65 protein-coding genes and 4 pseudogenes (2 of these 69 cut by a window edge) are annotated in these 57,671 nt (G+C 24.6%); 24 read left to right on the top strand and 45 right to left on the bottom strand.

Annotated features, from left to right (window positions below; all coding sequences use genetic code 11):
- On the top strand, positions 1-183 hold the 3' end of the coding sequence (locus tag IC218_RS18770) for a radical SAM protein (protein WP_227825197.1). It extends 1,551 nt beyond the left edge of the window; the window shows 183 of its 1,734 coding nt (coding positions 1,552-1,734); its start codon lies beyond the left edge, outside the window; the stop codon is at positions 181-183.
- 54 nt (positions 184-237) lie between these two features.
- Here IC218_RS18770 and IC218_RS18775 read toward each other — a convergent pair whose 3' ends face one another.
- Complete coding sequence (locus IC218_RS18775; protein ID WP_227825198.1) at positions 238-894, bottom strand: hypothetical protein; 657 nt, start codon at positions 892-894, stop codon at positions 238-240.
- Between the two features lie 137 nt (positions 895-1,031).
- On the opposite strand from IC218_RS18775, the gene IC218_RS18780 reads away from it, so the two are divergent.
- The 3 genes from IC218_RS18780 (at position 1,032) to IC218_RS18790 (ending at position 3,879) form a co-directional block, all read left to right on the top strand.
- Positions 1,032-1,811 carry a hypothetical protein gene (locus IC218_RS18780; protein WP_227825199.1) on the top strand — a complete coding sequence of 260 codons (780 nt, stop codon included), beginning with the start codon at positions 1,032-1,034 and terminating at the stop codon, positions 1,809-1,811.
- Between the two features lie 94 nt (positions 1,812-1,905).
- Positions 1,906-2,106: a hypothetical protein gene (locus tag IC218_RS18785; protein WP_227825200.1), complete on the top strand. Its 201-nt coding sequence runs from the start codon at positions 1,906-1,908 to the stop codon at positions 2,104-2,106.
- A 39-nt stretch (positions 2,107-2,145) separates the two neighbouring features.
- Positions 2,146-3,879, top strand: coding sequence for an ATP-dependent metallopeptidase FtsH/Yme1/Tma family protein (locus IC218_RS18790; protein ID WP_227825201.1), 1,734 nt, complete (start codon positions 2,146-2,148; stop codon positions 3,877-3,879).
- 34 nt (positions 3,880-3,913) lie between these two features.
- Here IC218_RS18790 and IC218_RS18795 read toward each other — a convergent pair whose 3' ends face one another.
- Positions 3,914-4,750, bottom strand: a complete 837-nt coding sequence (locus IC218_RS18795) for a hypothetical protein (RefSeq protein WP_227825202.1) — start codon at positions 4,748-4,750, stop codon at positions 3,914-3,916.
- Between the two features lie 21 nt (positions 4,751-4,771).
- Positions 4,772-5,599, bottom strand: coding sequence for a hypothetical protein (locus tag IC218_RS18800; RefSeq protein ID WP_227825203.1), 828 nt, complete (start codon positions 5,597-5,599; stop codon positions 4,772-4,774).
- 226 nt (positions 5,600-5,825) lie between these two features.
- Here IC218_RS18800 and ligA point away from each other — a divergent pair, with 226 nt between their 5' ends.
- From ligA to IC218_RS18815, 3 genes are all read left to right on the top strand, one after another.
- The gene (gene ligA / locus IC218_RS18805) at positions 5,826-7,817 is read left to right on the top strand and encodes an NAD-dependent DNA ligase LigA (protein ID WP_227825204.1); all 1,992 of its coding nucleotides are present in this window, start codon (positions 5,826-5,828) and stop codon (positions 7,815-7,817) included.
- A gap of 68 nt (positions 7,818-7,885) precedes the next feature.
- On the top strand, positions 7,886-9,157 hold the full coding sequence (locus IC218_RS18810) for a hypothetical protein (protein WP_227825205.1): 1,272 nt from the start codon (positions 7,886-7,888) through the stop codon (positions 9,155-9,157).
- 14 nt (positions 9,158-9,171) lie between these two features.
- Positions 9,172-9,705: a hypothetical protein gene (locus IC218_RS18815; RefSeq protein ID WP_227825206.1), complete on the top strand. Its 534-nt coding sequence runs from the start codon at positions 9,172-9,174 to the stop codon at positions 9,703-9,705.
- Between the two features lie 31 nt (positions 9,706-9,736).
- On the opposite strand, the gene IC218_RS18820 is transcribed toward IC218_RS18815, so the two are convergent.
- Entirely contained in the window at positions 9,737-10,546 is an 810-nt protein-coding gene (locus IC218_RS18820) for a tyrosine-type recombinase/integrase (RefSeq protein WP_227825207.1), read from the bottom strand.
- 29 nt (positions 10,547-10,575) lie between these two features.
- Entirely contained in the window at positions 10,576-10,965 is a 390-nt protein-coding gene (locus IC218_RS18825; protein ID WP_227825208.1) for a hypothetical protein, read from the bottom strand.
- Between the two features lie 509 nt (positions 10,966-11,474).
- Here IC218_RS18825 and IC218_RS18830 point away from each other — a divergent pair.
- The 5 genes and pseudogenes from IC218_RS18830 to IC218_RS22030 all read left to right on the top strand — a co-directional run bounded on the left by IC218_RS18830 (position 11,475) and on the right by IC218_RS22030 (position 18,708).
- Positions 11,475-15,809 (top strand): cell wall-binding repeat-containing protein, encoded by a 4,335-nt coding sequence (locus IC218_RS18830; protein WP_227825209.1) that lies wholly within the window; start codon positions 11,475-11,477, stop codon positions 15,807-15,809.
- Positions 15,810-15,862: 53 nt separating this feature from the next.
- Positions 15,863-15,964: pseudogene (locus IC218_RS22335) on the top strand (RNase H1/viroplasmin domain-containing protein); the annotation flags it as partial.
- Positions 15,965-16,006: 42 nt separating this feature from the next.
- Positions 16,007-16,870 (top strand): hypothetical protein, encoded by an 864-nt coding sequence (locus tag IC218_RS18840; RefSeq protein WP_227825210.1) that lies wholly within the window; start codon positions 16,007-16,009, stop codon positions 16,868-16,870.
- A gap of 96 nt (positions 16,871-16,966) precedes the next feature.
- Complete coding sequence (locus IC218_RS18845) at positions 16,967-18,406, top strand: cell wall-binding repeat-containing protein (protein WP_227825211.1); 1,440 nt, start codon at positions 16,967-16,969, stop codon at positions 18,404-18,406.
- Between the two features lie 170 nt (positions 18,407-18,576).
- Positions 18,577-18,708 carry a hypothetical protein gene (locus tag IC218_RS22030; RefSeq protein WP_255613091.1) on the top strand — a complete coding sequence of 44 codons (132 nt, stop codon included), beginning with the start codon at positions 18,577-18,579 and terminating at the stop codon, positions 18,706-18,708.
- A gap of 281 nt (positions 18,709-18,989) precedes the next feature.
- Here the strand turns inward: IC218_RS22030 and IC218_RS18850 are convergent, their stop codons facing one another.
- The 13 genes from IC218_RS18850 to IC218_RS18910 form a co-directional block, all read right to left on the bottom strand.
- On the bottom strand, positions 18,990-19,343 hold the full coding sequence (locus IC218_RS18850; protein WP_227825212.1) for a BlaI/MecI/CopY family transcriptional regulator: 354 nt from the start codon (positions 19,341-19,343) through the stop codon (positions 18,990-18,992).
- Between the two features lie 129 nt (positions 19,344-19,472).
- Positions 19,473-19,823 (bottom strand): helix-turn-helix domain-containing protein, encoded by a 351-nt coding sequence (locus tag IC218_RS18855; protein ID WP_227825213.1) that lies wholly within the window; start codon positions 19,821-19,823, stop codon positions 19,473-19,475.
- Between the two features lie 149 nt (positions 19,824-19,972).
- Positions 19,973-20,347 carry a BlaI/MecI/CopY family transcriptional regulator gene (locus IC218_RS18860; protein ID WP_227825214.1) on the bottom strand — a complete coding sequence of 125 codons (375 nt, stop codon included), beginning with the start codon at positions 20,345-20,347 and terminating at the stop codon, positions 19,973-19,975.
- 250 nt (positions 20,348-20,597) lie between these two features.
- Complete coding sequence (locus tag IC218_RS18865; protein WP_227825215.1) at positions 20,598-21,260, bottom strand: hypothetical protein; 663 nt, start codon at positions 21,258-21,260, stop codon at positions 20,598-20,600.
- A gap of 68 nt (positions 21,261-21,328) precedes the next feature.
- Positions 21,329-22,090, bottom strand: a complete 762-nt coding sequence (locus IC218_RS18870; protein ID WP_227825216.1) for a hypothetical protein — start codon at positions 22,088-22,090, stop codon at positions 21,329-21,331.
- Positions 22,091-22,111: 21 nt separating this feature from the next.
- Positions 22,112-22,375 (bottom strand): hypothetical protein, encoded by a 264-nt coding sequence (locus IC218_RS18875; RefSeq protein WP_227825217.1) that lies wholly within the window; start codon positions 22,373-22,375, stop codon positions 22,112-22,114.
- A gap of 26 nt (positions 22,376-22,401) precedes the next feature.
- Positions 22,402-22,596 (bottom strand): hypothetical protein, encoded by a 195-nt coding sequence (locus IC218_RS18880; protein ID WP_227825218.1) that lies wholly within the window; start codon positions 22,594-22,596, stop codon positions 22,402-22,404.
- A gap of 18 nt (positions 22,597-22,614) precedes the next feature.
- A complete protein-coding gene (locus IC218_RS18885) occupies positions 22,615-22,830 on the bottom strand; it encodes a hypothetical protein (protein WP_227825219.1) in 216 nt (71 codons plus the stop codon).
- A gap of 323 nt (positions 22,831-23,153) precedes the next feature.
- Positions 23,154-24,287 (bottom strand): ATP-dependent Clp protease ATP-binding subunit ClpX, encoded by a 1,134-nt coding sequence (gene clpX / locus IC218_RS18890; protein WP_227825220.1) that lies wholly within the window; start codon positions 24,285-24,287, stop codon positions 23,154-23,156.
- Positions 24,288-24,438: 151 nt separating this feature from the next.
- Positions 24,439-25,035 (bottom strand): hypothetical protein, encoded by a 597-nt coding sequence (locus IC218_RS18895; RefSeq protein ID WP_227825221.1) that lies wholly within the window; start codon positions 25,033-25,035, stop codon positions 24,439-24,441.
- A gap of 123 nt (positions 25,036-25,158) precedes the next feature.
- Positions 25,159-25,419 (bottom strand): hypothetical protein, encoded by a 261-nt coding sequence (locus IC218_RS18900; RefSeq protein WP_227825222.1) that lies wholly within the window; start codon positions 25,417-25,419, stop codon positions 25,159-25,161.
- A 30-nt stretch (positions 25,420-25,449) separates the two neighbouring features.
- Complete coding sequence (cas3, locus tag IC218_RS18905; protein ID WP_227825223.1) at positions 25,450-27,975, bottom strand: CRISPR-associated helicase Cas3'; 2,526 nt, start codon at positions 27,973-27,975, stop codon at positions 25,450-25,452.
- A 69-nt stretch (positions 27,976-28,044) separates the two neighbouring features.
- Positions 28,045-28,218 (bottom strand): hypothetical protein, encoded by a 174-nt coding sequence (locus tag IC218_RS18910; RefSeq protein ID WP_227825224.1) that lies wholly within the window; start codon positions 28,216-28,218, stop codon positions 28,045-28,047.
- Positions 28,219-28,406: 188 nt separating this feature from the next.
- Here IC218_RS18910 and IC218_RS18915 point away from each other — a divergent pair, with 188 nt between their 5' ends.
- Complete coding sequence (locus IC218_RS18915; RefSeq protein WP_227825225.1) at positions 28,407-28,751, top strand: hypothetical protein; 345 nt, start codon at positions 28,407-28,409, stop codon at positions 28,749-28,751.
- 117 nt (positions 28,752-28,868) lie between these two features.
- Here IC218_RS18915 and cas5b read toward each other — a convergent pair whose 3' ends face one another.
- The 8 genes from cas5b to IC218_RS18950 form a co-directional block, all read right to left on the bottom strand.
- Positions 28,869-29,621, bottom strand: a complete 753-nt coding sequence (cas5b, locus tag IC218_RS18920) for a type I-B CRISPR-associated protein Cas5b (RefSeq protein ID WP_227825226.1) — start codon at positions 29,619-29,621, stop codon at positions 28,869-28,871.
- Positions 29,622-29,623: 2 nt separating this feature from the next.
- Positions 29,624-30,601: a type I CRISPR-associated protein Cas7 gene (locus IC218_RS18925; RefSeq protein WP_227825227.1), complete on the bottom strand. Its 978-nt coding sequence runs from the start codon at positions 30,599-30,601 to the stop codon at positions 29,624-29,626.
- Positions 30,602-30,759: 158 nt separating this feature from the next.
- The gene (locus tag IC218_RS18930; RefSeq protein ID WP_227825228.1) at positions 30,760-32,439 is read right to left on the bottom strand and encodes a hypothetical protein; all 1,680 of its coding nucleotides are present in this window, start codon (positions 32,437-32,439) and stop codon (positions 30,760-30,762) included.
- 74 nt (positions 32,440-32,513) lie between these two features.
- Positions 32,514-33,200: a CRISPR-associated protein Cas6 gene (locus IC218_RS18935; RefSeq protein WP_227825229.1), complete on the bottom strand. Its 687-nt coding sequence runs from the start codon at positions 33,198-33,200 to the stop codon at positions 32,514-32,516.
- 102 nt (positions 33,201-33,302) lie between these two features.
- Positions 33,303-33,764 carry a hypothetical protein gene (locus IC218_RS18940; RefSeq protein WP_227825230.1) on the bottom strand — a complete coding sequence of 154 codons (462 nt, stop codon included), beginning with the start codon at positions 33,762-33,764 and terminating at the stop codon, positions 33,303-33,305.
- Positions 33,765-33,853: 89 nt separating this feature from the next.
- Positions 33,854-33,976 carry a hypothetical protein gene (locus IC218_RS22035; RefSeq protein WP_255616443.1) on the bottom strand — a complete coding sequence of 41 codons (123 nt, stop codon included), beginning with the start codon at positions 33,974-33,976 and terminating at the stop codon, positions 33,854-33,856.
- 246 nt (positions 33,977-34,222) lie between these two features.
- A complete protein-coding gene (locus tag IC218_RS18945) occupies positions 34,223-34,558 on the bottom strand; it encodes an ASCH domain-containing protein (RefSeq protein WP_227825231.1) in 336 nt (111 codons plus the stop codon).
- A 229-nt stretch (positions 34,559-34,787) separates the two neighbouring features.
- A complete protein-coding gene (locus IC218_RS18950; protein ID WP_227825232.1) occupies positions 34,788-35,378 on the bottom strand; it encodes a prepilin peptidase in 591 nt (196 codons plus the stop codon).
- Between the two features lie 230 nt (positions 35,379-35,608).
- Between IC218_RS18950 and IC218_RS18955 the strand changes: the two genes are divergently transcribed.
- The 5 genes and pseudogenes from IC218_RS18955 (at position 35,609) to IC218_RS18975 (ending at position 39,464) form a co-directional block, all read left to right on the top strand.
- Positions 35,609-36,118, top strand: a complete 510-nt coding sequence (locus tag IC218_RS18955) for a hypothetical protein (protein WP_227825233.1) — start codon at positions 35,609-35,611, stop codon at positions 36,116-36,118.
- Between the two features lie 220 nt (positions 36,119-36,338).
- Positions 36,339-36,506: pseudogene (locus IC218_RS18960) on the top strand (IS607 family transposase); the annotation flags it as partial.
- Positions 36,478-37,641, top strand: coding sequence for an RNA-guided endonuclease InsQ/TnpB family protein (locus tag IC218_RS18965; RefSeq protein ID WP_227825234.1), 1,164 nt, complete (start codon positions 36,478-36,480; stop codon positions 37,639-37,641). The pseudogene IC218_RS18960 and the gene IC218_RS18965, both read left to right, overlap by 29 nt.
- Positions 37,642-37,755: 114 nt before the next feature.
- Complete coding sequence (locus IC218_RS18970) at positions 37,756-38,817, top strand: coiled-coil domain-containing protein (protein ID WP_227825235.1); 1,062 nt, start codon at positions 37,756-37,758, stop codon at positions 38,815-38,817.
- A gap of 356 nt (positions 38,818-39,173) precedes the next feature.
- Positions 39,174-39,464 carry a hypothetical protein gene (locus IC218_RS18975; protein WP_227825236.1) on the top strand — a complete coding sequence of 97 codons (291 nt, stop codon included), beginning with the start codon at positions 39,174-39,176 and terminating at the stop codon, positions 39,462-39,464.
- Between the two features lie 43 nt (positions 39,465-39,507).
- Here the strand turns inward: IC218_RS18975 and nrdJ are convergent, their stop codons facing one another.
- From nrdJ to IC218_RS19020, 9 genes are all read right to left on the bottom strand, one after another.
- Entirely contained in the window at positions 39,508-41,628 is a 2,121-nt protein-coding gene (nrdJ, locus tag IC218_RS18980) for a ribonucleoside-triphosphate reductase, adenosylcobalamin-dependent (RefSeq protein ID WP_227825237.1), read from the bottom strand.
- Between the two features lie 138 nt (positions 41,629-41,766).
- Entirely contained in the window at positions 41,767-42,351 is a 585-nt protein-coding gene (locus IC218_RS18985; protein ID WP_227825238.1) for a DUF1653 domain-containing protein, read from the bottom strand.
- Between the two features lie 28 nt (positions 42,352-42,379).
- Positions 42,380-42,580: a hypothetical protein gene (locus IC218_RS18990; RefSeq protein WP_227825239.1), complete on the bottom strand. Its 201-nt coding sequence runs from the start codon at positions 42,578-42,580 to the stop codon at positions 42,380-42,382.
- Positions 42,581-43,279: 699 nt separating this feature from the next.
- Positions 43,280-43,582, bottom strand: a complete 303-nt coding sequence (locus IC218_RS18995; protein ID WP_227825240.1) for a hypothetical protein — start codon at positions 43,580-43,582, stop codon at positions 43,280-43,282.
- A 21-nt stretch (positions 43,583-43,603) separates the two neighbouring features.
- Positions 43,604-44,170 carry a hypothetical protein gene (locus IC218_RS19000; RefSeq protein ID WP_227825241.1) on the bottom strand — a complete coding sequence of 189 codons (567 nt, stop codon included), beginning with the start codon at positions 44,168-44,170 and terminating at the stop codon, positions 43,604-43,606.
- 167 nt (positions 44,171-44,337) lie between these two features.
- A complete protein-coding gene (locus IC218_RS19005) occupies positions 44,338-44,664 on the bottom strand; it encodes a DUF4116 domain-containing protein (protein WP_227825242.1) in 327 nt (108 codons plus the stop codon).
- 233 nt (positions 44,665-44,897) lie between these two features.
- Complete coding sequence (locus IC218_RS19010; protein WP_227825243.1) at positions 44,898-45,257, bottom strand: helix-turn-helix domain-containing protein; 360 nt, start codon at positions 45,255-45,257, stop codon at positions 44,898-44,900.
- Positions 45,258-45,885: 628 nt separating this feature from the next.
- Complete coding sequence (locus IC218_RS19015) at positions 45,886-46,137, bottom strand: hypothetical protein (protein WP_227825244.1); 252 nt, start codon at positions 46,135-46,137, stop codon at positions 45,886-45,888.
- Positions 46,138-46,216: 79 nt separating this feature from the next.
- A complete protein-coding gene (locus IC218_RS19020; RefSeq protein WP_227825245.1) occupies positions 46,217-46,636 on the bottom strand; it encodes a hypothetical protein in 420 nt (139 codons plus the stop codon).
- 303 nt (positions 46,637-46,939) lie between these two features.
- Here IC218_RS19020 and IC218_RS19025 point away from each other — a divergent pair, with 303 nt between their 5' ends.
- Positions 46,940-47,191, top strand: coding sequence for a hypothetical protein (locus tag IC218_RS19025; protein WP_227825246.1), 252 nt, complete (start codon positions 46,940-46,942; stop codon positions 47,189-47,191).
- Between the two features lie 82 nt (positions 47,192-47,273).
- On the opposite strand, the gene IC218_RS22340 is transcribed toward IC218_RS19025, so the two are convergent.
- Complete coding sequence (locus IC218_RS22340; RefSeq protein ID WP_227825247.1) at positions 47,274-48,098, bottom strand: DUF4116 domain-containing protein; 825 nt, start codon at positions 48,096-48,098, stop codon at positions 47,274-47,276.
- 194 nt (positions 48,099-48,292) lie between these two features.
- Here IC218_RS22340 and IC218_RS19035 point away from each other — a divergent pair, with 194 nt between their 5' ends.
- Complete coding sequence (locus IC218_RS19035; RefSeq protein WP_227825248.1) at positions 48,293-48,601, top strand: hypothetical protein; 309 nt, start codon at positions 48,293-48,295, stop codon at positions 48,599-48,601.
- A 144-nt stretch (positions 48,602-48,745) separates the two neighbouring features.
- Here the strand turns inward: IC218_RS19035 and IC218_RS19040 are convergent, their stop codons facing one another.
- The 3 genes from IC218_RS19040 to IC218_RS19050 all read right to left on the bottom strand — a co-directional run bounded on the left by IC218_RS19040 (position 48,746) and on the right by IC218_RS19050 (position 50,698).
- Positions 48,746-49,372, bottom strand: coding sequence for a DUF4116 domain-containing protein (locus IC218_RS19040; protein ID WP_227825249.1), 627 nt, complete (start codon positions 49,370-49,372; stop codon positions 48,746-48,748).
- Positions 49,373-49,682: 310 nt separating this feature from the next.
- Positions 49,683-50,162: a DUF4116 domain-containing protein gene (locus tag IC218_RS19045; protein ID WP_227825250.1), complete on the bottom strand. Its 480-nt coding sequence runs from the start codon at positions 50,160-50,162 to the stop codon at positions 49,683-49,685.
- A gap of 233 nt (positions 50,163-50,395) precedes the next feature.
- On the bottom strand, positions 50,396-50,698 hold the full coding sequence (locus IC218_RS19050; RefSeq protein ID WP_227825251.1) for a hypothetical protein: 303 nt from the start codon (positions 50,696-50,698) through the stop codon (positions 50,396-50,398).
- A 241-nt stretch (positions 50,699-50,939) separates the two neighbouring features.
- Here IC218_RS19050 and IC218_RS19055 point away from each other — a divergent pair, with 241 nt between their 5' ends.
- Positions 50,940-51,806, top strand: a complete 867-nt coding sequence (locus tag IC218_RS19055) for a DNA methyltransferase (protein WP_227825252.1) — start codon at positions 50,940-50,942, stop codon at positions 51,804-51,806.
- Between the two features lie 79 nt (positions 51,807-51,885).
- On the opposite strand, the gene IC218_RS19060 is transcribed toward IC218_RS19055, so the two are convergent.
- The 3 genes from IC218_RS19060 to IC218_RS19070 all read right to left on the bottom strand — a co-directional run bounded on the left by IC218_RS19060 (position 51,886) and on the right by IC218_RS19070 (position 54,506).
- A complete protein-coding gene (locus IC218_RS19060) occupies positions 51,886-52,443 on the bottom strand; it encodes a hypothetical protein (RefSeq protein ID WP_227825253.1) in 558 nt (185 codons plus the stop codon).
- Between the two features lie 11 nt (positions 52,444-52,454).
- Complete coding sequence (locus IC218_RS19065) at positions 52,455-52,955, bottom strand: hypothetical protein (protein WP_227825254.1); 501 nt, start codon at positions 52,953-52,955, stop codon at positions 52,455-52,457.
- A 288-nt stretch (positions 52,956-53,243) separates the two neighbouring features.
- Positions 53,244-54,506, bottom strand: coding sequence for a transposase (locus tag IC218_RS19070; protein ID WP_227825255.1), 1,263 nt, complete (start codon positions 54,504-54,506; stop codon positions 53,244-53,246).
- Between the two features lie 710 nt (positions 54,507-55,216).
- Between IC218_RS19070 and IC218_RS19075 the strand changes: the two genes are divergently transcribed.
- The 3 genes and pseudogenes from IC218_RS19075 to IC218_RS19085 all read left to right on the top strand — a co-directional run bounded on the left by IC218_RS19075 (position 55,217) and on the right by IC218_RS19085 (position 56,100).
- Entirely contained in the window at positions 55,217-55,627 is a 411-nt protein-coding gene (locus tag IC218_RS19075) for a hypothetical protein (RefSeq protein ID WP_227825256.1), read from the top strand.
- Positions 55,620-55,796: pseudogene (locus IC218_RS19080) on the top strand (zinc ribbon domain-containing protein); the annotation flags it as partial. The gene IC218_RS19075 and the pseudogene IC218_RS19080, both read left to right, overlap by 8 nt.
- Before the next feature lie 154 nt (positions 55,797-55,950).
- A complete protein-coding gene (locus IC218_RS19085) occupies positions 55,951-56,100 on the top strand; it encodes a hypothetical protein (protein WP_227825257.1) in 150 nt (49 codons plus the stop codon).
- A gap of 53 nt (positions 56,101-56,153) precedes the next feature.
- Here the strand turns inward: IC218_RS19085 and IC218_RS19090 are convergent, their stop codons facing one another.
- From IC218_RS19090 to IC218_RS19100, 3 genes and pseudogenes are all read right to left on the bottom strand, one after another.
- Positions 56,154-56,708, bottom strand: coding sequence for a hypothetical protein (locus tag IC218_RS19090; RefSeq protein WP_227825258.1), 555 nt, complete (start codon positions 56,706-56,708; stop codon positions 56,154-56,156).
- On the bottom strand, positions 56,666-57,004 hold the full coding sequence (locus IC218_RS19095) for a DUF4116 domain-containing protein (protein WP_227825259.1): 339 nt from the start codon (positions 57,002-57,004) through the stop codon (positions 56,666-56,668). The genes IC218_RS19090 and IC218_RS19095 overlap by 43 nt, the downstream gene beginning before the upstream one ends.
- Positions 57,005-57,234: 230 nt before the next feature.
- Positions 57,235-57,671 (bottom strand): annotated as a pseudogene (locus IC218_RS19100) (DUF4116 domain-containing protein) (it continues 433 nt past the right edge of the window).

Here is a 57,671-nt window from a genome sequence, read left to right on the forward strand (position 1 = left end):
CAAGATTTTGAATTTATTAGACTAACAGATGGGCTTAAAGTACGATACCATAAAGGGCTTGAATCTTCTTCTTTTGAGGTAGGAAATACTATAATATACTATGACTTAATAATTAAACCCAATGGGGAAGTATATTATGATTGGGATGACAAAGATCTTGGGATAAAAAGCTTATTAAGATAATTATTTACTTTTTAATAAAAAAACGTTCTGAAAATAATCAGAACGTTTTTTAAATTAAGATAATAAATAACTATTAGTATCTGTTTTAAAATATTTATAATAATGAGATAAACAATAATCTTCAACGCTATTTTCAGAATTATCTTCAGCTTTATACAATCTCTTAGGTAGAAGAAAGTTTATAAATAAAGTGTGCCTTAGTTCATGTATAATGGTTGTCCATAAGCAATCATTTATTTCTTCTTTTAGATTTATATTGCCTTCTTTTAGTACAATACTTCTAATTAATTTGAAATTTATGATGCATAATCCATTCTCTACCCATGTTATTCCAAGGTGTTTTTCTAAATCTATGACTTCAAGGGAATACTGATCTCCAGTAAAGTCATATAGCTCCTCTAAATCTTTTTCATTTTCAATTATCCATAATCCGTTAAAAGTAATAAAGGTGTTAATATCTATATCTTTCAAAATCTTATTTATTAAATTATTTTTGTTTATACTATATTTAATAGGGATATATTTACTTATATATATATTATTTCTCAGCTTTTCTTCAGAAAAGTGTTCTAAAAAATTTAATGTTATCTCTTTTTTATAATCATAAATATTGATAAATTCATTACATTCATATAACTTATCAAGCTCCCCCTTGTTAATTAATCTATTTACCTTTTTTAATATCTCTTTTTTACTCATTTTGTATTCCAATTTTATCCTCTCCATTCATTTTAATTTATTAAAAAAAAGCTTTTAAATAAAATATCTATTATATATATGCAAATAAAGAATATTTTATATTATAAATTTTATATACTATATAAAATCACAATAAGGAGAATAAATATATGAGAAAGAGAGTAATTATATTTTTTATATTAAGTATTATTATTGGTGTGGCTGTAGGATGTATAGTAAAGGATTATACAGGTAATAAGTCTAATAAAAGTGTAAAGGTAGTAGAAGATAATTTATCTAAACAATTTCAAAAAGTATTAAACAGTGAAATCAAAAAGGTTAAAGATGAATATGAAGTAAAATTAAATGAAGAAAGAAAGAAAGATAAGAGTGATAGTTCATCAGTTGTTTTTAATAAACAGATGATTAAATTAAGACAATTGGTTAGTAAATATTATAAAAATAATGATAAGGAAGCTTTATATTTAGCAGTAGATGGAACTGGGAATATAAATAAATTGTCACTAACCTATAATAAAGAGCACAATATTTGTATCGAAGATAATAAGCAAGATATCGAAAATACTTATAGTATAGAGCATACTCAAAAAATAGATATAAATAATGAAAATAATATATCTGATTCAATTACTTTTAAAATATTAAATAGAGGTGAAGATACATTTAATATTAATAACCACCAGTTGTTTATTGACTATATTCAAATTTTGATGAATAAAGATTTAAGCAATAAAGATAAAAGTGCTTTAAATGTACAAGTCAATATGAATTTATCAGAATTATCTTCTGTAGAAGATTTAAACACATATTTATATAATAAAGATTCTTTGAAGATAAATAATTTTATATTTTCAGTTAAAAAAATAGAAGATAAAGAATTTGATTTAAAAGGAATTGAGTATTCTATAAATTCTAATACAGAAAAATAATAAATAAATTTTATATAAACAATAAAAATGTACAAATTTTATTGGAATTATATTATAATATAGATATATAAATATTATAAAGAGGTGATAATGTTTGAAAGAAATCTACAAAGTTGGTGATGTAGTTGACTATAATTACATTAAAGATAATAGTGTTAAAGCTATTGTAAAAAAAATAGAAGAAGAAGGAGTATTAATTGAAATATTAATATGTAATAAGAAGTCAGAGAAAATATTACAAGAGGATAGAATAGTTTCTTACAAAGAGATAACTCCAGTAAAAAAGAGTATATAGCTTAGTATTAGAAATTATCTAAGAAGAAAGTAGGATCGTATGAAAAAGAATAAAAAGGTAAGATTATTGATTGCTTTTTTAGTAGGACTAATTATTGCTGTGATAGTATTCTTTATTCAAAAAGATAATATAAAGTCACTTTTAGATATAAAGGAAATATCATATAAAAAGTTTGAACAGATGGTAGAGAAAAAAGAAGTAAAAGAGATTTCTTTAGATATAATTGATGGGAAATATGTTAGAGTTAAAGATAAAAAAGATAATTCTTACATAACTTTAAATCCTAAATATAATAACTTTAAAAAAGAGATGTTAGAAAAGAATATATATGTTAAAGAGAGAAAAGTAATTAAGCTTAAATTATCAACAATAGTTTTAATTTTATTTTTAGTATTAATGTTTAAAAGTAGTTCATTATTAAAAAATAAATTTGATACTATTGCTGAAACACCTGAAGTTAAGTTTAAGGATGTAGCTGGACTTGATGGGGCAAAAGAAGATTTAAAGTTATTGGTAGATTTTATGAAAAAGCCTAAAGAATTTACTTCTAAAGGAGCTATTTTACCAAAAGGGGCTATACTTTATGGTACTCCAGGCACAGGGAAGACTTTAATTGCTAAGGCTGTGGCTGGAGAAGCAGGAGTACCCTTTTTTTCTATAAATGGTTCTGACTTTATAGAATTATATGTTGGGTTAGGAGCAAAAAGAGTTAGAGAATTATTTGAAGAAGCTAAGAAAAAGGCTCCAGCTATACTATTTATTGATGAGATTGATTCAATAGGTGGAAAAAGAGGATGCTCAGGAGAAAACAGTGAACAAAGACAAACCATAAATGCTTTGTTAGCTGAAATAGATGGGTTTGATGGCTCTGAGGGAGTTTTTATATTATGTGCAACTAATAGGATAGAAGATTTAGATGGAGCTCTTATAAGACCAGGACGATTTGATAAGCATATAAGTATACCTCTTCCTGAAACGTCTGAAGACCGTTTAAATATAATTAAAATGTATTTAAATAAAAAAGATAGAAAGTATTCAAATGATTTAGACTTAAAAAGTATAGCTAATGAGACAATCGGATTTAGTCCAGCAGATATTAGTTCTCTAATAAATGAATCTATTTTAATTTCTATACAATTAAAAAAAGATAAGATTGATAAAGAGTGTTTAGATAAAGCGTTATACAAGATGCTTTTAAAAGGACATGAAAAAAAGAACAGGTCTAACAATTTAGATGAACTTAAATTAATATCACACCATGAAGCTGGCCATGCATTAGTTGCTAAATTAATGGGATTAGAAGTAAATAAAGTGACTATTATACCATCTACTTCTGGAGCTGGAGGAGCTACATTCATAACTCCTAAAAAAATAAATCTACATTCTAAAAAAGAAATTGTTGAAATGATAAAAGTTGATTATGCTGGTAGAATAGCAGAAATTTTGTTATTTAATGATGAAGAATGTGTAACAACAGGATGTACATCTGATATAAAAAATGCAACCCAAAGGATTTATGGGATGATTGCAGAATTTGGAATGAGTGATACTTATGGCATGATAAATCTAAATTGTTTAAAAATTAAAAGTGATATAGTATTGGAAGCTGTTAAAAAAGAAGCATTAAGAATAAAAGAAGAAACAACAACATTGTTGTCTAATAACAAGTACTTATTAGAAAAAATAGCAGATACACTTTTTGAAAAAGAAACAATTTCTGGAGAAGAGCTTGAATCTATATTAAAAGAAAACTCTGATTATATAAAAATGTAGCCCATGTTTAAACATGGGCTATTTATTTATAAAGTTATACTGAGTATAAGTTAGGATATTCTTTTAAATCTTTCTTAATGCTATCTGTTAATTGTAAGAAAGAGCTCTCTTTAGAGAAAATGAGAGGTTTAGTCCTTCTTTGTGAAGATAATTGGTTAATATTATAGAAAGCTTCTATTAGTTCATTACTTAATGTGTAATCATTTTCTGATAAGCATATAGATGCAAGTAACAACCATTCTTCAAATAGAGAAGAAATAATTTTTTCATTCATGCAATCTTCAAAATTCATACTATATGCTAATTTTAATACTTCTATTGTATTTTTATCTTTGTATAAAAGTCTATTGCTTGATGACATAAGATATAATATTATTTTTCTATTATTTGAAATATAAGTATTTAAATTAAAAAAAATATTTAAGATGTCTTTTTCTAAATATATTAATCCAAATTCTTTTAGAATAAATGTGATTATACAATTCTTTTTAGTTAAAAATTTTGATAATTTGTCTAATTTTCTAAGTTCAGTTAAATATACATTATATGTTTTACCCATTTTAAATATTGAAGAATTTATTTCTAAGGCTTCTTTTAATATGAGAATAGAATTAAAATTTTCTTCTTTTATGTTTTTATAGTCTCTTATAACTAAAACTTTAATAATAGATAAAATTAGTAGCATTATTAATACCAAAGGGACTTGGATTATCAAAATAAATATAGAAAAAAACGACAATGGCATAAAGAAAAATAAGCATATATATAATAAGATTAAAATAGGAGTTACTCTCTTAAAATATTTTTTCAATAATTCTGTTTTATATTCTTTTAATAATTCTTTGATTGTATTCCTGTAATATATAAACAATTTATACCTCCTTTAGTATATTTATAATAAATCGCTTGTTATAGACTCTGTTAATTTAAGAAAATAACTATCTTCATTTTGAGTTTTGGAATCTTTTCTATTTAAACTTACTGATAAATTTTCAATATTATCAAATGCTTTTATTAAATCATTACTTAACTTAAAATTATTTTTTGAGAGGTAATCTAATGAAATTAATAGCCATTCATCGAGTAAATCTGGTATCATACCTACAAGCTCTTCTGAATGTGATATTGCATACGCTCTTTTAAAAATATCTCTTGTATCATTATCATATAAGTTTGTATTATCTGACATACAATATAATATAAGACTTCTTAATGTTAAAAGAAAATCTTCTAATTTAAAATAATTACCTAATAACGGAGGTTCCAGCCTTATAACATAAGCATCATGTAAAATTAATGTTATTATTTTGTATTTTCCTTCAAGGAATTGTGTGAATTTACTCATTTTATTTATCTCATCATTCCTAAGTTTATATAAATAAGGCTCAATGTTAAAGAGTTTTTGACCATTTTTCATAATATCATTAAATACTAAAATTTTATAAAAGAATTTATCGTCTATTTCTTTATATTTTTTTTCCTTAAGAATTTTAAGTGTGGAAAATATAATATTCAATTGGGTTAAAGGTAAAGTAATTGATACACTTATTATTATACTTATTATCATATTAAGATTTAACATTTCGTAAAGCATATTAAATATACCAAAACCAATTGAAAGAAGAGCAATATAAATGCAAATAGAGAGTTCTTTTACCCCAGCCACATATGGCTCGAACCGATATTCTTTTAATAGTTTTTTTATAACTTTTATTTTCATATAAATTATTTCCTTTCGTTATTATTTAATATAATTATATATTTTTTATTGACTATAAACAATAAAAATTGTAAAAATAGTAAAATATAAATACTAATCACATCGCTATAGTTCAAAATATGTTAAATTCTTGAGCTTTAAAGTTATAAACATATATAAAAATGTGTAATATATTTGGTAAACAAAAAGTTTTTAAAGATAAAAAACAATTTAGGGGGAACATGATATGAATAAGGTTAAAGAAGAAATAATGTATTTAAGGGAAGAAATAATTAAGCATGATTTATCATATGCAAAAGGTAATCCTGTAATATCAGATACCGAATATGATAAGTTGTATTTAAAATTAGTTGAATTAGAAGAAAAACATCCAGAATATAGTGATGAAAATTCACCAACAAAAAGAATAATCGACATAAAAGTAGAAGGATTAGAAAGAGTAGATCATACTATACCAATGTTGTCTCAAAAGAAAATAAACGACTTAGATGAATTAGATAAGTTTATAAAACAAATGGATGATGAACTTATAGTTGAAGATAAGTTAGATGGATTGACAATTGTATTAAAATATAAAGATGGCTTTCTTTATGAAGGAGTAACAAGAGGAGATGGGATTGTTGGAGATAATATTACCCATGTGATTCTCAATACTCCTAATGTGCCTAAAGTCATACAATTCAAAGGTTATTTAGAAGTGAGATGTGAAGGAATTATCCCAAATGAAGAATTTGAAAGGGTAAATAGTCTTTTAGGAGAAGAAGATAAATACAAATCTTCAAGGAATTTAGCTTCAGGGACAGTTAGAAGTTTAAATGGAGGAGTAGCTAAAGAAAGAGGACTTAAACTAATAGCATTTGATCTTGTTAAGGCAAACAATACTTATTTTGAAAAAGATTATGAACAGTTAGAATTTCTGAAAGAATTGGGATTTGATGTTGTCAATTATGAATTATTTAAAAAAACTGAAGAAGATCTGTTGAAATTAAAAGATTATGTTTCTAATTTTAATAAAAATGTAAGAACTTTCTTATCTTATAAGGTTGATGGTTTAGTTATTAAAGCAAACTCCTTAGTATTAAGAGAACGATTGGGTAATACAAATAAATATCCAAGATGGAGTAGTGCTTTTAAATTCGAGAATGAAGAAGCTATAACTAAACTAAAAGATTGTGTAATTGAAATTGGCAAGAGTGGACAATTAACACCAGTAGCCATCTTTGAGCCAGTACAAATAGATGGTATAACAATATCAAAAGCTACATTGTCTAATTTTAAAAATGTCAAAGATAAAGATATTAAAATAGGTGATAGAGTAGTAGTAGCAAGAGCTAATGATGTTATCCCTAAAATAGAACGTTCTATTAAAGAAGATAGGACTGGAGAAGAAAAAGAAATAGAAATCCCTAAACTTTGCCCTGTTTGTAATGAACCAATAGTAAAAGAAAATGTTCATTATTTTTGTGTAAATGATGATTGTCCAGCACAAATAGAAGGGAAAATAATTCATTTTGTAAGTAAAAAAAGCTTAGATATAGATGGATTAGGAGAAGAATCTATAAAATTATTCTTAGATAATGGTTTAATATCTTCAATAATAGATATATTTTATTTAAAAGATAAGAAGGATAATTTATTGAAACTTGATAAATATGCTGATAAAAAAGTTAATAACTTATTAGAAAATATAGAAGCTTCCAAACAGGCTTCTTTATCTAAAATATTACATGGACTTTCAATTAAATTAATTGGAGGAAGAGCTTCAAAAGAATTAGCTGATAAATTCATAAGTATGGAAAATATATTAAATATATCCAAAAATGTGGAAGAATTTAAGCAAAGTATATTGTCTATAAACAATTTTGGAGAAGAAATGTCAAATAATTTAGTATTATTTTTTAAGGATGAAAGAAATATAGAATTAATAAATAAATTAATGGAGGTAGGATTTAAAATGGAAGAACAAATAGTTAAAGTCAATGAAGAGGAAAATATGTTAACAGGTAAAACAGTAGTTATAACAGGTAAATTTACTAATTTTACAAGAGAAGAATTGACGGAAAAAATTGAGAATAAATTTGGAGGTAAATGCTCTAAATCTGTGTCTAAAAAAACAGATTTCTTGATTTATGGAGATAAAGCAGGGAGTAAGTATAATAAAGCATTAGAATTAGGTGTAAAACTAATTACAGAAAAGGAACTTCTTGATATAATATAAATAAGAATTAATAAAAACAATATTTAAATTTAAATATTGTTTTTTTATTAAGGAAGAAGGTGTTATTAGTGGTAAAATCAATAAATTACTATGAAACAGAAAATAAAAAGCGTATTTATGTTAAGATAGTTGACCGAAAAACAGATGCCTATTTTGATGTTATAAAAAATGAGTGGGCTCCTAAAAAAATAAAAGAAATAGAAGAAGAGGTATTTAAGTTTGCTGGCGTTGACAACATAGATGAATTTAAGAAAATAAAGAATAACATTTATACTTCAAAAGATAAAGACCAAGTTTTTATAAGTAAATTTAATAAGATTAAAAATTATACAATGACTGATAAATATTTTAAGGAAATAAAAGAAATCATTAAAGAAATTGATAATAGTAAAATAGAAAAAGAAATTATTAATATTGAGAAAAATAGAAAAGAGTACTTAAAAGAAAGAATCTATAAGACACTATCATATATGAATAAAAACAATAGAAAAGAGAAATATGAGGATATAAGTACAGATATAATTAAATTAGAGAAACTTAACTATAATACTAAAGATATAAAACAAGAGCTTGAAGATAAATATAGTAAGTTAACAGTACAATACTATATAGGCAAATTTGAATATAATCTTAACTGTATAAGGGAGTATAAAAGAATAAGTGATAATAAAATTAAACTATGTAAATCTTCAATTAAAAAATTGAACGAGCTTGGAGAAAATACAAGTGCTTTAGAAAATAAATTAGAAGAAACTATAAATGAGAAAAAAGAACAAATAGAAATTGAAAGATTGAAAAGTATTGAGAAACTAAGAAAAAATACAATATATCTAAGTTATTTAAAGGATGGAACTTTTAGATTAGAGAACAAGGATTATACTAACTACGATGAAATTAAAAAATTAATAAAGGAATTAGAAATAGGAGAATTTGATGGGTTACATTCAATTATAGTTAATATTAAAAAATTAGATGATAATGAAATTAACTATGAAATAGTCAATAAAAAGGTTACAAAAATACCAACTCTTACTGAACTAAAGGAGATGCCTTCTGTATTTCGTTTAAGAGGTTGTACTTTTAAAGAAAATGCAAATAAAGGTTGTTATGTAGCAGTTTGCGATGAACTTGGTACAGTTATTTATTTTCTAACAAGTATTGAGAAGGTTAATAAATCTGGGACGATGATAACTTACGACTTTCCTCATTTCGAATTTGAAAGTGATTCTTATTATGCCGTAAGATATGGAAAACTATATGATATAAGAAAGAGAGTCTACAAATTTGTTAATGAAAGATGGTATGAAGTAAGTTATACTTATAATGTAGAATATAAATAATTGGAGGAGTATATATGGCAGTTTCTGATATGAAAAGAATAGCAGTAGGAGAAAAATTTCCAGGTGAACTACATGGTGGGATAGGTATTACTCTTGGAGAAGCTGGATTTACAGCTATATTTAAATTAAAGGATTTGGATAAAGAAGAAATATTAAACTTCCACACAGGTGATTTAAGAATAGATATATCTTTTTTAGAAAAAATAATATTCTTTGTATTTGATAATCCAAAAGGCATAGGAAGTGCAGATATTCCTTTTACAGTGCATTTGGCAGATGTTAAAGAGTTGCAAGAAATTAAAGAAAATGAAGGTTATAGAATGGACCTTATATTAGTAGAAGGTAAGAATAATATTGTAAAAGGCCTTAGAATGATTAGTTTTAACAATAGAACCTCTAAATATATAAAAAAATATATAGATGCACAATTATTAGAAACAGATTTTAATAAAGAAAATTATAAGGAAAAAATAATTACTTTACAAAAAAAATATAAATTTAAAGATATTAAAGGGATGTCAAGAGCATATACCAGTTTTAAAAGATAATATAATAAAGATGGTTATATAACCATCTTTATTATATTTGTATGCTATTTATTTCTTCTAATAATTCTCTTTTACTTAATTGCATATAGATATCTGTAGTCGAAAGAGAATGTCCAAGGAGTTGTTTTATTGCAGAATAGCTAACTCCTTTTTTATCTAAATTTTTAGTAAACAAATGCCTAAAAGCATGAGGATAAACTGAATCTTCATTTATATTGGTCAATAAAGCATACTTCTTTAATATTCTAAAAACTTCGCTTCTTGATAAAGCTCCTCTTTGACCAGAAAATAAAAATTGAGTATTATCAACTCTTTCATTATCAACATATTCTTGAAATACATTATTAAGTACCGAAGGGATGAGGATTTTTCTATATTTACTACCTTTACCTTTTATCATGATTTCATCTTTTTGTATTGATTTTACTTTAAATTGCAGTAGTTCGCTAACTCTTGCTCCAGTATAAAATAAACCTAACATTATAGCCTTAGCTCTTAAATCATTTACTTCTATCGATTTATTTAGCATTAAACGAACATCCTCATTTGTAAGCATATCATCAATGAATGTTTGGTTTTGAATCTTAGCAACTGGAACATGTATATCTATATTTTTAAATCTTAGATAAGCATTCAAAGAGTTTATTTTTCTGTTTACAGTTTTAATCGAGTAATCTTCAATTATTTCATTTTTGTATCTTTTTAATAATGTTTTGTCTATATCTTCATTCTTATATATATTTAAAAACTGTTTTATATCTAATGTATAGTTATACTTAGTGTTTTTAGATAATTTTTGTATGCTTTTTTCAAATTCAAATAATTCATTCTCAATATTCATCTCTCTAAATACACCCCATTATTATATTTTCATCTGCGTTCTATCCTAAGACAATGTGTTTCATAGTCTTCTTCTTTTCCCTTATTTTTAGTATATTTTTGAACAACTCCATATAATTTTAATTTATCTCCTGTTTTTAATATTCCTAAATTCTTAAAGGTATTAGTTATTTTAAACCATTGATGCCCTATGTAATATTTTTCCCCTTTATGTTCGATTATTATATTTTTCAGTAATATTCTATAGCTTCTTTTGTCCTTAATATATCTTGTAGCACTGTCATTGTAGACAAGGCCATACTTTTCAAACTTGGCAATTGCATTTACTTTTAATCCTAAAAATTGCTTAAGATCTTTTCTTATATTTGAACACCACCATTTTATAATATTTCTTATTTTATTAATTATATCAAAAAACATATATATTTTAAATTATTTTTTTACAATTTAATATTTTATATAAAATATTAAATTGTAAAAAAATACAGATATCTATTTTTATAAATAACTTATTGTTTATATAAAATTTTTTGTGTTTTATTTTAAATAAACATATATATATGTTATAAATATTTGTATTTAATATATAATATAATATTAAAACCTAAATTCTGAAAAATTATATTTACGAAATTTTCCTTTAGTTGAGAACTCACAACATAGTTTATACTATGTTGTGAGTTCTTGTTTTTTTGAAGCTTTATTTTAGCCTTAGAGATAGCTTGGAAATATTCGCAATGTATTTATATAGATTAAGGTTAATATCTCTTAAAAACGATTTTAAGGCTTAAAATGAGGGAATCAGCGAAAATAGTAAGGAATATAACGATATTAAAAATAAGCCCTATTCTATACTTGAAAAATTTATAAAATATATATTGATTCTATATAATGTAGTATATTTTTATGAATAGGAGGTATTTTATAACATGAATAATATAAAAAAATCTCTTTTGGTAATATTGAATATGATTTTAATATTATCAAATGTATATATTCCAATAAACGCTTTAGAAAGAGATGTAAATGTAAATGTAGCTCAAGACCCAGATATTGATATAGTTTTAGTTGCTGGGAAAACAGGGACTTCTTTAGGTTCTTTTGAATCAGATATAAAGAATTCTTTAAAATCGAAAGGAGTTAATATAAACAAGGTTAATGTTCAAGCGATACAGTCGAGTCAGATTACTGCTGAAAGTAATTTTACTTGGCAAAAATATGACCATGGTAAAGGATCTGTTTCTAACAACGATGTTATTTTTAATGGATATACTGAGGAAGGATATTCAGATTTTTGGTTTTGTAACAATACTAAGATAGGAGAAAAAACTTTCACTTTTACATTAAATGAAAGTCAAGTAAAATACCACTCTTTCATGGGTGGAGGATTTTTATTTGGAATGAAAGATTATGGAGATGGAACTTTTGAAGGATATACTTTGCTTATAGATTCAGGGACTATGAGTATAAAGAAAATTCCAAGAGTATCTAAAACAACATTTAGTAATACTAATGGGAATTTTGCATATGAAAATCCAAGTGGTTTAGGCACATCTTCTGTGGCTAAGATGTCAACTCAGACACATGATATTAAAATGGTTTTAGTTGATAACTCTGTTAAGGTCTATGAGAATAATACACTTAAACTTGATTATACATTAAGTACATCTACACCTGGAGAGGGATTTGGTATAATAGCAGATCACAATTCTCATAATTGTAGTGAGACTTCTACATTTAGACTTAGTAATTTAGTTATGAGAACAGAAACAAGTAAAGAGTTTAATGAGGTTTTAAGAGGTCCTGAATGGAGAGATAACTCTGTTAAATTTATAGTTAATGTTGAAGATAAAGAAAGACCAGATTTTAATTCTTCAACTGCATTAGGAGAAATTGTTTCAAGGATGTTAAATGAAGATATATATTTAGTAAATTTAGGTACTACCAACTCAAAAGGGCAAATTGATAAGTTAATAGCATCTAATAATAACAATGGAATATTTATAAATAACGCAAATTATAGTAGTAGTATAGATAAAACTGCTCAATACATATTAGATCAACTAAATATATTAACTAAGCCTTCTCCATATGTACTAATTAATACACCATTTAAATATTCTATCACACCAGAAGAGTTAAAAACAAATACAATTAGTGAAAATTTCCCTGATGGAGCATGGAAAATAGACCACGATTACACTTATTTTGATAATTCAATGGGGAAGTCATCTATATCTGGACTTTACATGAATAATTTTAATTTGAAACTTGATAAACCTGGTAAATTGGATATTTCATTTGAAGATAAAAACGTTATACCTGCAAGCTTATATGTTCATAGGAAACCAATAGCTAATTTTGGATTCAGTTTATCTTCGAATGGGTCTGGATATAACATTAATTATACAGAAGCTTCCTATGATGAAGATGGCATAACAAAGTCGGACAGAGGGGTTAAAGAAAAAGAGTGGAAATATAAAACAACTACAGGTAGTAGTTGGATAAATGGTAGACCAGCTACTATAAATCAAAACACAGACTATATTGTACAATTGAGAGTTAAAGATTATCAAGATGTATGGAGTACCCCTGATGTTAAGTATATAACAACCAGCAATGAAGCAGTTAAGCCAATAGCTTCATTTAATTCTCCTAAAACAATAACTAAATATGAAACTTTAGATGTAGTAGACACCTCATATGATCCATATGCACGTTCAATTTCTCAATATGAATGGGAAATCTTTAATAGTAAAGGAACATCTATATATAAAAGTAGTGTTCCAAATAAGAATTTAGGTAGCTATGGAGTTGGTACGTATATATATTCCTTAAAGGTAAAAAATTCTCAGAATGTATGGTCTCCAGTATTTAAGAGAGCTATAAATGTTGTGGCTGATACTAATGCTCCTGATATATTTGCTGATATTGTAAACCATCAAGGGACACCTGATGAAATAGACGTGAACTTGAGTTTTACAGATTTAGGAGGAAGTGGATTTAATAGCTATAGGTATAAAATCTCTAATAATAAAACATCTGAGGAAAATTGGTCTGATTGGAAACAGGAATCGAAAGCTTCTATAAAAATAGATAAGTATGGAGACAATTATCTTTATGTAGAAGCCAAAGATAATGATGGTAATATAGCGAAGAGAACGTTTGGTCGATATACTAAAACTGATATAACAGCACCAAATATAAATGCAGATATAGAATCTCATCAAGGGACACCTGATGAAATAGCTGTAAATTTAAACTTTACAGATTTAGGGGGAAGTGGATTCAATAGTTATAGATATCAAGTATCTCAAAGTACAGATATAGACAACACTAAATGGTCTGACTGGATAAATAGAAATATTGCTAAGGTGAGTATTAATACTTATGGAGTAAACTATATCCATGTAGAAGCTAAAGACAATGATGGGAATACATCTAAGAAGACTTTTGGGCCTTACAAAATAACTGATGAAACTGCTCCAGAGATAGAAGCTGATATAAAAAATCATAGTGGAACTCCTGATGTTATAAAAGTGAATTTAAGTTTTAGTGATTTAGGAGGTAGTAGATTTAATAGCTATAGATACCAAATGTCTCAAAATACAGATGTAGACAGTAATAACTGGTCTGACTGGATAAATGGAGAGAGTGGAGTTATTGAAATAAGTAAATATGGCAATAATTATATTCATGTTGAGGCTAAAGACAATGATAATAATATATCTAAAAAGACATTTGGTTCATACAATATAACTGACATAACTCCACCTAAAATAGAATCAGATTTGGAAAATGACGCAGGAAGTCCTACTTCAATCAATGTTAAATTTAAATTCTCTGATGATGAAGGAAGTGGCTTTAATAGCTATAGATATAAAATAGTAACTAATGTTAAAGAAGATAAAGTTTGGTCAGAGTGGATTTCTAAAGATAATGATGTAATTAAAATAGAAAGCTATGGAGTTAATTATATTTATATAGAAGCAAAAGATAATGACAACAATATAACTCAAAAAATGTTTGGTCCATACAATCGAACAGATAATATTGCCCCTGAGATAAAAGCTGATATAGAAAATAAAGACTGGACAAGAAGTGAAATAGATGTAAATTTAAGCTTTAGTGATTTAGGTGGTAGTGGTTTTGATAGTTATAGATATCAAATTTCAAGTAATGAAAAAGAAATTGGGCCAAAGTGGTCGGAATGGATTAACAAAACAAATGATTTAATTAAAATAAGTAGCTATGGTAAAAACTATATCCATATAGAGGTGAAAGATAATGATGGTAATTTAACTAAGAAAACTTTTGGTCCTTATAATAGAGAAGCCCCACAATCTAATGGCCATGAGACTAAAATGGACGATTTATCAGGAGAGGATAGATTTGAAACAGCTATTAAGATAAGCCAAAAAGGTTGGGATTCTTCATATTACTTGGTTCTTGTAAATTCTAATTCTATTGTAGATGCCATGACATCAAGTCCATTAGCTTCATCTAAAAAATCTCCTATATTATTGACAGATAAAGAATTTATATCTGAAGATACTAAAAATGAGATTAAGAGATTGGGAGTTGAAAAAGTATATTTAATTGGTGGTGAAAATGTAATAGATAAAAGTGTGGAAGAGCAACTAACAAGCATGAATATTGAAATAGAGAGAATAGCTGGGGTGGATAGATTTGAAACCAGCTTAAAGATAGCAAAACAAGTAAAAGGGAATAGTATTAGTAAAGATGTGTTTGTTGTTAATGGAGAAAACGGACTTGCTGATGCTGTAAGTGTTGGAGCTATAGCTTCTCAAAGTAAATCTCCAATAATACTTTCAAATGGAGAATCTATTCCTATAGGAATAGATGTAGTTGAAAAATCAAATAAAGCATATTTTGTTGGTGGAGGTAGTACTATATCAGATAAATTAATCTCAGAAATACCAAATTCTATAAGGTTAGCTGGTGAAAATAGAAATGATACAAACTCAGAAGTAATAAATTTCTTTTACAAAGATGATATGTTAAATGGTATATATATAGTAAAAAATGGATCTGATAATGAAGAAAATTTAGTTGATGCATTAGCAGTTAGTGTTTTAGGAGCAAAGACTAAATCTCCAGTAATGTTAGTCGGCAACACTTTAGATGAAAAACAGATTGATTTATTTAACAATAAACATTTTGAACAAGTTGTTAAAGTAGGTGGGAGTGGGAATGAATCCTCTTTTAGCGAGATAGAAGATATAATTATTTCAAAAAGATAAAAACAAATAATGCTTACTTATAGTAATAATAAATTATTTATATACTTAAGAGACTGGGACGTAAACCTGGTATATATTCAACTTGGAAAGATTGTTTAAAGCAAGTAAATAAATATTCAGGTTCTTTATTTAAATCTTTTAATACACTTGAAGAAGCTCAAAATTTTATTGGAAAAAAAATTAATGTTAAAAGCAGTATGGAGAATAGCAATAAAAAACAGACTAAAATATGTACTATTTGCGAGAGACCTTATTTCGGGAGGACTCAATCTTGCCCAACTTGTTTAAAAAAACTAAAAGAATTAAAAGATATTATGGATCCAAATGGAAATTATAGTAAGATATCTATAAATAAAGTTTTATTTATAAAAGAAAGATATTCACCAGAGGATGTATTTAGCTTTATAGAAGAAAATAAAAATCTTTGGAGGAAACTTCCTTCAAGAAATGAAAGATTGAAGGTCAAAAGAGCAGTAAGAGAGTACCATAGGAGTACAGAATATTTAGAGTCTAAATATATGAAATGGGAAGGTGAAATACCATTATATATAAAGACACTTTTAGATAATTATCCATCGAAAAAATTGCTAACTCTAAGTGGAGATAAGCTAAATCCTAATATACATTATGTTTGTTTAAAGTGTGGAGAAGAGCAAGTACAAACATATAGAGATTTTAAATTAAATAAAAGTCATAATTGTAAAAATTCAAAATCAAGTGGAGAACTACTTGTTGAAGATTATTTGAAAAGTTTTACAAAGATAAAAACTCAACGTAATACTTTAAGATGTATAAACCCTATAACAGGAAGGCAACTTCCATATGATGTAGAGATAGTTGGTTCAAAATTATTAATTGAAATACAAGGAGAACAACACTTAAAGTATATAGAATATTTTCATGGATCTATTGAAAATTTTAAGTATCAACAACAAAAAGATAGTTATAAAAAGGAATATGCAGAGAAGAAGGGATATAAATTGCTGTACATTTATTATGATGATTTTAAAAATGATAGATTTAAGCATAAAATTAAATCTGAGTTAGATGCATGTAAATAATTTTATATCCTTAGATAAATAGCTATACATAAAATTTGAATTTATTCATGTATAGCTATTTATAATGTTCAAAATCATTATAAAGGAAGTGGATTTGTGTGTAAGCCAAGGTTATTTATATTAATATTTTCTGTAATTTTTCTCTTTAATGTGTTAGAACCAGAAGCTTTGCCAAGAATTGAAGTTTTTAATTATAAAAATAGTTATGATATGTCTTACTTAATATCAAAACAAAAACATAGCACAACTTTTATCTTATTTAATAAAGAAAAATTAAGTGATGGTTTAAGTGCAAGTGCTTTAGCAGGGAGTACTGAGGCATCTATATTATTTACAAATAAAGATTTTTTACCAAAAGAAACTAAAGATGCTTTAATAAATGCAAAAAAAGTATATTTGTTAGGTGGATATAGTTCAGTAAACTTAGAAACAGAAAAAGTTATAAAAAAACAGAATATAGAAGTAATAAGATTAAGTGGGAAAGATAGATTTGATACAAGTTATAAAGTTGCTAATGAAATTTCAAAACATAAAGATATAAATAAGATATTTTTAGCTAATGGTTTAAAAGGAGAAGCAGATGTTATAAGTATATCTCCTGTAGCTTATAGAGATGGAGCTCCCATAATATTAACAAATGGGATGGACACTAAATATAATATAAGTGGTAAAAAAGTTTATGTAATAGGTGGATATACTATAATGGATAAATCTTTTGATAAAGATGAATCTATAAGAATAAGTGGAGAAGATAGATTTAGCACAAATAATAAAATAATAAATAGTTTTTATAATGTAAATCCAGATAAGATATATTTATGTGATGGAGATAAGTATTTAAATGCTTTATTAGGAGCAACAATACCAGGAGGTAATCCTGTTAAATTAATAAATAATAAATCTCCAGAGCTTTTATATGGAGGCTCTACAAAGCCAATATTACTTGGAGAATTATCTAATATAAATAGTTCTAAAGTTAAACTAATAAGTGATCTTGTTGATGTTAGATTATCCAATAAAAAAGAGATTGATCAAAACGAGCTAAATAACATGGTTAAGGAGATTTTATCTATAGATATCAAATTACTTACCTCATTAAAAGTTAATAATAAAAAAATAATTATAACTGATATGAATGTTACAGACATAGAAGAATTTAAATCTTTAAAAGGGAAGAAAGTACCTACATATAAAAACACTACATATGAACAACTTGCAGGTCTTTCAAGCAATAAGGTTGCAGTAGCCGTATTAGGGAAAGCAAATATGTCAAGCAGTAAAAGTGTTATATTACATGAAACAGCTCATCTAATAGATTCTATGCTTGGAGATATCTCTAAATCCGATAAATTTAAAAATATCTGTAAAAATGAAGCTAAAAATATGTACCAAATTGATTACGTTACTGGAAATAGCATAGAGTATTTTGCAGAATCGCTCATGAATTATTATCTGCCTGAAGAGAATATAAAAATAAAAAATAATATTCCTGATACTTATTATTTTATAGAAAAAGAAGTTACAAAGAGTAAATAATTAATCTAAACTAAGAATAAAATAGGTCGTTTTTTTACGATATATTAAAATATCATATGTGGGACATCTATGATATAATAGTTATAGCAAGGAATACTTATTTGAAAAATTAAAGAGTGGCGTTTCCATAAAAATTAACCTTCATTCTCATATGAGGGGAGGTGAAATTTATGATAAATCTAATGATGAATATTATGGCAGGTTTAATATCTTGCTGGATATATGACAAATTAAAAAGCCACTCGAATCCTACTAAGAGTGGCTGGGAACTTAATATTAAGTTCCGTAAAAGTTCCAAATAAACTTATTTAATTTTGGAAACATCACTTGAAGTTTGATTGAGTAAAATATGTTTCCTTGCTATTATTATACCATATATAATAGAATTTTAAACAAAAACATGAACCTTATTTATTAAAATTATGTTTATTTTTTATAGAAGTAAATATGTGAATAGAGTATAGCTTTTTAAGTTACATATTGTTCTATATCTTAACTATTCTTTAAATGTATGTTTAAGGATTAGTTGGAAATAAAATACAAAAACACAATTTGAAATGTGCTTTGTATCAAATTACTATTGTTATTTGGATTTAATCTCAGGATCATTAATTTGAACATTAAAAATTTCTTCTAAAGAATCACTTAAACTTTGCAATGAACCGTCATGTATTTGGCTTAAAAACTCCCTTGTTGCATATTTTAAATAAGCTTCTTTATTCACAATAACCTCATAGTATGTTAATCTGCTAATTCTTTCTGCTTTTAAAAAGTGCTTTTTTACTAATCTTGATAAAATTGTTAATGTTGTTGTCGGTTTCCATTTAAATTTTTGTTCCATTTCTTCAATTATTTCTTTTGATGTGACTATATCATTTTTTTCCCAAATAAATTTCATTACTCTAAATTCTGCTTTTGGTATTTTTTTTATAAACATATAAACATTCCTTTCATAGAATATAGTTTACTAACATTTATATACTTTAAAATTATAAAATATATGTTATAAGTATATATTAACACAGAATAAAATAAAGATGCCCTAAAATTAAGAGCATCTTTATTTTTATTCTATAAGTTTTCGATATTCAATTATTTCTTTTAAAAGTTTAATTACTGCTTTTTGTTCCTTTATTGTTAGACCATCAATTAAATCATATGCCTCTGCTGATAAAGTCTCAGTATCAGTTTCATTTTTTATAATATTTTCAAATAGTATTTCTAAGGGCATCTCTAATGCAGTAGCAATTTTAAAAATTGAACGAAGGGAAGCTTTACTTTCTCCTCTTTCAATTTGTCCAAGGTAGGCATAGAATAATCCTGCTTTTTTAGCTAATGCTTCTTGACTATATCCTGCTCTTTTCCTATAATTTCTTATTCTTTTTCCAATTATAACATATATCTGGTCATCTAACATTTTCATCATTCCTTATTATATTAGTATATATTGTCTTATTTATCTTAATAATATGTTATAGATGTCAAAAATATACGTATATACAATAGGAATACATTTATTATATGTTATAAACATGAAATAAATTATTTGGTGATTAATCCATATTTCTAATCGTCTTCCCAATCTTGAACCCATTTTTCAAGTGAGTTCAGTTTTTTATCTGTCAGCTCCTCTTCGCATAAAGATACTAAGAGGTATTTTACAAAACTACAACTTTTTAAATTATGTATTCTTTTTGAAATAGCTTCAAAATATTTCTCTTTTTTAACTGTAATTGTATAATAAATATGTTTATTTGTTTCTTGGGCGTATAGGAAATTTTTATTTGATAGTTTTGACAAAGTTTTTAATGTTGTTTTTTCTGGCCAGTCATATTTATCTTTCATGTACAAAATAATTTCATCAGATCTTACTTTTTCACTTGAATGCCAAATAAATCTCATTACTTTTAACTCTGATTTTGATAGTTTTTTTAAATACATAACCCTCACTCCAATTTTTAATATAATTAAAGATTACTTAATTAAAGATTACAGTAATAATTTTACATTATCAAATCCAATTATTACCATTTGGATTTATGTATTTATTTTTTATACACAAATAAAAAACTACCCTATAAAGAGTAGTTTTTTAAGTCATAAATCTCGACCAAAAAATTTATGACAATTGCATGGATAATTTTTTACTACTATATTATACCATGTTTTATTTGATTAAAACATACTTATCTTAAATATTATCTAATGTTCTATCTGGTTTTTTTATTCTTTTATAGTATATAGAACTTATACATTCATTAAATTTTTCTAATGAACATATTTCTATATCTGGATATTCCCAACAACCAATTGTTAGTATCCCATAATTCATTTTTTCATCCTCTTCCTCTGTAGTATCTTTATTTAGCCAATATTCTTTATAAAGATCAAGTTCATCTTGAGTTAATTGTAGTTCCTGACATTCTCCACAGTAACAATTTAAACAGTACACTATTTCAATTATTTTATTAGAAATTAAAAAATCTATTGTCTTTTTACCAACATTAAAAGAAAAGTCTCTGAAAGTAGCATGTTTAGCAATAAATCTATCTAATTCAACTTTCTCTTCTTGAGATAAAAAATCTATATCTTTTATCTCAGAAAAATAATGTACATCGTTTATTTGAGGATACTCAATACTCTTTTTTATTTGCATAATTTCTTTAACCTTATTTAATACATTTTTATTTTTAATTGAATTATAAATGTTTTTAATTTCTTTATAATCATAACTATTTAAATCTTTTAGGTCCAATTGTTCCTCCATATTTCTTAACAACTCATAAGTTCTATTTAATTCATTCTTTTTTTCTTTATATTCATTATCTAACTTCATATAATCTTTTATTTTCATAGTATCCTCCCGACTAAATGCCTACTTATATCCTTTATTTTTAAACTTGAACTGTAATTTTTACAGTATTATCTTAGAAAGTTTTCTATATTGACAGTTGAATATATTCCATTTTGAGGGATGTATCCTTCTACTTCCCCCCATTCTTTAAGTATATCAACAACCTCATGGAATTTTTTTATTCTCTCTTTTATGTCTTCTTGATTTTTTTTATGTTTTAAATAATTATCTTTATTTTGTTTATCTTCAAGTTTAAACTTCTCTTCCCATTCATTTCTGTTAACCTTATGCCATGCCCCTTGCAAAAACCACCATTTAAATAATTGTGCTTTATTAAAATTAGTAGTACATGCACACTCGGCTAATTCATACCATTTATAATTACCCTCATCAAGTAATTTAAAATATTTTCTCATTTTCTTATATCTATTTTCAGGTTTAAAATCTTGTAATAAAGATTGATTATACCAGCTCATATCAATTTCAATACCTTTTAAGTTAGATGTTGGTACATAAATATTAAATCCTTGCATTTCAAATGATATTTTATTTAAGTCTAATTTAAAATTTTCTCCATGTGGAAATGTAGCTTCAGCTATGTTTAAAGAGATATTTTTATCTCTAAAAAGAGTTTGGCATAATTCATGCCACTTTTCTTCTGTAACTGGCTTTATTTTTAAGTTTTCTATCATTTCAATTTGTTTTTTTAAGTTTTCTATTTTATTCCTAAGATCATTTAATATACAATGCTTTTCTTCACATATACTACATCTTCCATACTCATTTAATTCTTTATATAATAAACATTCATTACACATATCTAATTCCATTTAAAATCACCCCCTGTACACCTAAAAATATATATCTATAGCAGATTTTTTTAAATAAAGTATATCAAATATTTTTTTTAACAACTTTTCTTCAGCTCCATATTCTCTAAGTAGAACAAAGATAGTTAAAGCATCATTATAATTGAGTTTATTTACCCTCTCAACGACCTCGTTATAATCCAAATTAACACAAACTTGTATTAATTCATATTTAATTTTTTCTAACTTAATTTTCGCCTCTTCATAAATCTTATAATCCCTTAAAAAATTGTTTAAATCATTCATATTTCATCCCCCAATAAATTAATACTTTACCATTCTTGAAAAAGTTTGCAGTTTTTTATACTACATTTTTTCTTAGATTTAGCACCATATATAGCACAAACTTCTTTTGTTTTACCAAATATATCTTTGCGTTCTTTCTTATCATTACATTTTTCTTTTAAACTATAAAATTTATCCTCTTTCATATTTTTCATCAAAATATTGAGTTTATTTTCATCCATTTTATTTCACCTCTATAATCAGTTCCAACGAGGGACAGATATATTTTCATTACTAAGTTCTATATAAAGCTCTCCAGCTTCTCTTATTAGCTTACATAGTGCTATATAAGCTTTACTATTTTCAACATCTTTAAATTTAGAATCATCCAATTGATTATAATATATTTCTGCATTATCTAATCTTTTAAGTATGCTTTTATATTTATTAACTTTTTCTTTTTGAATCTTATTCATTTTTTCCCCCTCCTTTATTATTTAAAAAGCTATATATAATAAAAATATTAATTACTACCACAAATAAAATTGATATAAAATCAAATAAATATATAATTATATTTATAAATTTTAGATGAGATAATAGTAATAATAAATATAAGAATAAAGTAAAAATTGTCATTATTACAAAAGCAAAAATAATAGTACTTATTACTACAGTAATTATATTTAAAACAATAATATTCTTATCTCTCCCATATCTCATATACATATTTTTTTACTCATAAAAAGATATTCCTATCCCTTTATGAGTAAATTCCTTTCATATAAAAAATATTTCCTTAAAAAAAGTTTTTAACTTTTTCTTCAGTTATTAAATACTTTGACTCATTGTCACTTGATGCATAAAACATAAGTTCTGTCATGAAAGGACTTAAAAAAGTCTTTAGACCTCTTGCTCCTAACATAAGTACATTTTCTTCAATGGCCAAATTGGCTATTAAGCTTAGAGCGTCTTCTGTAAATTCCAGCTCTTTGTTTTGAAGTTTAAATAATTTATTGTAATCTCCTATTAAGCCTTGGTCTGATTTTAGTATTAATTTTACTTTTTCAAGATCAAGGGTTTCCAAGTTACATATTACTGGGAATCTTCCTAAGAATTCAGGTATCATACCAAAGTTATATAAATCATCTATATTTATATTTTTTCTAACTTCATCTTTAGCTAAAGAAATTTCATTTAAATTTGATTTAAATCCAATTGTTTTTTTATGTAGTCTTTCTTTTATAATATCTTCTATCCCAACAAATGCCCCTCCACATATGAATAAGATATTAGTTGTATCTATCTCTACATAATTTTTAGTTACATTGTCTTGGATTTTACAAATTGTTCCTTCTATTAACTTTAAAAGAGCTTGCTGGACACCCTCTTTTCCAACTTGATTTTTATATGTAATATTGTTTTTTGCCAATTTATCAATTTCATCTAAAAATACAATTCCATATTTTGTTTTATTTAGATTTTTATTAGATTTATTGTATAAAGAAGCTATTATACTTTCTACATCCTTACCTATGTACCCAGCTTCTGTTAATGTGTTTGCGTCAGCTACAACAAATGGGACATCCAAAAAATTAGCTAATGTTTTAGCAATTAAAGTTTTCCCTGTACCAGAAGCTCCTGTTAGTAATATATTGTTCTTTTCAACATTAACATTATTTATAATACTTAAGTAATGATTATAAATTGTTGTTGCTATCATTTTCTTAGCCTTATCTTGGCCAATAATAAATTTATTCATATACTCTATAATGTCTATTGGTTTTTTTATATTTTTTCTTAAATTTTCTATTACATCTTCTTTTTTCTCTGTTTTCTCTTTACAACTCAAACAAATAAAATCACCTGATTTTGTTTCTTCCATTTCATTTTCATCTTTTCTATTTCCACACCAATTGCACATTTTTTTCATACCGTCCCCTCCTATATTTACTTATCTTAAATTTTTCCTGTTTAATTAATATATCTTTATATAACCATTTGTTATTTAATAATTAATTATAGTGATTAATTTAAATAATTATAATCAATATTTTCATAAAAATATTGATTATAAAAAATATTTATTCTATTTTAAGATTCTTGGAAAATGCAATTACAGAAATATATACTATAAAATAAAAAGATAAAAATTGAAGTGTATATTCCAAAAGTATAATTGCTTTACCAATTAAAAATAAGTTTAATAGTGTAAAAATTATTAATAATACAGAGACACAAACTTCTATAACAACAGCATCATTATGTTTTAAAAGAGGCTCCCCATCTCTTTTTATTATGGTTTTACTTATTTTTATTAAAATATAAGCAGTCATATATAAATTTATGAATGTTCCAATAGAGGGGATTATACTTAAACAACTAACTACTATCATGTATGGGATACTGAGACCTCCTAATTTATAAAAATTAACTGATTGTAATATTGGGACAAAACTTAACCAAGCATATTTTAAATCTGCTTTTTTACTTAATTGAAAAATCGAAAATGATACTAAAAGATATAAAAGAAACATAATAAAAATAACACTAAAATCTCCTGAAAATATGCTTATTAAAAAACCATATAATACATTTAATACTCCTATTCCAAAACTGCTTATTGCCCTAATTATAAAAAGGGATTGCAGAGGTATTAAATTTAGCAAAATAAATTCCATTCATATAACTCCTTTTTAAATATTTATAATTAAATTTTAGCATAAATATTTTATATAAACAACAAAAACACCTTGTTATATATATAATAAAGTGTTTTTGTATTAATTATAAAAATAAAATTTTTAAATGGCTTTTCTTAATCTACTTTTTTTATAAAAACCATCCATTATTAGCATAAACTTAACTGTATATAAATCCTCTTCATGAAAATAATATGCATATCTATCATTCTTGTTTAAGGTAATTGCATAAACATCAACTAAATTTTCCTCCATTAATTTATTAAGAGAATTATAACCTATTTCCAATAATTCTAAAGCTTCTTTTGTGTTATAATAATTTCCACAGTTTATTTCTTTCTTAGTTTTATTCATTATTTTCATATTATTTCTCCTTTTATATTAAATTTATTCCTACTGGGCATTTAATAAATACATATACTCTTTTTTAAACCTGGAGCTATCAAACTTATCATTTGATATAAATTCATTTCCATTTTTGATATAGTAAATTCCGCCAAAAGCATTCAACTTATTCCTTTTGTTACTTTTGATAGAAAAAGTAAACATCTCTAATTTTTCTTTTAGATTAATTATTTTTACTTTTCTTTCAGCATATTCCATATCAATGTTAGATACTAATTCTACATACTTATTCCATATTTCTTCTCCATCAACACCATCTATTATAGTTGGTATAAAAATTTCAAAACTATTAATATCAATTAACTTCATGTGTTTGTTAATATCTTTATTTCTTATCATTTTTAAATCTTTATAAAAAAAATCTATCTCTGAACACAGCCAGTTTCCTTTTGTTAAGTTTATTTTGTTAAAAACTTTATTATATAAATACGAAAAATCTTTATTTGAAAGACACTTAAGATAATCATCTTTATTTCTATCTATATTCATTACTAATCTATAGTCATTTTTATACACAATATTGGCCATATCTAAATTAAATAAAAAAGCTTTACATCCATCTTTAAGACAAGACCTGTTTATTCTTCCAATAAATTGTTCATCTAAATCGGGGAAAGACGTATCTTTGGCTCCTAAATCCATATCTATATCAACTCCTGCTTCAATTACCTGTGTAGTTATTAAAAGTATGTTTGATTTAAGTTCTTTATTGTCTTTCTTTAGATGATTTATTATTGATTGTTTTTTTATTTTATTGTCGTCTCCATCAAGTTCAAAAACTGTATAGTTATCGAGTTTATTACTTACATATATATAAAATTCTTGAGCTGTCTTTTTGGTTATAAATTCTATTAAAAACTTAGCATGTTCTTTTTTTTCTTTATTCCAAACGCTCACTTCTTCCTTTATTAAATCAAGAAGTTTTTTAAAGTCTACAGTTTCATTAAGAAGCTTATTTTCTATAGATACTCTATCTTTAAATAGCTTATTATTGTAATATATTTTAGGATTTTCAATCAAATTTATAAATTTCTTATTTCCAAAATCCATCAATTCTTCTAAGTTAGGCAGAGTTGCAGACATTATTATTAACTTAAAATCCATTATCTCTGAAAATTTATATAAAAGCTCTACTATTTCTTTCCAAATCAAATTTTTATAGTTTTGTATCTCGTCTAAAATTATAACACTGTCAAACAAAGAAAAAAGACCCATTGATTGCTCTCTTCCACATCCAAAAAATAGATTAAATAATGTTATGTTTGAAGTTAAAATACTTTCATAGTTTAAAATTTGCCTATCTAATAATACCTTATTATAATCTATTTTTTTATCAGCACTTTTAATTGGCAAAGGTGAAATAGAGTTAATTATCTGGGTATTTAATTTTCCTTTAAAAATACCATTTAGAACATCTTCTGTCTGTTCAGCTAATGTATTTACAGGAAATACATAAAACAGCTTAGACCCGTCTTTAATTAGCTTTAAAGCACATGATAAACTATTTATCGTTTTGCCTGAGCCTGTAGGACTTTCTATGTTAAATATTCTTTCATTGTTGTTTTTATCTAAATTTTTATTACATTCAATAAGGATGCTTGAACGCAACTCATTTATCTTTGGTAAATTATTTTCTTCAAAATATTTATCATTTGTTCTATAAGACTCTATCCCTTTATATATAGGATTTTTATAAAAAATTTCTTTTATATTATCTTTATTTTCAATACCATTAATTTTGAAATTATTTATATCTTTTTTAGAATGAAAGCTATGAGTGGCTATAAAATCGCAACTAATTAATAAAGAGTTTAAAATCTTATTCCATATATATACACTTGCTTCATTAAATTTTATCTTCTTTATATTTGTAAATACTTTTAAGATTTTCCCATAGTTTATATTTAATTTTCTATTGTAAAAATATAAATAATTAGCCATTTGCGTATTATTAATTTCTCTTTCTAATTTATCAAAATAGTTTTCAAGGTTATCCTGATTTGAATGGTGCCTACTTATTATATTTGCATTTATTAACATTAAATAATATAAAACAGTCTTTTCTTTAACTGATATGTTTTTTAGTTCTTCTATTTTCTCTTGCATTAAATCAATATAAATAATAGAAGATAGATAACTATGATTTGAATTGACTATTTTATTTAAACATAAAATAGATTTTTCTTCTTCAGATAAAAAATCAAAATTGTTTTTCATTTTCTCACTTTGATATTTAGGATTAATTTTCCCTATATCATGTAAATAAACTGAATATATGAACATACTCTCTATTAAATTAATAGCTTCTTTTGATAAGTAAAAATCTGACTTATTTAATTGAAATTTTAAATTTGTATATGTTTTTCTTAATTTATTTAATATATTGTATTTATTATCTATTTGGAAAAATATACTTCTGGTTCTATCTAAATGCAATAATATGTTTTCATTTTCTTTATCGTCTCTATGAGAATATAAATATACATTATTTTTTATAATTTCTTCCAGTTCCATTTATAAAAACCTCTCTTTTTATTGTTTATAAAAAATAAACTTTTTAAAAAATAAGAAGCTTTAAGCTTCTTAATATACTTTATTAATTTTTTCAAACTCTATATAATCTTTTCCTTTCCTTGCAACGCATCTTATATCCCCTAAAATAATGATTTCTTCACCTTCTTTGATTTGTTTTAATTGTTCGTTATTTTCAATCACTAATTTTTCTTCTTTGCTAAAGTTTCCTATATATTTAAACATGTTATAACTCCTATCTAAAAATAAATTTTATTTTAAACTAATTATATCTCACCTCAATTATATTACACCTACCTAAATAATATAATCTCTTTTTATTGATTTCTTCATATTTTTAATTATTAAAAATTCCGCTCCTTACTATAATAGCAATATATTAAAAATGGATTATTTATATAAGGGGTGTTTTTATGTACTTTGATGAATTTTATGAGGTAAAGAATGTATTATTAAAGGAGCATTTAGAAAATCTTGATCAGCAAGACATAGCACCATTGTCTCAAGTCTTTAAAATTTGCCTAACTCACCATGCTAATAAAAGAATGATTGAGAGATATATAGATTGGTATGAGATAGAAGATTTATTAAAAACTAAATCCAATAAAATACTTGATACATCTATTGGCGAAGAATTTATAGTATTAAATGAGAATAAAGAATTAGCAATAGTTTGCGTTTTAGAAAAAATAGAAAAAAAAATATTCAATAATTATAAAAACAGTTATCAAAAAGATGATTTATATTTTCAATTCTAAAACTAAAGAAATCAAAACAGAGCATTTAGAGGTTAAATTTTCTAATAGGAACAGTACATATTAAATAAAAAAGCTTAGTGATAGGGGACACTAAGCTTTTTATATTTAATCAGAACTCTATATAAAATATAAAACTTTATCTCCACAATAAAATAAATCTTCTTTGCTTTTTAAAACATCTATATTTGAAAATGTTAATGATTTAATGCTATATTGGTTCAACATAAAATCTGTACCATCAATTTTTCTATCATCTATGCTTATTGGCATAGAATCTTTGAATAAATACAATTTTTCATTCAATAAAATTTCATCTTCATCTAAAACAACATTATCTGAAATAAAAAAACTATCAATCTTACTTAACTCTTTTGAAAATTCTCCATTTAATATCTCTACTTCATTTAAATCTGCAAACAAATGGTTTCTTCCTAAAAATGGGTAAAAAACAGCACTTCTATTAAGAATATATTTTTTAATTTTATTATAATATTCTCCATCACCTAATATATATATATCCCATGAAGGGTTTATTAATATCTCATAGTTAATTAAATAAGTTGCTCCAACATTAGGGCTAATTTTATTTGAAAATCCAGATGTATCTGCTACAACATCTACACATTTATTAAAATTTAATCTCTTTGGTACAATAGCTATCTTCAAATCTTTTAGTAACTTATAAAATTTTGGCAATTCCTTTTTTCTTTTATAACCTGTGTTATCTATACCTATTATAGCTCCTAACATACCCAACAGTGTTACCTTGTGTATATGAGGATATGTCTGAATAATAGAAGATGAGTTATATGTTGGTTTAGAAAAAGAAGCTCCTTGCCCTTTTAAATTAAATTTTAAGACTTCCTTCATAATTAATTTTTCTCCATAAAATCTATTTTTATTGTGCTAAGTATATTGTTAATACTGGTTCTACTTTTTAAAGAATCTATAGGGAATTTTAATATTGTATCTGTAGGATTATAATAAATTTCTATGTCTTCAATGTCTTCATCAATTGAAAGTAAGTCTTGAGCTAATAGGGTGATATCTATAACATTCCTTTTTTCATCTTTATAAAAAGATACCTTATTAGATATATTTCCAAGATAAGCAACAGAATCTTCTTTCAGTTTTATAAAAATCGCAAATTCATTATAACATCCTTTTTTAGAAACCGAATTTAAACTATTTGCACAATTTAAAGAAGCTTCTTTAAACAAATTATAATTATTTTCATTAAAACACTCAAGTTCAGGGTCTAATTCCATCATTTCTTTATTAACAAGTGGATTAATTATAAAATCATAGAAGTAGTGCCCCTCTGTTAAATAAGCTCTTGAACCTAATGTTGTTTGTCTATTTTCTATTTCCTCATTTGTTTCCTTATTAATTTTACCTTTTGGATTTTGAAAAGGAGACAACATCCTTTCTCTTACAACTTCCGAATCCTCATATTTATTTACACCTGTACCAAATTGTATTGTTCCATAATAATTCCTATTAAACCCTTTTACTGCAAATACTCCTCCAAAGCAAGACACATCTATATATTTAAATAACTCTCTTTGTATCTCTATTTCGCTTAATTTATTAATATTCTCTACTTTTTGTTCAAGCCTTTTTTCTAAACTTCTTGGTACTAAACCTTTATTTTTTTTATCTACTACATAAGACCTCATATAAAACACATCTATCCCTTTTGTATTCCAGTAGTTTCTAAATAAGTATTTAATACTAAAGGGACTTGCAGTAAATTCTTCTCCATGTCGTACTGGATTTCCAGTCATATCTGCATTTATATTTGCATTATTTAACCCTATTCCTATCATCCCAAAAACTCTATTTTTCATATATATATTATGTTATATAAAAGAAGCAGTATATTACCCCTTTTATATAACTCTCCTTCCTTTTTAATTATTTAATCCTATACCTTAGCTATATCCAGTAATTTTTTAAGATATAGAGTACTCTTTTTCTAATTTATCAATTGTTATTTATAGGTTAGTTAACATTTTATATAATTTATGTTCTCCCCAAATAATCCAGAGTGAAAATAATATTTATAAATCCCTTTTATTTTTATATTTTGACTTTCTTTATATAAAAGTAACTTACTATATAATCTATTAGCAAAATTGTTCCCTAAAGGGATATTGTGTAAATAAGTTTCATATCCATCAATCATTTTTTCTTTTAATTGATTTGAGTCTCTTAAAGACAATATGTTTTGTATATAATCATTTGTTTTTGAAGAAAATGTACCTGTCGTATTTATCCAATATAATAGTTGGGCACTTACAAAGAAAAATTCTTCATCGCTTTCAATTTCATATTCATATTCTTTACCTTTTTTAGCACTTATTAGTTTATCCCAGATTTTCTTTAAATTACTTGGCATTTCTTTATATCCTCCTTCTTTATACAAAGTCATTAAAATACTAATCATAAAATCAATCTTTTTTCTAATTCTTTCTAAAGAGGATTTGTTTAAGTCTTTTTCATTTTTAATTCCTTCCAAATACATATAAAAAACTATTTTTTCAATTTCTTTATTGATTGAAATATCTTTATCCTCTATAAAGTAATATGTCAGTAAATCTTTATTTGATATAATAGATTGGGCTAAATCTAAATTGCCTAATCTGTTAATAAAGTCATTATAATTATCTTTTTTAAGAGATAAAGCTTTTTCTAATGTCATATTATTTACTCCATTTTTTATTTGCAAAGCTTCATCTATTTTTTTTAATAAATTTTTTCTATCTATATTTAAATTAATTATATTTTCATTAGAAAACATAGATTGCAGTATTATAGATTCTTCAAAATCTAAACACTTATTACTATAGTCTGCTTTCATTTCAATACTTACTATTTCATTAGATTTATCATTTGCATTATTACCAATCTCTAACTCTAATTCAAGATCATTAAAAACTTTATCATTATTAAGAAGTTCATTTATAGAACTATTTTTTATTTTTAATAAAGACAATAGCAACATGCTATCTTCCAATGTCAATCTAAATAAAAAGTCATTATAAGGATTATTCGATAAGGTTGGTTTACCCTTGTTTAAATTTATACTAAAATGTGGTATCCCATATATCTGACCATCTACAACAACCTTGGTATCCTCTGAGATAAAACATTTTTTAGATACATAAGAATTATATGCTTCTTTATATAACTCTAAATCTTCATCTAAAAAAATAAATATTTTATCAGGAGTCTTACTATTAAAAGTTCCACAATCCTCCTCTATAGTATCAAAACATGCTTCAAAATGTGTGATAGTTTCTTCTATATTTAAACTATTATTATAATCTTCTTTCATCTTTTTAAAATGGCTATATAAAAAATCGCTAAATAATAAATTATTAAAAGTTTCTATTTTAAAAATTAAAGCATAAGGCGTGACTGAATGTATTTTTTTTCCAAGGCCTCTTTCTTGATTCAGACACTTATTTGCATTAATCATTCTTTCATAAAATATTCGTTGTTTAAAAAAAGGATATTCTTCATTTAATTGAAAATTTTTCTCATCATCGTTTATAAAAGATACAATACTACCATCTTTTTTTATCTTATAATAACAACCTTTTGGGACAATAGCATGTTTTATTAAAATATCATCCCCATAAGCTTCCTTTAGCTTCTTTAGTCTATTAATAACCTCTTGCATAAGTAAAAATTTACTACTCAGTACATAATTCAATACATTTTTATGAGTAGACTCTCCTTTCTCTATATTCTTATCTATACACAAAACCCAAATGCAAGGCTATTTTTTTCTAAAAGACCAACACCCAATATAACAAAAGCCATCTCTTGGGATAATTCATCTGGTTTAATTTTTATCTTATATTTATTACCTATCACTAATGCATTTTTATAATTAAAACCAATAGAACTTCTATTTAAAAGTTCTACATTTTCAACGAAGTCATGAGGTTTTATATTATCATAATTTAACATATTATATTTTCTACAAGTGTTTCTTAGTATTCTTTCTTTTACTAAGTTTAAATCCATGGTACTCATATCTAATGTTATGTTATTTTTAATTTTAATAATCGCAGGAGTAATTGTGGTTAAATATCTAATGTCTTTATCTTTTTCTTTAAAATCATACCTCTTACCTAATACTGTAAAATATGGGTTCATTATAGTTCCTAATGAGTTAAAAAAAATATTTACTATATTTAAGTCCATAAATCTTATTTTTAATGTATATGCTTTATCTTTTTTATAAATTTTATCTTCTTCTATTGGAGTTAAAAAAGAATAATTATAAAGCTTGATCTTATTTTTATGATGATATTGTTTTGATTCTTTTGATCTTAAAAATTGATAATTCATGCCCTTACTTAGATATTCTGGAAGATTCACATACAATACGTCTTTTTCTAATTTTAGGAACAATTCTATTTCTAAATATCTCATTACTTCTCCTTCTTATTATTTTAATTTTATATTTTTATTATATGATTTTCGTTGAATATAGTCAACAGAAATTATACAATTCGTTGAATATAAAAAATATTTTCAATTCATTTTTATAATATTCATATTATTTAGTTCATCAAAACGGTATAATATAAGTTTATTATTGCTATTAAAAAATAAGACATACAAGTCAGTTACCAAAATCACTTTATAATTTTCTCCATTATCTTCTTGAGTTTTTATTACATATATGTCTCCTATAGAATATCCATCTTTTTTAAATAAAATATCAAATTCACCTGTATTAAACTTATTATCATAGATCTTTACTTTTTTATTGTTTTGAGTTAAAAAAACCATATCCATTAAATCTTTATATTCTTTTTTTTGCTTTCCCATATTTACACATAATACTTTGTCATTAGTAAGTTTTCTCTTTAACATGTAAACGTTTTTAGAGACTGAATTAAATGAATTATCACATATAGAATTAGCTTCTATAGCTATATATCCAAAGACTTCATCTGAATGGAATAAATTTATCATTTTATTTTTTGCCACTGAATACACCTCTTTAATAATTTTAATAGTATAAAAAATAGAATATTATCTATACATTTTAGACAATATCCTATTATGATTTAATTTATTTAATTTTGAACAAAATATTGTATTCTTCCAATTACAGTTTCACTACTTTCAATATTGTCAACTGGTGTTATTTCTACTTTTACACCATTAGAATAATATTTGCCTTTAGATAATACTCTCAAAACAATACCTTCCACCAAGACATCTTTTGTTTTAGCTCCTTGATCCTCTTTTTTTATGATTAAAACTCTATCTCCTACACTTACAAAACCAGGATACTTTGTGAAATTTGATCTATCTTCGAAATAATTTTTAGGCAATAATAATTTTATTGAAATATCTTATATCTCAATAATACCTCCTTTCTATTTTTTATAATAAGTATACCATTTACGTTGTTTATAATCAATAAAATGTAATTAATTTTATTATATATTAATCCATACTACACATCCTTTTTTATGTTTATATTTAATACCACCTTTGTATTTAATAGGATTATGTAATTCCCATGCAAATATCTTTTTATATTTTATCTGTTCCCTTGAATATGGAACTTTGTGTTTATTTTTTAATTCTATATATTCTTCATCAGTTATTTCATAACTACTTACAATATCTACAGTCCCACATATAAGTCCTGTTCCACTTTTTATAATCCCTATAGTCCCTCTGACATTAGTATTCCTACTTCTTAATTCTAAAGTCTTTTCTCCACTTAAAATTAAATCAGCCCATTTTTCTTTTACTATTAAGCATTTCATATTACTACTCTCACTTTCTTTTAAAATTAAATGTATCTTTTATTAAATTAGAAATTTGTTATATTAAGTACTTTCACTATATATAATAACAAAATATAAAAAATGGTCACAGTATATTGTGTATTTCTAAAAAGGTAAAAATTTAGAGGGGATAAAGAAGATTTAATAAAATGTTTTAAAAGACTTTTATTAAGTCTTCTTTATTTTTATCCTTATTATATATTTGTACTTATATACAATTAATTAAAAATATAAGACATGTACTTATAGAGATTGCTGGTCCAAGAGGGAAATTATCTTTTAATTTTGCTTTTTTCAAAACAACTAAAAAAACAGACATTATTACTCCTAAAAAAACAGGATATACTAATAACTTAAAAATACTACTTGTATTAAAAAATAACCCTAAAGCTCCCATAAGCTTTATATCTCCTCCGCCTACCCCATTTGTAATAATTGCTATTACTAAATATATGGAGAATAAACTAAAACTGGAACCTAAATTATTTAAAATAAACATATTATGGTTAATGTAATTTTTATTTATAACTATTAGAACTAATCCATATATAAAAATTATAAATATAAGTTTATCTGGTATTTCTTTTACTTTTAAATCTATATATGAGATACTAATCAGCACTGGGATAATACAACTATACAAAATGGCATCTATTTTAAAATCTGCTACTCCAATAAAACTATAAACCAGTAATATAGATAAAATAAATACTACCTTAAATGAACAATTGTACTTTTTAAGTTCGTCAAAAGACACTTTAAAAAATAATAAAAAAAACACCCCTATAAAAAATAACAAGATTTAAATTCTCATCTCCAATCAATAGTATATTATTTATTATTATATAACAAAGCTTTTATATTTTATATATAAAATATTTGTCCATATTTTTTAATTTTAATTAAATATCTTATTATCAAAAAAAATGTACTACTAATATAATATAAATTTTTTTAAACCGTATAATATATTGTTTTAATAAAATAGTTTTTTAAAAAAAATTTTAATATACAAAGGAGAATGGGATTATGTCAAAGAATATATATGAAATAATGGATGAAATAAAAAGTCTTAGAACAAGTTTTATTAATAGAAAAAGTTCTCTTTCTAAAGAACTTGGTGTATTAAGTAAAAGAATAAATCAAATAGAAAAAATGATTGAGTTTAATAAAGATAAACTAAATAGTGAAAGAAAAGCAGAGTTGATTGATGAACTTTATATTTTGTTTGTAAAAAAAAGAAAAGTTAAAAGAGAGTTTAACGTCGCTATTAGAGTCGATGAAGATAATAAATTTTCATATAACATGCTTGGTTTTACTTTAAAGGGATATGATGATCTGTTAGAGAAATTAAAAATGATAGAGAAGAATAGATTGATGGATATAAGCCAATATGGAGTCTATGAAATAGATGTAGCGAATTATACACATGAGGACATCGAAAATAAAATTAAATATCTTAAACCAAAATACGACATGGTATTTTACAGTGAAGATGAATTAGTTATATATTATTATAATAGATGTGTTCCTATTTAAACTATATAGAATAACCCTTTTTTAAAGGGTTATTTTATATAGTGCAAAAAATCTATTTACTTTAAACAACTAATGTATTAAAATCTTATAAAAAATAAAAAGGAGGTAGTCTTTAGTTAATAAAAACATAGATAAATATAGTTGTTTATAGTAAATTATAGTCAAAAGGTGATTTGAAAAATCAAGTGGAGTTTCTTAGACAATATGCAAATGCTAAAGAGATATTATAGTTGTAAATAATGAAAGTCTTTCACCACAAGAAGAATTAGTTCAAGATATAATATCAATACTTCATATTTTTAGTTGTCACATATATGGATTAAGAAAATACAAGAAAAAGATTAGAGAGGATGAAGAAGTTGAAAAGAGCATACAAAATAGAAATTAATCCTACTACTGAACAAATTTCTAAAATACATCAAACGATTGGTGTTAGTAGATTTATATATAACTTCTATATTGCTCACAATAAAGAAATTTATGAAAGAGAAGGAAAATTTATCAGTGGAATTGATTTTTCTAAATGGTTAAATAATGAATATATTCCTAATAACCAAGATATGAAATGGATTAAAGATGTATCTTCTAAGGCTACAAAACAAGCTATTATGAATGGAGATAAAGCTTTTAAAGATTTCTTTAAAAAAACTAAAGGATTTCCTAAGTTCAAGAAAAAGAAAAATCAAGATGTTAAAGCTTATTTTCCAAAGAATAATAAAACTGATTGGACTATTGAAAGGCATAGGGTCAAAATACCTACTCTTGGTTGGGTAAGACTAAAAGAATTTGGATATATACCAACAAATTCAATAGTTAAAAGTGGTACAGTAAGTCAAAAATCTGATAGATACTATGTATCTATATTAGTTGAGGAAGATGATATTCAAGTATCTAAATGTACTAATGAAGGAATAGGTATTGACTTAGGAATTAAAGATTTTGCAATATGTTCAGATGGAAGTAAATTTAAAAATATAAACAAGACTTCAACTGTCAAAAAAGTTGAAAAGAAACTAAAAAGAGAGCAAAGAAAACTTTCAAGGAAATATGAAGGTTTTAAATTAAGAAATAAAAATATAAAGGAAGGAGTAGCTACTCGTCAAAATATTCAAAAGCAAGTAGTCAAAGTACAAAAACTTCATCAAAGATTGACTAATATAAGAACTGATTATATTAATAAAACATTATTTCAGGTAATAGAGCAAAAACCAAGCTATATAACTATTGAAGATTTAAATGTTAGTGGAATGATGAAGAATAAGCATTTATCAAAGGCTATATCAAGTCAAAAGTTTTTTGAATTTAGAACTAAACTAACCGCTAAGTGTAAACAAAATAATATAGAACTTAGAGTAGTTGATAGATGGTATCCATCATCAAAGACTTGTAGCCAATGTGGAGAGGTTAATAAAGGTTTAAAACTTAAAGATAGAGTGTACAAATGTGAATGTGGATTATCTATTGATAGAGATTTAAATGCAAGTATTAATCTTAAAAATGCTAAAAAATATAAGATAGCTTAAAAGCACTTATATATGTACGGAGGGCTAACTTCGGAATTTAAGCCTTTGGAGAACTATACCAAATCGTAGTAGCTTAGGCAAGGCGAGGTCCAGTGAAGAAGGAAAAATCTCGATATGGATATATTTGACCATATTTTGAGTAGCAGGCTTATATCTATATTAAAATATAAAATAGTTTTATTTATATTGACCTTTTCAGTTTTATTTTCTTGTATTGAAAGAAATGCTTTTGCTGTTACTCCAAATTTAGATTATGAACAACAAAGAATTAAATTGAATAAAGATATTACAAGTTCAGAAAATAAACTCAGCGAGATAGATAATACAATTAAAAACATTAAAAATTCTATAAAAACAAATACAGGAAATTTAAATATAGTGAAATCTAAATATAAAGTAAAAAAAGATATAAATACCTATAAGTTTAAAAACTTAAGTAAAGACAACTTAGATATATTAGAGCTTGTATTAAAGAGTAATTCTTTAAGTGAGCTAATGAATAATTTAGACATAATGACCAAACTATTTGTGGTTAATAATAAATCTTTAAATGACTTAAACGAAAAAGAAAAACAACTAATTGAACTCCAAGAGTTAAACTTAACAAAATTAGAAAACGCTAATAAAGATAAAAAAGATGAAGAAGAAAAATTAAAATCATTGAAAACCGAACTTTTAAAATTAAAAGAAATAATAGAGAGAAAGCCCAATGAAAAGATTTCTTTTAATCCAGAAAATTTGTTAGAAAAAAGCAATGTTTCTATTGAAGATTTATATAGAGCATTAGAAGGAACAGCTCTTTATGAATTGGCTCCAATATACGTTGAAGCAGAAAATATCTATGGAGTAAATGCTATCTTTTTAGCTTCACTTACAGCTCAAGAAAGTGCCTGGGGAACAAGTCAAAGAGCAATCAATGATAACAATCTAACAGGATTTGGAGTATATTCTCCATCAAGTAATGGAATAAATTCAAATACAAAGAGAGACAATATATTAAAAACAGCTAAAACCTTAAAAGAGAAATATCTTACTGTTGGTGGTGTTTATTATAATGGATTATCCATACATGGTGTAAATACTATGTATTGTATGCTACCATTTGGAGGTCCAGATTATAATTGGAGCAGTAGCATCACTAAAATTGGTAATTTACTAATAGACAAAATGCAATAATAAAAGAACTGCTAAAAGCAGTTCTTTTTATATTAAATATTTCCACTAAGTAAATATGCACAACCAAAAACTACAACTAACATTAAAAAACAACTTAATTTAAATATAATAGTAATATTTTTTCTTTTCTCCATCAATTCCCTCCTTTCTATTTTTTATAAAAAATTTTTATTTCATTTTTATTGACAAATAAAGGAATATAATTATATTATTATAGTAAATAATCTATTATAATTCAAGTCTGAAATTAGATTAGTATTATTTTTTCATTCAAATAAATTCAATAACAGGTGCTTCTCTAAAGCATATAATTATATGCTTTAAGGAGATTCATATATAAAAAGAGGGTGCGTTTTATGTTCTTAAAGGAAATTATAAATAATGTAAATTTTTTAAAAGGAAATGCAGAAGCTACAATTTCGTCGAATGTTTTAGAGTTTATAATAAGTGCATTATTTATTATAGTAGTTATTTCTCTATTGCTTAGATTAATTAGCTTTATTATATCAATACTTAAAATAGCTTTTTATTTTGTTAATAAAAATGTTAAAATCCTAATAAAAAAAGTTAAAACAAATAACTTCAACAATATTAGTTTTAATAAAGAATCTTCTAATGTAATATATTTTAATAATTATAAAAAATAACTATAAGGCTGTCTTTAATTTTCAATAGAGACAGCCTTATTAATTATCTTATTGGACATGCTCCAGAAGTACAAGCACTTTCATATATATCTTGTTCTTCAAATGAATCTGATTCTAACAACCTTAAATAATCATTATTTATAGGTTTTATATCTTTTAATCTTTTATAGTATTCTTCTTCACTTATTTTTTCAAATGGCATAAGAGGATAAGTTTCTTCTGCTAATGGTAAGAAAGTTATTCCAACTATAGAATTAAAATTCTCATAAACCCATTTTGATACAATCTCCCATTCTTCTTCTCTAACATGTACTGTAATGCTTGTATTGTGGTCTGTCCAATTTTCCATAGTTAACTTATATAATTCCAATTGTTCTAAAGCACTTACATTGTATTTAGTCTTACCTGCATAAGATTTTACTGGTATCTCTATCACCTTTATATTAGAACTTCCTATTTCATTAAAGATAGGAAATGAATTATATTCCTCTATAGCTTTATATAATGGGTCAGAGCTTGAGATTCTAACTCTTCTAACATAATATGGGGAATGAGAGAAATGGATTCCTGAACTGACTCCTGGTAAAGTCGAGATAGATCCTTCTGGTTTAATTGTTGTCATTAGATTGGGAGCTTCTATCCCTAACACTTTAGAATATCTTTTACCTTCATCATGGACAACATCTCTAAGAGTATTTAAAATTTCACCTAATTCTTTATAAGTCATATTAGTTAGATTAAACATGTCCATTATACCTGTAAGAGATACTCCTATTACTCTGTCTGACTTCATTACTTCATCCCATTCTTTAAGTTCTGCATCAATCAAAGTCATTCTTAAAGCAATTCGAACGGATAGCCTTAAAACCGATTTTAAAGCTTCTATGTCTAATTTATTGCTACTAATAAAGTTCACTAAGTTTGTAGTTGTTAAATTACAACAACTCTTTGATTTTAATAAGATTTCTCCACAAGGATTACAACCCTCAAAGTCACTTTTTCTTTTTAATGCATTCTCTCCATTTAGAAATCCTGGTTCTCCATTATTTTTTATAGACTCCATTATCTCCTTGATTTTGTCTATAGATGGCTTTTTTTGAAATAAAATTGAATTATTACTCATTCTTCTATGGCCAATACTCTCATCAATTAGAAAGTTCCCATTTTTGTCTATAGAATATATATCTTTCTTTGCATTTATTAAATCAACATCATCTGAGTCACATAATATAATAAGAGAACTTCTTCTAACTCCTCCACAAACAACATTTTCAGAGATTATAGTAGCTATATCCAAACAATTTACAGTAGAAAGTTTCTTTATACCTAAAGTAATGTTATTTATTTTTTTAAACATCACTAACAAAGATTCATGGCCTGAAGCTCTTCCTCCAAATCTTTTTAATGGTTCTCCTGCATCTCTTACATAAGAATAATTTATTATAATTTTCCTGATATCTTTATATGTATCTTCTGATATTATTTTGAAGTAATACCTTAAAGCCTCCACCCATCCTTCTTTAGAGTCTCCGACTTTAAGTTCTATAGTATCTGTATTAATAATATTTATAACAGTATTTTCTATTTCATCATATGGATTTTTTTCATTTTCTCCATTTAAGAAATTAAGATATCTCTTTTTTAATTCTTTTTTTCTAAAATTAGGGTCATGTATGTGTTCTACCTCTACTGCTTTAATGTTAGGAAGCTTATTTACTTCTGTCTTTGTTATCCTTAATCCAACACCACACCCAACCATTAGTAAGTAGAATAGATCCTCAAAAGATTCAAATGAATTTAAACTCATAAAACCACAATTATAGTTTGATAAAGGATATTTATCTACTATCTCAGTGCCACCCATATATAAAGTTCTTCCAGATGGGAATGTTTTTAAATTAAATAAATTATCATAAAAAAATTCTGCTTCTTCTTTTAACTCATTAAAAGATATTGTTTTATTGTGTTTTAATAGAAAGCTTTCTTCTAAACCTATGTTATATTCAACTACTCTTTTACATGTCTCATACCAAAGCTCTCGTCTTTTTAAATCATTTAAATATCTTGAATATGTTCTAAGGTAAACAAACTTACCAAGAACCCCCATTAAGTCTTCTTTATCCTTATATAAGGATAAAAATGAATCTGATATAAAGTTATTCATATATGTAAAAAACCTCCTTCATATTTTCGATAAAAAATTGCCCCTTGGAAGGAGGCAATTAATTTATCACTTTAATATATAATAAATAGTTTTATGATATTTATTCTTTATGTTAGTTTAATTATTACATATTTTATATTATTTAATTTCTTCAAATCTCCATTCTTGAAATTCAGGATATTTTAATCTATCTACATGAGATAAGAACATTTCTAAAGGCCTTGCATACACTTCATTTTTATCATATTCTAAAGATTTATATATAACTAACTCACAGTCAACTTGTTCTTCTGAATGGTAAAGATTTCCCATTTTATCTTTATGCATATATATATTTTTACCTGATTCTGTATGCTTTGAGATAAAAGAGCAATTATACAGTAAATAATGTCTACCTTCAGTTACTGGATCCCCTGAAAGAAGCTCTATTAAGCTTTTTTCATCCATCGGCTTACTTAAGCCTATAGTTGCGTAAAAATTACCTTTAAAATGTTTATAAATACAAGGATACTTTAGTATTCTTTCATTATTTAATTTATAATGATCTTGGTATCCTATTTCTATTAAATCTCTATATTTACCCAATAAACTTATATTAGTTATAATATCTTCACAAGAATCATGTCCCTCTATGTCTTCTTTTTCCAATTTATATTCTTGAAGCTTTCCCATTATATCAGTTATCCTTGACACTAAAAACTCTTTACTTTCTTCAAAAATCATATAATCCACCTCTCAAATTTATTATTAATTATCTCCATCCTAATGCTTGTGCTCCTTCGTCATAAAACTCAAACAAATCTTTTCTAATTTCTTCTAAAACTTCCCATAATTCTTTTTCACTTAATTTTTGTTTTCCCTTTTTAGGCTGTCCTTCTATATACATTTTTTCATTGAGATAGTAACCTAAAGATTCACATTCATTTATTAATTCTGGATAGCTACTTGCCATAACAACACCTCCATATATAATATATATATTCATTAACTATAAGTTAAACATAAAATCATCTAATATAGTATATATTTTATATAAATTTTACTATTTTTATTTTATATAGTCAACAAATTATTATATATTTTAAATTACAATACTATACTATCTTACTAATATAATTTTTTATTATAAATTCTGAAAGGAAGTGTATTTATTGTTAGATTTTTTTTATAGAAATATTAATACTTTAAATATTATATTAACTATAACTCTATATCTTTTAAATGGATATGGATTATATATGTTAAGCTTAAGGGCTAATATAAAGAGACCTTGGCTTGCTTTTGTTCCCATATTAGATGTTTTACCTTTACTTAAATTAGCGAGATTACCTAATTATGTATTTCTTATATTTATTTTACCAATGATAATAAACATTTTCTTTGTATTTACTCCATTATTATTAATAAATACAATTATTATGCTTTCTTTAAGTCTTTATGTTACATATAAGCTTTTATTAAATTATAATTGTAGTACTATAGAATTAGTTTTATTGATGCTATTTACATTACTAACATTAGATTCAAGTTTTACTTATCTTTATATTTTGATTAGAGGATATCCTTACTCCCCGAAGTTAAAAGAAGATAATTAAAAAAGGTTGGACTTGAAAAAGAATCAAATTTCAAGTCCAACCTTTTATTTTTGTATTTAGTTATTATAAAAATCTTCTTCTAATTTTTTTATTGTCATATCCATAATTTTAATTATTTTAGCATCATATTTTTTACATCCCTCAATGAAGCATATGGTCCATTTGTCTATAACTTTTATTTCTTCCGTAGTTAGCTCTAATCGTTCTTTTATTGATTTAATCATTTCTACCATTGCTTTTGTACTTATATCATCATCTGTTGATTTGACTAATTCCAATAAATCATTTTTAAATAGATCCCACACTTTTCCTATTAAACTAATATTCTCTTTCATCTGAAATTCATCTAACACCTTCATCTCATATCCTCCAATTAAGATTTATTTACCTTTTTCATTATTTATTTGAACAACTTCATTTTTAACTTCTATTTTTTTACATAGTTCATTAATTGCATTACAACTCAATTTAAATTTACTTATATTTTCTATTGCCCAAATTAAGTAATTTGGATTCAAGTTAATTAATTTACCAATTTCTAAGCCTCTATACTTTCCAAAATCTATATTGGTCTCAATATCATAAATGCCACTAACAGGCTTTTCCACTTTATCAACTTCCACTGTTTTTTTATTAGAATTTTCTCTTTTAATTTCTAATGGGACATCTTTTATATATTCCCAACTATATACACCACTATTTGGGATTAATCTGCTTTCCCTCCATTTTTTGTCAGTCTGCCAATATGAACAAAACTCACCATTTTCAGTGGGAGTTCCATAAGCTTTGCCATATCCATTACCATCTGGTTCTACTTTATCTACAATTGCATATATATTTTTGTTAGACCAATTAGTTCGCTTCACCGCAAATGGTGTTTTCTTACCAATACTTTCCCATATATTAAAAATATTTAATCCCATTTTATCAACCTTACCTTTCCCCATATTTACATATCTTCTTAATCTAATTAGTTTAATATTTCTATATTCTTCTATGACAATTATTACATATGTTATTGGTCTTTAGTAACCCATTTTCTATTTTTTGTAAAAAAATAGATGATTCAAATAGAATCACCCTTTTTTAAATAGTTCTAAGATTAATAATTAAATTAAGCTATAGACTGTAAATATATATTTTTAGTCATATTTTTTACGAATAAAATAGCTTGATTGGTTTGTCTAATTGCCTCTATACAGATTTCTTCTGTTTGTTCTTCTATATACTCAAGTGCTAAGCCATCATTTCTTACAGCTTCTAAATATATATTGTTTTTCTGCTCCTTAGTTAAATTAAGTTCATCCCATCTTATATACAAAATTGCTTTTTTGTTGCTTCTCACTCCTTCTATACACATTTCATAACTTTGTTTATCAACATTCATCATGTATACCCCATCTTCTTTTACCATAGCCAAATCAAATTCATATTGAGTCATCCTCATTTCACTCCTTATTATTTTAATAATACTTTTTCATTTATTATATACAAAAACTTATTTTTTATTTTAATTTTATATTGTTTATAAAAAACGTTGCAAAATTATTTTTTAAATGATATACTTATATCATAATTACAATTAATTTTTTTATTTTAAATCAAAGAAGTGACCTCCTTAATTTTTTAAAAAGGAATGATAGATATCATTCCTTTTTTGATTTATAGCTATTTTCAATTTTCTTTTAATAGAATCTCCTTGATCTTTAACTTATCTTTCGTACTTAAATTTTTATAGTTTTTGAGAAAACAAAATAATAATTTTTTTTCTTCTGTTGTAACGTCTTTCATATTTATCTTAATCTTTGTAGCAGAATCACTTATTGCTTTTTTTAATTTTAGTTGTTCTTCACCATTAAGATTATATTTTTCTATCATTATATTTTCCCAACTTTTAGGAATACTTCTTTTCCCAGTTTCTACAGCAGACAAATAAGAGACAGTCACATTTAATTTTTCAGACATATCTCTAAGAATCTCCTCTTTTTCTATCCTTAATTTTCTCGAAAATTTACCAAACTCCGTAATATTCATAAATCATTCACCTCAAACTATTTTAATTTTTTCTAAGCATATATAGCCTTACTTTAATTTAGAAATTAACTATTAAATAAAAACTATTTCATCTTCTTACATGCTACCCAGAACTTCTTTGTACTCCCCTTTATAACTTGATACTACCTCTCTAATTTTTATTAGTATAAACTTAATTTTTATATACTCTGTTATAGATATAAAAAGCTTTATATATAATTGAATATACTTGAATCTGAGTTATATTAATGGTATAATATATATAATACTTAATAAAAAGTTTATCATTTTTTTATTTTAAATACCAAGATTTTAAAAGAGTTATATGAAATATTTTTTTTATATGATTTTAGTGGTAAGCAATTCCACTGCCTAATAAATAGGCATAAATTTCTTGGGTAGTCCTGTTTATTGGGCTTACAGGTAAAACAAAGCAATTGCTCCAGGGATAAAGTTAAGATAATTCAGTTTATCGTAAAGTGCGACGCACCTTTATCTTGAAGTATGGTCTGATAGGTATTCCTACGCATGCTTCACTATTATAAAATCGCTTTTATGGCGTTTAAGCGATTTTTTATTTTGTCATAAAAAAAAAGCTTCCTTTTATTTTAGGGAAGCTTTTTAATGTTTAAATGTTTAACCAAGCATTATTCTCTTCTTGATTACAATTTACATACATCCTGGCCACTTTATTTTGTTTAATAGCCTCTGAACAAATCTCTGGAGTTTTATTCTTTACATATTGTAGGTTTAAGCCATCCTCTTTTACTGCAACCATACAAATTTCATCAATTTCACTTTGAGTAAATCTATTTTTTTTAAAATCTACATCTTTTAATTTAACCTTTCCTTTTTTTAGGTCCATTATTATCTGATCCATAACATATCTCCTTGTCTTAAATTTTTTAATTAAATATATCCTTATTTATTTAATTCTTTTTATATAAACTTAAAACCTTTTAAATTGAAAGTTTTTCTACAAAATCAATATATATTTGTTTATTATATTTATCCATCTTGTAAATCATCTTCATAAATTCATCTCTTGAGATATTCTTTTTACATTCTATAGAAAATAGCCACTCTTCATTTTCTTTTATAGCTATTAACCCTTTACTCCTGTCTGTAGCCTTTAATTCTCTTACTTTGAATTTTTCTATATAATTATCTATTTTTTCATTATCTATAAAATAAATAGCACTTGCATTTGATATCAAGGCTTCTGTGCAAATTTTTATACTTTGCTCTTTTACAAAGTATAAGTATACTCCATTTTGTCTTACTGCTTCTAAACATATTTCTTCTGTTTGATTTTCAACCTCTTTTAAATACAATCCATTTTCTTTTACTTTTTTTAAATCAACTTCGTATTGTGACATATGTATTCTGCTACTCAAAATATGGTCAATTCTTATACTTTAACTACTTACTTTTTAATATTTTGACGAGTAGCTCCTCCTTCTTATATTTTATTGAAAGTTTTCTTTTCATCTGGACATATTATAAACTCTTTAATTACTAACTTAAAGAGTTTATCCCTATTCATAATAGTTTGTTTAGTATCTTTAAATTATACTTTAATTAAAAACATTATCTGTAAAATGATAAATATTTAAGAAACACAATATATTATATTATATTTTAGTTTATTTAAAAAATATTTTTAATTAGGGAGTGATAATATGAGATGTCCTATTTGTAATAAAGAAATGGCAGTTTCTGAATTATTTTTAAATCATGTAAGATGTAATTCTTGCCACTATGAGGAAGATAAAGAAAAAGTAGAAGTGATAAATAAAACAAAAAAATTTATAACAGAAAGGAATTTGAGTTATGTCAAATTAGAATTTTGGGATAAAAATGGGTATAATGAATATCCTTTAGACACAGATGTTGATATAATAGCTGAAATGTTGCTGGAAATGCTACAATAATCTTTTTAGGGTATTTATTTAATATTATATGTAATAAAAGAAAGCTATTTAATTTAAATAGCTTTCTTTTATTTTAAACACATTACTTACCAACTCTTTGTTTTAATGCAATCAAAGAGAGTTCTTCCGTTGGATTATTAACCCATAATAAAGCTAATCCGTTCTCCATCACTGCTTCTTTACACATTTCATCGAGTTGATTTTTTACAAACCTTAAGGCCAGTCCATTCTCTTTTACTGCTTCAAGGCATATCTCTGGAGTTTGTTCCTTTACATACTCAAGAGCTAAACCATTCTCTTTTACTGCCTCTAAACATACTTTTTCTGTTTGCTCTTTTACACTCGATAATAATAGCCCTCTTTGCTTAACTGCTTCAATACATAGTTCTTCTGTTTGCTCCTCTATCCACAATAAAGCTAAGCCTTCTTGTTTAACTGCTTTAATATATAAGTTGTATTTCTGTTTATCAGTTATACTCATATCATCCCACTTTATATATTTTAATGATACTCCCCATTTAGTTACAGCCTCTAAACATAATTTATAATTATGTTTTTTTATATACTCTAAAGATCTTGCATCTTTTCTTACTGCTCTTAAGCATATCTCATCTGTTTGATTTTCTATATATTTCAATGCCTTATTATTTTGCTTTAATGCTATTAAGCATAGTTCTGGGGTTTGTTCTTTTATATACCTAATAGCTAATCCATTTTCTTTTACTGCCTTAACAAATATATTATATTCTTGCTTTTTAGTAAGGTTTAATTCATCCCATTTAACAAAAGGTAAAGCATCTCCACATTCTCCTATCATTTCTAAGCACAGTTCATAGTTTTGTTTTATATTTTTTAGACAACAAGGCTCTTTTTTTATTCTTTCTAAATCAAGTTTTAATTGCTTCACTTTGCATCTCCCCTTTTAGCATCTAAGGTTATTTTAACATGGATGCACTATCTTTTTTAATACCTTTAGAAAATTAATATATTATTAACTAATATCATAATTAAAAATTATAAAGATTAAAGAAATTTACTATATTATATTAGCTTTTAAATGTTTATTTTAAAGAAAATATTTTAAATAGGAAGGTGTTTTTAATGAATTTTAATTATTTAATTTTTGCTAAGATAGGTAATAAGGTTATTAAATCTAATAAAATAGGGCAGATGGAGTTTAATTTTTTACAAAATTTTGTGGACTTTTTCAGTGATGATAATTTAGAAAAAGAAGAAATTAAAATTAGGAACAATGAATTTAAAAAGATAGAAAAAGATTTTTTTGACGATTGTAAGGAAATATTAAGATGTATTGGCACTTTAGAAGAGGTTCGAAATTTATATGATTTTTTTAATAAGATAAGAAAAACACAGCTCAAAGAGAATGAAATTGTTTTTTCTTTTGAATAAAATTTTTCAACTAAATTTAATGAACTAAAAGCTATCGATTAATTTAGAGGACTTCTTTATTAAAACTACCTTAAAAAAGGATTAAATATCTCTATTAAGGTAGTTTTTAATTAGTTACACTAAGAGCTTACTATTTAATTTACATCACTTCACAAGCCTATATACATATGGATTTTTAATTGCTTCTAAACGTATTTTGTCAATTTGGTAATCTTTTACAAATACTAAAGCATGTTCATCATTTCTTATTGCCTCTATACATATATTATAAGTTTGTTCTTCTACATACCATAAAGCTAATCCAGCCTGTTTTACCGCCTCAAGACATATCTTATCTGTTTGATTTTTTACATGCTTTAAAGCCATACCATTTTGTCTTACTGCCATTAAACACATTTCTTCTGTTTGCTCTACTATATACATAAGAGAATCTCCATTCTCTTTAACTGCCTCTAAACATATTGATTCTATTTGCTCTTTTGAAAATTTTCTCTTTAACTCATCCAATTTTATACATCTAATTGCTAAACCATCTTGTCTTACAGCTTCTAAACATATTTTAGGTGTTTTTTCTTTTATAAATTGTAATGCTAAACGGTCAGACCTCACCGCATTAAGATATATTTCATTAATTTGTTCTTTTGTTAAGTTTGATTTAATCTCATTTAAAGTCTTTTCGTCTTGCATTACTAATTCTAAGCATAATTCACTAAATTCTTCTTTTGATAATTTATTCTTTAATTTATCTAATATTATATTTTTATTTTTCATATAATTCTCCTATCCAGCTTTAATATTAATAATATAATAACATTTATATTGTTTATATTAAATATTTATTGTAAATTATATTTTATACAAATAAAAATACTTAATTTATTAATCAATTTAATTAATGTAAATAATATTGAGCTTTATTAATTAAAAACAAAAATCACTCTGACAAGAGTGATTTCGTCTTTCAAACTTATTCAGTTTTAAAATTATAATTATTTTATATTACATATATGGTAATTTCATTATATCATCAAATTTATTAGCCTTCAATATATTTTAATATTTTCAAAACTATCGGACTTCCCTACTTAAAAGTTAATTTAATAAGCATTCCTATTAAATCATTAGATGAAACTTTTAAATCCTTCCATCTAATAAAACTAAAAGCATTTATATTCTGGATAATTGCTTCTAAACATATTTCTTTAGTTTGATTATCTACATATTTTAGTGCATTCCCATTTTGTCTTACTGCTATTAAACAAAGTTCTGACATCTGTTCTTTTGAAAGTTCGTCACAATTTACATATCTAAGAGCTTTACCATCTTGTTTTACTGCTATCATACACATTTCTACTGTTTGCTCTTTTACATATTCAAGAGCTCCACCTTTTTGTTTTACTGCTATTAAACATAATTCTTCTGTTTGTTGTTCTACCCAGAGTAAGGCTAATCCATTTTCTTTTACAGCTTCAACACATATTTCATGGTCCTGTTTTATAATATTTCTTAAATAAAGACCATTTATCTTTACTCTTAATAAATCCTTATCTTTTTGAGTCATATCAACATTCTCCTTTTTAAAGTTTATAATTATAAAACATGTATTTTTATATTATATTTTTGTTTAATAATTTAATAATGATGATATTTATTAATTATATGAATTTAAATAATTTGGAGAATTTGTTGAAAAACCATTATCATGATATTTTTATTATGAAATAAAAATATTGTTACTTATATAAAATGTAGTATAAAAAGAGCTATCTAAATCGAAAGATAGCTCTTTTTATATTATTCAAATTGTTCTAAAAAATCAATATAGACTTGTCTATATAAGTTTACTCTGTGAACTGCATTATATCCACGATCTTCAGTGTATATTTTGTTAAGAAATACGCCTTTACTCATATCTTCCCACATCTCATCTAAGAAAAAGGAATTACAAAGAGTAAATAACCATTTACCATTTTCTTTAATAGCAATTACATCTCTAATTTCTTCTTTAGCTTCTTCATATTCAATATTGCTAAATATAAATTTATATTTACTTTTTATCTGTTTTAATCCATTTAAATATTTAATGTCATCAAACATAATAAAGTATATTTATACACTAAAAACAAAGTTTATTTTTATAAATTAATAATTATATTATGTGTTTTATTGCTTATATAAAATATTGAGATATGATTTATATAGTGATATAATTAATTATAGGAAAGATATAGTTATTAAAACTATATCTACTCATTTTTTAAGGTGAGATTTGTACAACTTTTAAGTCTTCGGGTTGGTTAGTTTAAAAAGATAAACATTAAAAAAGGAGCTATTAAAAATGGACAGTATTGTGAATTATAAAAATAGAGGTGATTTTGGCAAGAACAATTACAGGGGGAACACAAGTGGGAAAATTATCTTAGACTTAAACAAAATATATAAATTTGACAAAATTAGTGATTATATGGCTGGTTCTTTTACAACAAAAGATGTAGCAAATTATTTAAACATATCATCAAATTGCTATGATTTGAACACTGGATTTGATTTAATTGACGATGACATTAAAGAAAGAAATGAATTTATTTTTTGGCATCCCCCATATTGGAACATAATAAAATTTTCAGGAAATGTGTATGGAAATGAAATACTAAAAAATGATTTATCTCATATAAAAGATTACTATGAATTTATAAGGAAATTAAATTTTTGTTTAACAAAGCAATTTAACACTCTTGATAAAGGGGGTAGAATAGCTATTTTAATGGCAGATGTTAAAAAGAATAAGAAGCTTTATTCCATGCTATTAGATATGACTAAACTTGGTACTATAGAGCAAATTATTATAAAGAAACAAAATAATTGTACAAGTGATAATAAAATATATTCAAACAATAATTTTATAAAGATAGCTCATGAATATGTCTTGATATTAAGAAAAGATAATCCTCTTATAGTCCCTTTTAGCATAACTAAAACAGATGTTTTTGATATAAGGGATAGCCTAAAAATAACTTGGAAAGATTTAGTTGCAAATGTTTTAGAAAGTTTAAATAAAAAAGCTTGTCTAAATGAAATATACTCTAAAATAGAAGGACATAAAAAATGTAACTCAAATAAAAACTGGAAAGAAAAAATTAGACAAACACTTCAAGAGAATAAAATCTTTTACAGAATTGACAAAGGAGTATGGGGGTTATTTTAATTAATTCTTTAATACATGTATATAATAAAAAAACTATCTATTTTAATAGATAGTTTTTTATTATATTAGACATAGTGAGTTAACTCAATTCATAGTGGTATTCATTTTCTCCTTTTACCTTTTTAAACCTAAATAAAGTATCTTTCTTTGAATATTCCATATAACTTCTATTACCCAAAATATCATACTTTTTGTTTAAAACAAGAGACTTAACAGCATCTCCATCTTCATCTAAAAAAACAATATACCTAAAATTAATTTTAGGTATTTCTTCATTAAATTCTTCCGCACATTTTGCGAAAGGTGGAACATAAGATGATTTTGATTCAAATATAGAAAATGAATAGTAAATACAAACCTTATTAAAATCTATATTTACTACATTAGCTAAATTAACGCTATTATTAGCTTCTATGCTGTTTGAAATAGTCTGTTCTAATTTATAATCTAATGTATGGGCCTCTTTAATTGCTAATTTTTTTTCATCTGCATTGTCAAAAAGAATAGCCATAGGAAGAGTCGACACCATAAAAATAATAAAAAACACTGCTGATGCAATTATATTTCCTTTTTTATTGTCTTCTTCAGAATTACAATTTGATTTTGGTTTTTCACAATTATTATCATCTAAATTCATATTATTCCTCCTTATTGGTACAGAGTATAAACTGTATCATTATTTTTATTTACCTTATTAAATTTAAAAGTAGTATTTTTAGTTAAATATTCTTTGTAACTTTTATTTCCTAATATATCATATGTTTTATCCAAAACCATAACTTTAACAAGCTCTTCTTTTTCATCTAAAAAAACTATATAATTAAAATAATCCTTTGGAATAGTGTGATTATAGTCTTTAATAGTAGATTTAAAATCTTTTATACTACTATATGATGGATAAACAGCAATCTTAGAGAATTTTATTTTAGCTAATTTCTCTAAATCAACAGCCTTATTAGCTTCTATCTCCTTAACTACTTCATCTTCTAACCTATAATCTAATTTATATATCCTCTCATTTTCCTCATATTTCATGTCAAAATGTTCTATTATATGATATACTAAATAAATAAATAATCCACCTATTACCATACAAATTAAAACAGTAATAACATCATCTTTACTGCACTTTAAATTTTTAGTCTTCATAGTTTGTTCCTCTCTTTTTTTTAAAATCAATCAAAAAACGTATTCCTTTTAGTCTTCCAGCATATAAATTTCTTCATTATTTTTATTTGAGTATTCTTTATGACTTCTATCTTTCAAAATGTCATATTTTTTACTCAAAGCTATAATTTTAACTGGCTGATTATCTCCATGTGAACTACTCCTTATTTCAATAAGGAGCTTCTTTTTATAGTCATATATAAGCTATACATTGCTCTTATATACTACCTATATGGGAAGTCCATACCCTATACTGCTACTCCTACAGAGTTACACAGCTACATATATCTTCTTTGGACTGCTTAATCCTTTAAATAGCATCTTTATTCCTTTTTTAGATTTTTGTTCATATAATCTTAATATATTAAATGCTCCTACGCTGTCTGCATTAAATAATGTTAGATTGTCTATATATAAGCCCCTTTTCTTTCTTTTATTCTTTGTTGCATACTTTTTACTTACTTTTGGTGCGAAAGGGCTTACTTGAGAAGTATAACTTTCTTTTATTTTAATTAGTTCTATACCTTCTTTCCTTAACTTATAAGAGAGCAAATTATATATTTTATCATAAGGTAATGAATGGAGCTTTTGATTATTTATTTTTCCTAAGTCTGCTTTTTCTCTTATGTTTTTTATATCTCCTATTACAACTTTATTTATATTATTAATAATGCAATATTTAACTATTTCTTTAGTTGCACTATGGAAATAATGATTTAATTGTAGTTGCTTTTTCTTATATAACCTATCTATTTGTTTAGTTGATTTAGAATATTTTATACCACTTGCTACTTGTTGTGAGTTTGATATACTTTGTAAGTGGCTTATTTTCTTGTTAAAATAATGACTTATTTCTAAGTATTTAGAACCACTTACTATAAAAGAAACTCCTTCATTATCGTAGCAAGTAAATAAATTAGAAATGCCAATATCAATAGATAAGTATTTTCCATTCTCTTTTTTTAATTCGATATTTTCCATATCATAAACAACATTAATCTGATATTTCTTATTTTTAAGAGGTTTAAATTCTATTGTTTTTATTTTACCTTCAACCTTTGAAAAGTTATTTATTTTCAAAGTTAAATATTTGGAATTGAAAGCAAATCTATCATTAAGATAATCTTTTTGTTGTTTAGAAATTGTAAAATTAATAGTATTATCATCTATTATTTCGAATCCATTATTAAGATAAGTAAAATTAAATAAATCTTTTTTATTTTTAAATCTTGGTGGATTAGGATTTTTAATCCCTTTTGAATTATTTAATTCAAAGAAACTTTTCCATGATTTTTGCAATTTATCTAATATGTCTTGTGCTGTTTGAGATGGTAAATTTTTAAACCAAAACTCATCTTTAAGTCTTTTCTTTTGCTCATACCAATTGGGAAATTCTGAAAACCCTAATTTTTTATAGTTTTTCTTTTCATAGTTAGCAATATTCCATAGCCTTGCAGATGAAAAAGCCAAAGAATTCAATACATTAAGTTCTAATTCAGTTGGGTTATAAATAATCTTTTTCGTTAAAAGCAAAATCATTTTCTCCTTTCTATTAATATTTAAAATATAATAAAATAACATCAATTCATTATAGTAGTATAAAAACAAGAACATTCATCTCATCAATAAATTGAGGAGGGTTCTGTTCTTAAGTTTTCTAAAAGTTTAGCTCATAACTCATTACTTTTTTTATACTCCATAAGCCTCTTTTTAACCACATTTTCAATATAATAATTATAAATAGTCTATTTTTTATAATTATTATAGCATATTTATTGACTATATAAAATGTATTATTATTTTTTATAGTTATATTAAAATATTAATACTTAAAAAATATATAAATATGCTAATTATAATACTTAAATATTCATTTAAAGTTATAGTGCCTAATTTATATTTTTCGATTGAAGTTAAACAAAAAAATGATAGAAATTTTAAATATAAATAAAAAGCTATTTAAACTAATTGATATATTTTTACTTATTAAAGAGTTGAAAAGAGACCAAAGTATACCTGTTTATGAATATTTATATTTTTTCTAAGTTTAATACTAAAAATTTAATTTTATATAATACGAAGTTCATATACTTTTTATATTTTATTGTTTATATAAAATATTGTTAGTTGATTTATTTAGTGATATAATCAAATTATCACTAAATATTTTTCTAAAATATATAAAGATTGAAAATAAATGATAAGGAGTATTTACTTGAGACATAATCAAGTAGAAAAATCATATGGGATACTATACAGAATTTGTTTTTGCAATAGAATTAAAAAAAGATACACCTCAAAATGTAATTAAAATATTAGAATATATGCTTGATATAGAAAATGACATCTTAGAATTACCAGAACATGATTTCTTCAATTGTTACAGATGGAGAATGCTTTTTCTTAGTGATAGTTATTATTTTAATGGGATTACTAATTCTATATTTAAATTTAACAATATAACTGAAAGTTATTTTTTAACAGTAAGAAGTAATTTGAAAAATTATGATAATGAAATTACAAAATTCCTAAATTGGATAAAGCCATACATTGATGATACTGGGCATTCTTTTCTTGGATATATAAGGTCTGAGGAATGTGATAGTCCTAATTTAATTTATTATGATGAAATACTCCATCCTCAACGTATGTAGTATATGTGGTCTTAGAAATAAGGATGTAAAAAACTTAGCACTTAGAAAATGGATTTGCCCAGACTGTAATACACAACATGACAGGGATATAAATGCCAGCATAAATATACTAAAAGAAGGATTAAGATTAGTGGGGATGGAACAGCCCTTAGAGCCTACGAATGCTTAGTGCAAAAGTACTATCGAATAGGAATCTCCACCTTCAAATATTACCAAAGGTAGTTAAGGTGGAGTAGTTCAATATGATGAAATAAAATAATAAACAAAATAATTATTATAAACAGTATAATAACTAATACAATATGTATAAAGGAGTGTTAAACATGATATGTCCACATTGTGGAGAAAAAATAATTGAATTGCTTATATTTGAGGACCATATTAAATGCCCTCATTGTAATTATGAAGAAAAAGATATTTTTGTACTTAATGATGGGGACAAAAATAAACAGCATCTAAATAGAAAAAGTTAAAAATTATTTATGACAATTTATAGTTAATTCATTTAAAAAAGCTATCAATTAGTTTAGATAGCTTTTTTATTTATTAAAGAGTTGAGATAAGTCTGTCTATGAACATTTATCCCTTTCTCTAAATCAAACCCTCCACCTTCATTATAGATTCTATCAATAAAAGTCTCTTTAGTAATTTTATATTGGCAACCTACTGTAAATAACCATTCTTCATTTTCTTTTATTGCTATTACTTCTCTTGCTTTACCTTGTTTTTTAAAATATTTAATATCAAATTCTTCTAAGTACTTTTCCTTATCTTTTATGTATATAATTGAACGTTTATTCTTCTTTAATGCATATCTACATATCTCATCTGTTTGTTTTTTTACATATTCTAATAAGCTAATATCTCGCATTAATGCTATTAGACATAATCTTTCTGTTTGAGTCCTAACATATTTAAAGGTATCTGGTCTAATCAAGATTGCCCATAAACATATGCCTTCAGTTTGATTTTCTATATACATTAATTTATATGGATCTTTTATTATTAGTTCTATACAAATTTTTTCTGTTTTTTCTTTTATATATTTAAAAACCCATTCATTCTTATTGCGTTTATACAAATTTCTTCTGTTTGATTCTTTACATATTCTAAAGCTTCACCATCTTGTCTTACTGCTTCTATGCAAATCTCTTCTGTTTGATTTTTTATGTACTCCAAAGCCATCCCATTTTGTTTTACTGCTTCTATGTAAATTTTATTAACTTGATCTTTTGATAATAGCATACTTAAATGTTTAATTTTCATACCATCTTGTTTTACTATTTCTAAGTAATCTTCATACCTTTGATTTCTATCCAGTTTGAAATTCGATAGATGTGTTTTTATATTATTTAAAATTCTTTTGTCTTTATTCATTTTTTTGTCTCCTATTTATTATTTAATATAACATTATAAAATGGTTGGCATTATATTATAACTAAAATTAAATCTATATAAAAAAGCTATCAATTTCGATAGCTTTTTTCATTATTATTATTTATAATTTATAAAAATAAATTATATTGAAATATTTATAATTATTTAAAATTATTTTAATAAATTTATATTTATTTAAATAAATATAAATTTATTAAAATAATTTCTATTTAATAAAAATCTTTTAAAAAAATAAGATATATTTGTCTATGGAGATTAATACCTTTCTCTGCGTCAAACCCTCCACCTTCATTATAGATTCTATAAATAAAAGTTTCTTTATCAATATCTGTTTGGCAACCTATAGAAAATAACCATTCTCCATCCTCTTCTATTGCTATTACTTCTTTAGCTTCTCTCTGCTCTTTTAGATATTTAATATTGAATTCTTCTAAATATCTATCCTTGTCTTTTATATACTTAATTAAATGTCTATCTTGCTTTAAAGCTTCTTTACACCTTTCTGGAGTCTATTTTTTCCTTGATTCGATTTGCTCTTTTATATATTGAAGAGCAAGTCTATCTAACTCTACAAGATAATCATTTTTATGTTTATTTTGTTTTAACACTTCCCTAAGAATTGCATCTGTCTGATTTTTTACATATT

The organism is Clostridioides sp. ES-S-0005-03, from assembly GCF_020658455.1.
Lineage (GTDB): Bacteria > Bacillota > Clostridia > Peptostreptococcales > Peptostreptococcaceae > Clostridioides.

Excerpts from the sequence above, each read along its gene's own strand:
- IC218_RS18780 (WP_227825199.1), top strand. The coding sequence starts at position 1,032 with ATGAGAAAGAGAGTAATTATATTTTTTATATTAAGTATTATTATTGGT.
- IC218_RS18790 (WP_227825201.1), top strand. The coding sequence starts at position 2,146 with ATGAAAAAGAATAAAAAGGTAAGATTATTGATTGCTTTTTTAGTAGGA.
- IC218_RS18800 (WP_227825203.1), bottom strand. The coding sequence starts at position 5,599 with ATGAAAATAAAAGTTATAAAAAAACTATTAAAAGAATATCGGTTCGAG.
- ligA (WP_227825204.1), top strand. The coding sequence starts at position 5,826 with ATGAATAAGGTTAAAGAAGAAATAATGTATTTAAGGGAAGAAATAATT.
- IC218_RS18815 (WP_227825206.1), top strand. The coding sequence starts at position 9,172 with ATGGCAGTTTCTGATATGAAAAGAATAGCAGTAGGAGAAAAATTTCCA.
- IC218_RS18820 (WP_227825207.1), bottom strand. The coding sequence starts at position 10,546 with ATGAATATTGAGAATGAATTATTTGAATTTGAAAAAAGCATACAAAAA.
- IC218_RS18825 (WP_227825208.1), bottom strand. The coding sequence starts at position 10,965 with ATGTTTTTTGATATAATTAATAAAATAAGAAATATTATAAAATGGTGG.
- IC218_RS18830 (WP_227825209.1), top strand. The coding sequence starts at position 11,475 with ATGAATAATATAAAAAAATCTCTTTTGGTAATATTGAATATGATTTTA.
- IC218_RS18840 (WP_227825210.1), top strand. The coding sequence starts at position 16,007 with ATGGAGAATAGCAATAAAAAACAGACTAAAATATGTACTATTTGCGAG.
- IC218_RS22030 (WP_255613091.1), top strand. The coding sequence starts at position 18,577 with ATGATAAATCTAATGATGAATATTATGGCAGGTTTAATATCTTGCTGG.
- IC218_RS18850 (WP_227825212.1), bottom strand. The coding sequence starts at position 19,343 with ATGTTTATAAAAAAAATACCAAAAGCAGAATTTAGAGTAATGAAATTT.
- IC218_RS18855 (WP_227825213.1), bottom strand. The coding sequence starts at position 19,823 with ATGTTAGATGACCAGATATATGTTATAATTGGAAAAAGAATAAGAAAT.
- IC218_RS18860 (WP_227825214.1), bottom strand. The coding sequence starts at position 20,347 with ATGTATTTAAAAAAACTATCAAAATCAGAGTTAAAAGTAATGAGATTT.
- IC218_RS18865 (WP_227825215.1), bottom strand. The coding sequence starts at position 21,260 with ATGAAAATAAAAGATTATATGAAGTTAGATAATGAATATAAAGAAAAA.
- IC218_RS18870 (WP_227825216.1), bottom strand. The coding sequence starts at position 22,090 with ATGGAATTAGATATGTGTAATGAATGTTTATTATATAAAGAATTAAAT.
- IC218_RS18875 (WP_227825217.1), bottom strand. The coding sequence starts at position 22,375 with ATGAATGATTTAAACAATTTTTTAAGGGATTATAAGATTTATGAAGAG.
- IC218_RS18880 (WP_227825218.1), bottom strand. The coding sequence starts at position 22,596 with ATGGATGAAAATAAACTCAATATTTTGATGAAAAATATGAAAGAGGAT.
- IC218_RS18885 (WP_227825219.1), bottom strand. The coding sequence starts at position 22,830 with ATGAATAAGATTCAAAAAGAAAAAGTTAATAAATATAAAAGCATACTT.
- clpX (WP_227825220.1), bottom strand. The coding sequence starts at position 24,287 with ATGAAAAAAATGTGCAATTGGTGTGGAAATAGAAAAGATGAAAATGAA.
- IC218_RS18895 (WP_227825221.1), bottom strand. The coding sequence starts at position 25,035 with ATGGAATTTATTTTGCTAAATTTAATACCTCTGCAATCCCTTTTTATA.
- IC218_RS18900 (WP_227825222.1), bottom strand. The coding sequence starts at position 25,419 with ATGAAAATAATGAATAAAACTAAGAAAGAAATAAACTGTGGAAATTAT.
- cas3 (WP_227825223.1), bottom strand. The coding sequence starts at position 27,975 with ATGGAACTGGAAGAAATTATAAAAAATAATGTATATTTATATTCTCAT.
- IC218_RS18910 (WP_227825224.1), bottom strand. The coding sequence starts at position 28,218 with ATGTTTAAATATATAGGAAACTTTAGCAAAGAAGAAAAATTAGTGATT.
- IC218_RS18915 (WP_227825225.1), top strand. The coding sequence starts at position 28,407 with ATGTACTTTGATGAATTTTATGAGGTAAAGAATGTATTATTAAAGGAG.
- cas5b (WP_227825226.1), bottom strand. The coding sequence starts at position 29,621 with ATGAAGGAAGTCTTAAAATTTAATTTAAAAGGGCAAGGAGCTTCTTTT.
- IC218_RS18925 (WP_227825227.1), bottom strand. The coding sequence starts at position 30,601 with ATGAAAAATAGAGTTTTTGGGATGATAGGAATAGGGTTAAATAATGCA.
- IC218_RS18930 (WP_227825228.1), bottom strand. The coding sequence starts at position 32,439 with ATGCAAGAGGTTATTAATAGACTAAAGAAGCTAAAGGAAGCTTATGGG.
- IC218_RS18935 (WP_227825229.1), bottom strand. The coding sequence starts at position 33,200 with ATGAGATATTTAGAAATAGAATTGTTCCTAAAATTAGAAAAAGACGTA.
- IC218_RS18945 (WP_227825231.1), bottom strand. The coding sequence starts at position 34,558 with ATGAAATGCTTAATAGTAAAAGAAAAATGGGCTGATTTAATTTTAAGT.
- IC218_RS18955 (WP_227825233.1), top strand. The coding sequence starts at position 35,609 with ATGTCAAAGAATATATATGAAATAATGGATGAAATAAAAAGTCTTAGA.
- IC218_RS18970 (WP_227825235.1), top strand. The coding sequence starts at position 37,756 with ATGGATATATTTGACCATATTTTGAGTAGCAGGCTTATATCTATATTA.
- IC218_RS18975 (WP_227825236.1), top strand. The coding sequence starts at position 39,174 with ATGTTCTTAAAGGAAATTATAAATAATGTAAATTTTTTAAAAGGAAAT.
- nrdJ (WP_227825237.1), bottom strand. The coding sequence starts at position 41,628 with ATGAATAACTTTATATCAGATTCATTTTTATCCTTATATAAGGATAAA.
- IC218_RS18985 (WP_227825238.1), bottom strand. The coding sequence starts at position 42,351 with ATGATTTTTGAAGAAAGTAAAGAGTTTTTAGTGTCAAGGATAACTGAT.
- IC218_RS18990 (WP_227825239.1), bottom strand. The coding sequence starts at position 42,580 with ATGGCAAGTAGCTATCCAGAATTAATAAATGAATGTGAATCTTTAGGT.
- IC218_RS18995 (WP_227825240.1), bottom strand. The coding sequence starts at position 43,582 with ATGAAGGTGTTAGATGAATTTCAGATGAAAGAGAATATTAGTTTAATA.
- IC218_RS19000 (WP_227825241.1), bottom strand. The coding sequence starts at position 44,170 with ATGGGGAAAGGTAAGGTTGATAAAATGGGATTAAATATTTTTAATATA.
- IC218_RS19005 (WP_227825242.1), bottom strand. The coding sequence starts at position 44,664 with ATGACTCAATATGAATTTGATTTGGCTATGGTAAAAGAAGATGGGGTA.
- IC218_RS19010 (WP_227825243.1), bottom strand. The coding sequence starts at position 45,257 with ATGAATATTACGGAGTTTGGTAAATTTTCGAGAAAATTAAGGATAGAA.
- IC218_RS19015 (WP_227825244.1), bottom strand. The coding sequence starts at position 46,137 with ATGGATCAGATAATAATGGACCTAAAAAAAGGAAAGGTTAAATTAAAA.
- IC218_RS19020 (WP_227825245.1), bottom strand. The coding sequence starts at position 46,636 with ATGTCACAATACGAAGTTGATTTAAAAAAAGTAAAAGAAAATGGATTG.
- IC218_RS19025 (WP_227825246.1), top strand. The coding sequence starts at position 46,940 with ATGAGATGTCCTATTTGTAATAAAGAAATGGCAGTTTCTGAATTATTT.
- IC218_RS19035 (WP_227825248.1), top strand. The coding sequence starts at position 48,293 with ATGAATTTTAATTATTTAATTTTTGCTAAGATAGGTAATAAGGTTATT.
- IC218_RS19040 (WP_227825249.1), bottom strand. The coding sequence starts at position 49,372 with ATGAAAAATAAAAATATAATATTAGATAAATTAAAGAATAAATTATCA.
- IC218_RS19045 (WP_227825250.1), bottom strand. The coding sequence starts at position 50,162 with ATGACTCAAAAAGATAAGGATTTATTAAGAGTAAAGATAAATGGTCTT.
- IC218_RS19050 (WP_227825251.1), bottom strand. The coding sequence starts at position 50,698 with ATGTTTGATGACATTAAATATTTAAATGGATTAAAACAGATAAAAAGT.
- IC218_RS19055 (WP_227825252.1), top strand. The coding sequence starts at position 50,940 with ATGGACAGTATTGTGAATTATAAAAATAGAGGTGATTTTGGCAAGAAC.
- IC218_RS19060 (WP_227825253.1), bottom strand. The coding sequence starts at position 52,443 with ATGAATTTAGATGATAATAATTGTGAAAAACCAAAATCAAATTGTAAT.
- IC218_RS19065 (WP_227825254.1), bottom strand. The coding sequence starts at position 52,955 with ATGAAGACTAAAAATTTAAAGTGCAGTAAAGATGATGTTATTACTGTT.
- IC218_RS19075 (WP_227825256.1), top strand. The coding sequence starts at position 55,217 with ATGGGATACTATACAGAATTTGTTTTTGCAATAGAATTAAAAAAAGAT.
- IC218_RS19085 (WP_227825257.1), top strand. The coding sequence starts at position 55,951 with ATGATATGTCCACATTGTGGAGAAAAAATAATTGAATTGCTTATATTT.
- IC218_RS19095 (WP_227825259.1), bottom strand. The coding sequence starts at position 57,004 with ATGAATAAAGACAAAAGAATTTTAAATAATATAAAAACACATCTATCG.